Origin of the sequence: Pseudomonas sp. Sample_20, from assembly GCF_004307585.1 — a bacterium.
Classification (GTDB): Bacteria; Pseudomonadota; Gammaproteobacteria; order Pseudomonadales; family Pseudomonadaceae; genus Aquipseudomonas; species Aquipseudomonas atacamensis.
This window is the reverse complement of record NZ_RCOA01000093.1, coordinates 1-44,175: the sequence shown is the minus strand read 5'-3', so window position 1 is coordinate 44,175 and position 44,175 is coordinate 1. Positions and strand designations below refer to the sequence as shown.

Annotated in this window: 31 protein-coding genes and 1 other RNA gene; 15 read left to right on the top strand and 17 right to left on the bottom strand. The window is 61.0% G+C overall.

Going from position 1 to position 44,175, the window contains the following annotated elements:
• From ffs to D8U70_RS19710, 6 genes are all read right to left on the bottom strand, one after another.
• Window positions 1-97: signal recognition particle sRNA small type (gene ffs / locus D8U70_RS19735), an RNA gene on the bottom strand.
• A 131-nt stretch (window positions 98-228) separates the two neighbouring features.
• Window positions 229-1,392: a putative zinc-binding metallopeptidase gene (locus tag D8U70_RS19730; RefSeq protein ID WP_130929564.1), complete on the bottom strand. Its 1,164-nt coding sequence runs from the start codon at window positions 1,390-1,392 to the stop codon at window positions 229-231.
• Between the two features lie 312 nt (window positions 1,393-1,704).
• A complete protein-coding gene (gene ligA, locus D8U70_RS19725; protein WP_130929563.1) occupies window positions 1,705-4,062 on the bottom strand; it encodes an NAD-dependent DNA ligase LigA in 2,358 nt (785 codons plus the stop codon).
• 86 nt (window positions 4,063-4,148) lie between these two features.
• Window positions 4,149-5,012 carry a cell division protein ZipA gene (gene zipA / locus D8U70_RS19720; RefSeq protein ID WP_130929562.1) on the bottom strand — a complete coding sequence of 288 codons (864 nt, stop codon included), beginning with the start codon at window positions 5,010-5,012 and terminating at the stop codon, window positions 4,149-4,151.
• A gap of 225 nt (window positions 5,013-5,237) precedes the next feature.
• Window positions 5,238-8,726, bottom strand: a complete 3,489-nt coding sequence (gene smc / locus D8U70_RS19715) for a chromosome segregation protein SMC (protein ID WP_122602794.1) — start codon at window positions 8,724-8,726, stop codon at window positions 5,238-5,240.
• A 2-nt stretch (window positions 8,727-8,728) separates the two neighbouring features.
• Window positions 8,729-9,388, bottom strand: coding sequence for a GntR family transcriptional regulator (locus D8U70_RS19710; RefSeq protein WP_039763015.1), 660 nt, complete (start codon window positions 9,386-9,388; stop codon window positions 8,729-8,731).
• Window positions 9,389-9,656: 268 nt separating this feature from the next.
• Between D8U70_RS19710 and xdhA the strand changes: the two genes are divergently transcribed.
• The 4 genes from xdhA (at window position 9,657) to guaD (ending at window position 15,799) form a co-directional block, all read left to right on the top strand.
• The gene (xdhA, locus tag D8U70_RS19705; protein WP_130929561.1) at window positions 9,657-11,111 is read left to right on the top strand and encodes a xanthine dehydrogenase small subunit; all 1,455 of its coding nucleotides are present in this window, start codon (window positions 9,657-9,659) and stop codon (window positions 11,109-11,111) included.
• On the top strand, window positions 11,104-13,497 hold the full coding sequence (gene xdhB, locus D8U70_RS19700; protein WP_130929560.1) for a xanthine dehydrogenase molybdopterin binding subunit: 2,394 nt from the start codon (window positions 11,104-11,106) through the stop codon (window positions 13,495-13,497). Before xdhA ends, xdhB begins: the two co-directional genes overlap by 8 nt.
• 126 nt (window positions 13,498-13,623) lie before the next feature.
• Entirely contained in the window at window positions 13,624-14,481 is an 858-nt protein-coding gene (gene xdhC, locus D8U70_RS19695; RefSeq protein WP_122705807.1) for a xanthine dehydrogenase accessory protein XdhC, read from the top strand.
• Between the two features lie 13 nt (window positions 14,482-14,494).
• Complete coding sequence (guaD, locus tag D8U70_RS19690; RefSeq protein ID WP_130929559.1) at window positions 14,495-15,799, top strand: guanine deaminase; 1,305 nt, start codon at window positions 14,495-14,497, stop codon at window positions 15,797-15,799.
• Window positions 15,800-16,049: 250 nt separating this feature from the next.
• On the opposite strand, the gene D8U70_RS19685 is transcribed toward guaD, so the two are convergent.
• On the bottom strand, window positions 16,050-16,814 hold the full coding sequence (locus D8U70_RS19685; protein ID WP_007918375.1) for a GntR family transcriptional regulator: 765 nt from the start codon (window positions 16,812-16,814) through the stop codon (window positions 16,050-16,052).
• Window positions 16,815-17,168: 354 nt separating this feature from the next.
• Here D8U70_RS19685 and D8U70_RS19680 point away from each other — a divergent pair, with 354 nt between their 5' ends.
• Window positions 17,169-18,359: a benzoate/H(+) symporter BenE family transporter gene (locus D8U70_RS19680; RefSeq protein ID WP_056784186.1), complete on the top strand. Its 1,191-nt coding sequence runs from the start codon at window positions 17,169-17,171 to the stop codon at window positions 18,357-18,359.
• Window positions 18,360-18,599: 240 nt separating this feature from the next.
• On the opposite strand, the gene D8U70_RS19675 is transcribed toward D8U70_RS19680, so the two are convergent.
• Complete coding sequence (locus D8U70_RS19675; RefSeq protein WP_071171591.1) at window positions 18,600-18,944, bottom strand: YggL family protein; 345 nt, start codon at window positions 18,942-18,944, stop codon at window positions 18,600-18,602.
• A 233-nt stretch (window positions 18,945-19,177) separates the two neighbouring features.
• Here D8U70_RS19675 and dacB point away from each other — a divergent pair, with 233 nt between their 5' ends.
• Window positions 19,178-20,638: a D-alanyl-D-alanine carboxypeptidase/D-alanyl-D-alanine-endopeptidase gene (gene dacB / locus D8U70_RS19670; RefSeq protein ID WP_076566917.1), complete on the top strand. Its 1,461-nt coding sequence runs from the start codon at window positions 19,178-19,180 to the stop codon at window positions 20,636-20,638.
• Window positions 20,639-20,783: 145 nt separating this feature from the next.
• On the opposite strand, the gene D8U70_RS19665 is transcribed toward dacB, so the two are convergent.
• Both D8U70_RS19665 and rlmKL read right to left on the bottom strand, forming a co-directional pair.
• Window positions 20,784-23,168 carry a diguanylate cyclase gene (locus D8U70_RS19665; protein WP_130929558.1) on the bottom strand — a complete coding sequence of 795 codons (2,385 nt, stop codon included), beginning with the start codon at window positions 23,166-23,168 and terminating at the stop codon, window positions 20,784-20,786.
• A 144-nt stretch (window positions 23,169-23,312) separates the two neighbouring features.
• Complete coding sequence (gene rlmKL / locus D8U70_RS19660) at window positions 23,313-25,583, bottom strand: bifunctional 23S rRNA (guanine(2069)-N(7))-methyltransferase RlmK/23S rRNA (guanine(2445)-N(2))-methyltransferase RlmL (RefSeq protein WP_039763005.1); 2,271 nt, start codon at window positions 25,581-25,583, stop codon at window positions 23,313-23,315.
• Between the two features lie 530 nt (window positions 25,584-26,113).
• On the opposite strand from rlmKL, the gene D8U70_RS19655 reads away from it, so the two are divergent.
• Window positions 26,114-26,329 (top strand): ribosome modulation factor, encoded by a 216-nt coding sequence (locus D8U70_RS19655; protein WP_003223300.1) that lies wholly within the window; start codon window positions 26,114-26,116, stop codon window positions 26,327-26,329.
• Between the two features lie 299 nt (window positions 26,330-26,628).
• Here D8U70_RS19655 and D8U70_RS19650 read toward each other — a convergent pair whose 3' ends face one another.
• Window positions 26,629-27,648, bottom strand: a complete 1,020-nt coding sequence (locus D8U70_RS19650) for a quinone-dependent dihydroorotate dehydrogenase (RefSeq protein WP_073473978.1) — start codon at window positions 27,646-27,648, stop codon at window positions 26,629-26,631.
• Window positions 27,649-27,866: 218 nt separating this feature from the next.
• Here D8U70_RS19650 and D8U70_RS19645 point away from each other — a divergent pair, with 218 nt between their 5' ends.
• The 8 genes from D8U70_RS19645 to cobA all read left to right on the top strand — a co-directional run bounded on the left by D8U70_RS19645 (window position 27,867) and on the right by cobA (window position 39,669).
• Window positions 27,867-29,078 carry a CmpA/NrtA family ABC transporter substrate-binding protein gene (locus tag D8U70_RS19645; RefSeq protein WP_071171587.1) on the top strand — a complete coding sequence of 404 codons (1,212 nt, stop codon included), beginning with the start codon at window positions 27,867-27,869 and terminating at the stop codon, window positions 29,076-29,078.
• 15 nt (window positions 29,079-29,093) lie between these two features.
• A complete protein-coding gene (locus D8U70_RS19640; protein ID WP_007916390.1) occupies window positions 29,094-29,669 on the top strand; it encodes an ANTAR domain-containing protein in 576 nt (191 codons plus the stop codon).
• Between the two features lie 431 nt (window positions 29,670-30,100).
• Window positions 30,101-31,312, top strand: coding sequence for a nitrate/nitrite transporter (locus tag D8U70_RS19635; RefSeq protein ID WP_016773839.1), 1,212 nt, complete (start codon window positions 30,101-30,103; stop codon window positions 31,310-31,312).
• A gap of 7 nt (window positions 31,313-31,319) precedes the next feature.
• Entirely contained in the window at window positions 31,320-32,990 is a 1,671-nt protein-coding gene (locus tag D8U70_RS19630; RefSeq protein WP_130929557.1) for a bifunctional protein-serine/threonine kinase/phosphatase, read from the top strand.
• 416 nt (window positions 32,991-33,406) lie between these two features.
• Window positions 33,407-35,860 carry a nitrite reductase large subunit NirB gene (gene nirB / locus D8U70_RS19625; protein WP_016773837.1) on the top strand — a complete coding sequence of 818 codons (2,454 nt, stop codon included), beginning with the start codon at window positions 33,407-33,409 and terminating at the stop codon, window positions 35,858-35,860.
• Window positions 35,857-36,174, top strand: a complete 318-nt coding sequence (nirD, locus tag D8U70_RS19620; protein WP_016773836.1) for a nitrite reductase small subunit NirD — start codon at window positions 35,857-35,859, stop codon at window positions 36,172-36,174. The genes nirB and nirD overlap by 4 nt, the downstream gene beginning before the upstream one ends.
• Window positions 36,174-38,885, top strand: a complete 2,712-nt coding sequence (locus tag D8U70_RS19615) for a nitrate reductase (RefSeq protein WP_130929556.1) — start codon at window positions 36,174-36,176, stop codon at window positions 38,883-38,885. Before nirD ends, D8U70_RS19615 begins: the two co-directional genes overlap by 1 nt.
• Window positions 38,886-38,898: 13 nt before the next feature.
• Complete coding sequence (gene cobA / locus D8U70_RS19610) at window positions 38,899-39,669, top strand: uroporphyrinogen-III C-methyltransferase (RefSeq protein WP_130929555.1); 771 nt, start codon at window positions 38,899-38,901, stop codon at window positions 39,667-39,669.
• Window positions 39,670-39,738: 69 nt separating this feature from the next.
• Here the strand turns inward: cobA and D8U70_RS19605 are convergent, their stop codons facing one another.
• The 6 genes from D8U70_RS19605 to rraA all read right to left on the bottom strand — a co-directional run.
• Window positions 39,739-40,773, bottom strand: a complete 1,035-nt coding sequence (locus D8U70_RS19605; RefSeq protein ID WP_071171582.1) for an OmpA family protein — start codon at window positions 40,771-40,773, stop codon at window positions 39,739-39,741.
• A gap of 107 nt (window positions 40,774-40,880) precedes the next feature.
• Window positions 40,881-41,471, bottom strand: a complete 591-nt coding sequence (sigX, locus tag D8U70_RS19600; RefSeq protein ID WP_016773832.1) for an RNA polymerase sigma factor SigX — start codon at window positions 41,469-41,471, stop codon at window positions 40,881-40,883.
• Window positions 41,472-41,561: 90 nt separating this feature from the next.
• The gene (locus tag D8U70_RS19595) at window positions 41,562-42,386 is read right to left on the bottom strand and encodes a mechanosensitive ion channel domain-containing protein (protein WP_016773831.1); all 825 of its coding nucleotides are present in this window, start codon (window positions 42,384-42,386) and stop codon (window positions 41,562-41,564) included.
• A gap of 2 nt (window positions 42,387-42,388) precedes the next feature.
• Window positions 42,389-42,637, bottom strand: a complete 249-nt coding sequence (locus D8U70_RS19590) for a hypothetical protein (protein ID WP_003223293.1) — start codon at window positions 42,635-42,637, stop codon at window positions 42,389-42,391.
• A 63-nt stretch (window positions 42,638-42,700) separates the two neighbouring features.
• Entirely contained in the window at window positions 42,701-43,696 is a 996-nt protein-coding gene (locus tag D8U70_RS19585; RefSeq protein WP_130929554.1) for a zinc transporter ZntB, read from the bottom strand.
• A 21-nt stretch (window positions 43,697-43,717) separates the two neighbouring features.
• On the bottom strand, window positions 43,718-44,175 hold a 458-nt coding region (gene rraA, locus D8U70_RS19580; RefSeq protein WP_130929553.1), incomplete at its 5' end, for a ribonuclease E activity regulator RraA.

Below are 44,175 nucleotides of genomic sequence, written 5' to 3'. Positions count from 1 at the left end.
CCCCACCAGCCACACCCCGGCACACAATGTTCCCGCTGTGGCTGCTTCCTTCCGGATCTGACCAGGTTCACGGGTAATCGTTGCGGGGGGACCGATGGGGTCACCATAACGACGCTTGCCTGTCGGCGAGCCGCGCCATTGTACCTGTCTGAGATGAACTTACAACCGTTGGTTGCAGATAAAAAACCTGAACGGCTTCAAGGACATAAACATCACGGCCTGCGACACCTACAAGGCCAGCACCTCATCCGCCCTGCCGCCGGCCTGCTGGATCACCAGATGAATGAAGTGCAACTTGGCGATCGCCGCCGCCGGCAGTACGAATGGGTAGAAATCCGGCTGGCCCATGCTGCGCGACAGTTCGTTGAGCATGCCGGCCAGTTCGATCCACGCATTGACGAATGACAGGAAAGCGCCACCGCCGGGGTGCTCCGGATCGTACAGGGTGCTGGTGGGAAATGGCTGATAGTCGAAGTCCATTTCCCGCGCGCTCATGCCGAAGCCCAGCGCCGTGTCGACCGCATCCATCATGTGCAGGTAATGCGCCCAGGTTTCCGCCCAGTCTTCCCACGGGTGCATGGTCGCGTAGGCACTGACGTAGTGCTGCGGCCAGTCCAGCGGCGCGCCTTGCTGGTAATGCCGGTCCAGCGCCTCGGCGTAACTGGCGCGCTCGTCGCCGAACAGATTGCGGAACGCGTCCAGCCAAGGGCCGTTGGCAATGAGGCGATCCCAGTAGTAGTGGCCGACTTCATGGCGAAAATGCCCGAGCAGCGTGCGGTAAGGTTCGTGCATCGCCGCCCTGACCTGCTCACGGTGAGCGTCGTCGGCCTCTTTGATATCGAGGGTGATAAGGCCATTGGCGTGGCCGGTCATCGGCGCGTTGCCTTCCAGGTCGACACCAATGAAGTCGAACGCCAGCCCGGTTTCTTCATCCGTGGTTTTCGGGATGACCGGCAAGCCGAGGGTGATCAGTTGCGCGACCAGTCGACGCTTGGCGATTTCGACCTTGCGCCAGCGTTCGGGATTTTCCGCGACGGACAGGTCGGGAATGGTGCGGTTGAGGCTGCAAGCGATGCACAAGGTGTCGTGATCGTTGGCCGGCAGCAGCCAGTTGCACGCGGCGGGCATGTCGAGGTTGGCGCAGCGGCGGAACAGTCCGGCGTCGGGATCGGCGTCGAGTGTCCAGGTGCCCTCTTGCGGCCCCGGCTGCAGCGAGGTCAGGCGACTTTCTTCAGGTTGATAGCCAAGCAAGGCGTTACAGGCCAGGCACTGACTGTTGCGAAAGAACAGCGACTGGCCGCAACGGCACGGCCAGACTTTGCTGTTGCGCGAGGATCCGGCCACGAACGGCGCGATGATGCGGGAACTGAGCTGCTCGAAAAAACGGTGCATGGCGATCTCTCCCTGGGACTGGCCAAGACTAGATCATCCTGAAGACAACATCGTTCCCACCCATAACCGCGCGCTCGGGTGATGGCACCAGTGTGGTGAGGGGATTTATCCCCGCTGGGTTGCGAAGCGACCCCCAAAACCATACAACGCGGTTAATCAGGTATACCGAGTCGTATGGTTTTGCGACGACGGTGTCGCCGAACGGGGATAAATCCCCTCGCCACAGGTGTCCATCCGGAGAGGGATAAATCCCCTCACCACAGGTGTCCATCCGGAGAGGGGTAAAACCCCTCACCACAGGGGTTCATCCGGTCAGACAGGGACGCCGTGGGTTTTGAGGAAGGCGATAAACGCTTCTTCGTCCATGACCTTCACCCCCAGTTCGTTGGCCTTGGTCAGTTTCGAGCCGGCACCCGGGCCTGCGACCACGCAATGGGTTTTCGCCGACACCGAACCGGCGACCTTGGCACCCAGGCTTTCCAGATGATCCTTGGCCACATCCCGGCTCATCAACTCGACCTTGCCGGTCAGCACCCAGGTTTCGCCGGACAGCGGCAGACCTTCGACGACTTTTTTCTCGCTCTGCCAATGCATGCCGAAATCGCGCAGCTGCTGCTCGGCCCGCTCGGCCAGTTGCCGATGCTCAGGCGAGGCGAAGAACTCGCGCACCGAGTTGGCCTGCTTCTCGGGCAATGCCTGGCGCATGTCCAGCCAGTCAGCGTTCATCACCGCTTCCAGCGAACCGAAGCGATCGGCGAGTTTCTGCGCACCACCGGGGCCGACGAAGGGAATGTGCAGTTTGTCGAGCAAGCCGCCCAGGGTGGTACTGGCGGCGAATTCGGCGCCCAACTCGCCTTGATCCTGAATCTGCAAACCATGGCCGAGCAATTCGCTGATGACCTGCTGGTTGTGCGCATCCTCAAAGAAACTGTGGATCTCGTGCGCCACTTCCAGGCCGACATCCGGCAGGTAGGTCAGCACATGCGGCAAGGCCTGTTGCACGCGCTCCAGCGAACCCAGCGAACGCGCCAGCACCTTCGCTGTCTCTTCGCCGACATCGGGAATGCCGAGGGCGTAGATGAAACGTGCCAGGCTCGGTTGCTTGCTGTCTTCAATAGCTTTGAGAAGCTTGTTGCTCGATACCTCGGCAAAGCCTTCCAGAGCGACGATGTCGTCGAACTTCAGCGCATACAGATCGGCCGGCGAGCTGACCAGACCTTCGTCGACCAGTTGCTCGACGCTCTTGTCGCCCAAGCCTTCGATATCCATAGCCCGACGCGAGACGAAGTGAATGATCGCCTGCTTCAATTGCGCGCCACAGGCCAGTCGGCCGACGCAGCGGTACACCGCGCCTTCGCTGAAGGTTTCCTTGCCCTTGCTGCGCTTGACCAGTTGCGTGCGCTCTACGTGGGAGCCGCACACCGGGCAGCTTTCAGGAATGGCCACCGGGCGCGCGTCATCGGGGCGACGCTCGATGACTACCTGCACCACTTGCGGAATCACATCACCGGCGCGGCGAATGATCACCGTGTCGCCGATCATCAGGCCCAGCCGCGCGACTTCGTCCATGTTGTGCAGCGTGGCGTTGGCCACGGTGACGCCGGCGACTTTCACCGGTTTCAGACGCGCCACCGGAGTCACCGCACCGGTGCGGCCGACCTGGAATTCCACGTCGAGCAGCTCGGTGAGTTCTTCCATCGCCGGGAATTTGTGTGCGATCGCCCAGCGCGGCTCGCGGGCGCGGAAGCCCAGTTCACGCTGGTCGGCGATGCTGTTGACCTTGAACACCACGCCATCGATTTCATAGGCCAGCGAGTTACGGCGTTCGCCGATGTCGCGGTAATACTCCAGGCACTCATCAATGCCCTTGGCCAGCTTCAGTTCGTGACTGATCGGCATGCCCCACTTCTGCAACTGCTCGAGGTTACCGATGTGGGTGTCGGCGATATCGTGAGACACCTGACCGATGCCGTAGCAGCAGAATTCCAGCGGACGATTGGCGGTGATCTTCGAATCGAGCTGGCGCAGGCTGCCTGCTGCCGCGTTGCGCGGGTTGGCGAAGGTCTTGCCGCCGATTTCCAGTTGCGAAGCATTGAGGCGCTCGAAACCGGCCTTGGACATGAACACTTCACCGCGCACTTCCAGCGTCGCCGGCCAGCCTTCGCCGTGCAACTTCAGCGGAATATTGCGCACGGTGCGCACGTTGACGCTGATGTCTTCGCCCGTAGTGCCATCGCCCCGGGTGGCGCCGCGCACCAGCAGACCGTCCTGATACAGCAGGCTGACCGCCAGGCCATCGAGCTTCGGCTCGCAGCTGTATTCCACCGCCGCGCCGCCACCAAACAGATCGCCGGCCGGCACGTCGAGGCCTTCGTTGACGCGGCGATCGAACTCGCGCATGTCGGATTCTTCGAAAGCGTTGCCGAGGCTGAGCATCGGAATTTCGTGACGCACCTGAGTGAACGCGGTCAACGCCATGCTGCCGACGCGCTGGGTCGGCGAGTCGCTGGTGATCAGTTCCGGGTTGGCCGCTTCCAGCGCCTTGAGCTCGTGGAACAAGCGGTCGTACTCGGCATCGGGAATGCTCGGCTCGTCGAGAACGTGATAGCGATAGTTGTGCTGATCCAGCTCAGCGCGCAGCTCTAGAATGCGGGTTTTGGCGGCGGTCATGGGTGTTCTCTCATAAAGCAAAAGAGCAGCCGAGGCTGCTCAATTATTTTGCCGATCGTCTTGTTAAACAGGAACGACCTTTTGTATCAACGCTTCTGGGTCAATGCGCGGCGTTCGAATTCGACGATGCGCTGACGGTAGTGTTCGATCGTCTGCGCGGTCAGTACGCTGCGCTGATCGTCTTTCAGCTCGCCGTTCAGTTCCTGGGACAGCTTGCGGGCTGCCGCGACCATTACGTCGAAAGCCTGCTTCGGATGACGCGGGCCTGGCAGACCGAGGAAGAAGCTCACCGCCGGGGTGCTGAAATGGTCGATGTCGTCCAGATCAAAAATGCCCGGCTTGACCGCGTTGGCCATGGAGAACAGCACTTCGCCGTTGCCGGCCATGCTTTCGTGGCGGTGGAAAATGTCCATCTCGCCGAAACGCAGACCGCTTTCGAGAATGTTCTGCAGCAGCGCCGGGCCTTTGAAGCCGGCCGGGTCGCGGCAGATCACGCTGATCACCAGGACTTCTTCGGCTTGTGGCTGATCTTTTTCCGCCACGGCCGGTGCAGGCTTGCTGTCTTCGGCGAAATCGTCATCGCGGCTGCTGAAGCTCGGGCCGCCGTCCAGATCGAGGTCGAGGTTCAAGTCGCCCTGCGCCGGGCCGCTGCTGCCGCGCTTGCCACGTTTCGAACCGGATTCACGCGGCTCGCGGGCTTCGCGGTTGGGCATGCTCACCGACGGCAGATCGTGCTCGTCCAGTTGCGGCTCTTTGTGCGTGTCCAGGACGCGGGCCGGGCCCAACAGCTCGGCGCTAGTGTCCTCGTCCGGCAGATTGGACAGGCTCCGGTCGAGACGGAATTTCAGCTTTCCCTTGCCGCCGCGCATACGGCGCCAGCCATCGAAAAGAATACCGGCTATCACAATGATGCCGATGACGATCAGCCACTCGCGCAGACCGATTTCCATGTAATCCCGTGCCTCTATAAAAAATGCTGAAAAATAAGGGGTTTACACTGCGTAAACCGCTTTAAAACGTGGCGCCAACTCTATGTTCTGACAGGCGTTTTGCCCACGTATACGAAAAATTGACATTAAACTAGCACGATCAAAGGCTTCGCAGCTACAAGCTTTAAGCTCCAAGCCACAAGCCGTCCACTTGCAGCTTGGAGCTTGTAACTTGCAGCGGCGCCGCTAGGCGTCCACCATCGCCATCGCCTCCTCGACATCCACCGCCACCAGTCGCGAACAGCCCGGTTCATGCATCGTCACACCCATCAACTGCTCGGCCATTTCCATGGCGATCTTGTTGTGGGTGATGTAGATGAACTGCACGGTCTGCGACATCTCTTTGACCAGGCGTGCGTAGCGTCCAACGTTAGCGTCATCCAGTGGCGCGTCAACCTCATCGAGCATGCAGAACGGCGCCGGGTTCAACTTGAAGATGGCAAAAACCAGGGCCAGTGCAGTCAGGGCTTTTTCGCCGCCGGAGAGCAAATGGATGGTGCTGTTCTTCTTCCCGGGCGGCTGCGCCATGATCGTCACCCCTGTATCGAGTAGATCTTCGCCCGTCAGTTCCAAATACGCGCGCCCGCCACCGAAAACTTTCGGGAAAAGTGCCTGCAAACCACCGTTGATCTGATCAAAGGTATCTTTGAAACGGTTGCGGGTTTCCTTATCGATTTTGCGGATGACGTTTTCCAGGGTCTCCAGCGCCTCGACCAGATCGGCGTCCTGCGCATCCAGATAACGTTTACGCTCCGATTGTTGCGTGTATTCATCGATGGCCGCGAGGTTGATCGCACCCAGGCGCTGAATCCGCGCGTTGATGCGTTCGAGTTCTTCTTCGGCTTCGCGTTCACTGGCTTGTGCGGTCAATGTGGCGAGCACGCCATTGAGATCGTAGCCATCTTCGAGCAATTGATCCTGCAAAGCCTTGCGCCGTACGGTCAGCGCCTGCCATTCCATGCGTTGCTGTTCGAGCTGGCCGCGAATCAACTGCGATTGCTGCTCGGCCTGGGTGCGGCGTTTTTCCGCGTCGCGCAATTCACGATCGGCGTCTTCCAGGGCGATCTGCGCGGTCTTGAGTTCTTCATCGACGGTCATGCGCTTGTCGAGCAACTCTTCGAGTTTCAGACGCAGCTCTTCCAGCGGCGCCTCGCCCTCCTCCAGATTCAGACTCAACTGTTCGCGCTTTTCCGTGAGGCGCTCGGCCTGCATCTCCAGACGCTCCAGCGCCTGTCGCGTGGAGTCATGCTGGGCGCGCAACGAGCCGAGACGCACGGCCAATTGGTGGGCATGATCCTTGTGCTGCCGCGCTTCCTGACGCACGCGATCAAGGCGCTCGCGCAGGCTGTCGCGCTGGGCCAGCAGCAACTCGCGCTGCTCGGTGTCGAGCGCCATGGAATCCAGCGCTTCCTGCAAATTCATGCGCGCTTCGCCGACCTGCTCGTGCTCAAGCTCGCGCTGTTCGGCGAGTTCGACCAGTTCTTCATCGAGACGGGTGCGGCGCAATGTCAGTTGCTCGGCCTTGGCCTTGCCAGCGGACAATTGTGCTTTCAGTTCGCCTTGCTGGCGCGCTTCGTCCTGCAGCAAGCGGCGCAGGTGTTCGCGGCCGTTTTCCTGCTGGCGCTGTTGCGCGCGCAGGGTTTGCAGGCGGGTTTCCATGGCGTCGACCGTGGCTTCGCGCTCCTCGCGCTCAAGCTGCAGGTCTTCGATTTCCTGGCCCCGGGCGAGCATGCCGCTTTCCGCTTCGCTGGCGCGACGTACGCGTAAAAAGTGTCGACCGACCCAATAGCCGTCGCGGCTGATCAGACTTTGCCCAGCGCTCAACTGGCCGCGCAAGGCCAGCGCCTGTTCAAGGCTGTCGACCGGTTTGACCTGACCAAGCCACGGCGACAGATCGATCTGCGCCTCGACTTTGTCCAGCAGACTGCCCGCCACCCGCACGCCATCGCTGGCCGGGCTGAGCAGGCGCAAATCACCTTGAGTGAAACCGGATAAATCAAAACCGCTGAAATCGTCGACCAGCACCGCTTGCAGGTCGGCGCCAAGCACGGTTTCCACCGCCAGCTCCCAACCGGCCTCGACCTTCAGGCCTTCGGCCAGGCGCGGACGCTCGGCGAGGTTGTGTTCCTTTAACCATTCGGCGGTGCCGGTGCCCGGATCGAGCGCGGCTTGCTGCAAGGCTTCCAGCGACGCCAAACGACCGTTGAGCCGCTGCAGATCGCCCTGCGCCTGCTGCTGTGCGGTCAACGCTTGCTGTAATTCCTGACGCAGTTGTTCGAGCTTTTCGACCTGCGCTTCTTCGCTGGTCTGCAAATCTTCCAGGGTCGCTTCGGACTCGGCGAGCTGCTCGTTGAGCGCCATGATCGCCGCGTCTTCCGGGTCGGCGGACAGCAACGCGCGCTCTTCAGCGAGGCGCTTCTGTCGGTCAGCCAGACGCTCCATGCTGCTTTCCAGCTGCTGAATCCGCGACTGCTGCACTTCAGCCTGACGCCGCGGTTCGGCAGCGGTCAGGTTGAAAGCATCCCACTGCTCCTGCCAGCCGTGCATGGTGGTTTCGGCTTCTTCGAGGGCCGCAGCGGCTTCCTCGGCGGCGGCACTGGTGACTTCCTGCTCGGGGGTGAGCATGTCCAGTTCTTCGCCGAGGGTCAGCAGCAACGTGCGGTCGTGGCCCAGGTGCGATTCGGTTTCCAGACGCGCGCGCTCGGCTTCTTTCAGATCGTCCTGCAACTGGCGTAACCGCTGCTGGCCATGCTGAATGCTCTGCTCGACCCGGGCGATGTCGCCGCCGACCGAATAGAAGCGGCCCTGCACCAGATTGAAGCGTTCGGACAGGTCGTGGTGACCGTCGCGCAGGCGTTCGATGGCCGCATCAGCGTTACGCTGTTCAGCGACCAGTGCTTCGAAGCTGACCTCCTGATTGCCGATGATCGACTCGCGCTGGCCGACCTGCTCATTGAGATCCTGCCAGCGCAGGGCCGACAGTTGCGCCTTGAGCTGACGCTCTTCGGCCTTGAGTTCCTGATACTTTTTCGCCGCCTCGGCCTGACGGTGCAGACGTTCGAGCTGGCGCTCCAGCTCTTCGCGCAGGTCGGTCAGGCGGGCGAGGTTCTCGTGAGTGCGGCGGATGCGGTTTTCAGTCTCGCGGCGGCGCTCTTTATATTTCGAGATGCCGGCGGCTTCTTCGATGAAGTTACGCAAGTCTTCGGGCTTGGATTCGATCAGCTTGGAGATCATCCCCTGTTCGATGATCGAGTAGCTGCGCGGGCCGAGGCCGGTGCCGAGGAAGATATCGGTGATGTCGCGCCGACGGCATTTGGTGCCGTTGAGGTAATAAGTGGTCTGGCTGTCGCGGGTGACTTTGCGGCGAATGGAAATCTCCGCATAGGCGGCGTATTCGCCGAGCAGCGTGCCGTCGGAGTTGTCGAACACCAGTTCGATGCTCGCCTGGCTTACCGGTTTGCGGCTGGTCGAACCGTTGAAGATGACGTCGGTCATCGACTCGCCACGGAGGTTCTTCGCCGAACTTTCGCCCATCACCCAGCGCACGGCGTCGATGATGTTCGACTTGCCACAACCGTTTGGCCCGACGACCGCCGCCATGTTACTGGGGAAGTTCACCGTGGTCGGGTCGACGAAGGATTTGAACCCCGCCAGTTTGATGCACTTCAGCCGCACGCTCAGGCAACCGTCAGCGCAGACACCACCAGATCGCAGCTGCGCTGGGCATACGCCGTGAGCACGATGCGGATCTGCGGCAAATCACGGGCGAGTACGGCGGCGAGCAAGCGTTCGAACAGTTCGAGGAATTCGCTCATTTCCGCCTTGCGCTGTTCGAGGGCGAGGAAATACGCGCGGCTCATCGCCGGCTGGAGGTTCTCGACGGTTTCTTGCAGGTACGGATTGTTGGCAAACGGATAGGCGGCGCGCATCACCGCAAAGCTGTCATCGACGAAGCTGCGGATATCGCCGCGTTCGTAATTGGCCGTCAGGCGCTGCTGGATCTGCACGAACGGCGCCATGTCCGACTGCACTTGCCAGCCATTGGCCACCGAATTGCCGAGCAGGATGTACAGCTCGCTCATCAGCGTGCACAGGCTCTGCACCTTGTGCGGCGTCAGCTCGGTAACGTGGGCGCCACGACGCGGCAGGATCGCGATCAGGTGACGGCGCTCGAGGATCAGCAAGGCTTCGCGGACCGAACCGCGGCTGACGTTGAGCGCCAGCGTGACCTTCTGTTCCTGGATGCGCTCTCCCGGCTTCATTTCGCCACGAATGATGCGTTCGGCGAGGTGGTGAGCGATTTGCTCGGCGAGGCTGTCCGGCGCCTTGAACGTCATGGTTGTCCTTCAAACTCTATCGATCTGCACAAGCGGCGCAGTGTAGCGCAAATGCGCGGTCATGGCGGAGTGCCCACTCAGCGGTTTTTGGCACGAATCCCGCAAAAAAGCGCAGTGACCGATGCAGGTCAATACTGAATAGACCCGCTGTTGATCGACGAAACGGATTTTCCTGACCTTTAAGTCAGAAAACCATTGACCGAAAAGTCAGACCTGCTAAATTCGGTTTACGTCGGTTAACAACAATAATGAGTCTGCGAGGCCTTCCGTGATCCAGTTTTTACTTAACCAGGAACTCCGTAGCGAGCACGCCCTGGACCCGAATCTGACTGTGCTCAATTACCTGCGTGAACACGTAGGCAAGCCCGGCACCAAAGAAGGTTGCGCCAGTGGCGACTGCGGCGCCTGCACCGTGGTGGTTGGCGAGTTGCAGACCGATGATACGGGGCGTGAGCATATTCGCTATCGCAGCCTCAATTCGTGCCTGACTTTCGTCTCGTCCTTGCACGGCAAGCAACTGATCAGCGTTGAAGACCTCAAGCACAAGGGCGAACTGCACAGCGTGCAGAAAGCCATGGTGGAGTGCCACGGTTCGCAGTGCGGCTTTTGCACCCCCGGTTTCGTCATGTCGTTGTTCGCCCTGCAAAAGAACAGCGATGCGCCGGATCAGGCCAAGGCTCACGAAGCGCTGGCTGGCAACCTCTGCCGCTGCACTGGCTACCGCCCTATTCTCGCCGCTGCCGAACAATCCTGCTGCGCCAAGCCTGCGGATCAGTTCGACGCCCGCGAAGCCGAAACCATTGCCCGCCTCAAGGCCATCGCGCCGACCGATATCGGCGAACTCAACAGCGGCGACAAGCGCTGCCTGGTGCCGCTGACCGTCGCTGACCTGGCCGATCTCTACGACGCTTATCCACAAGCGCGGCTGCTCGCCGGCGGTACTGACCTGGCACTGGAAGTCACCCAGTTTCACCGCACTCTGCCGGTGATGATCTACGTCGGCAACGTCGCCGAAATGAAGCGCATTGAAACCTTTGCAGACCGCATCGAAATCGGCGCCGCCACTGCCCTCTCCGACTGCTACGAGGCGTTGAATGCCGAGTACCCGGACTTCGGCGAACTGCTGCACCGCTTCGCCTCATTGCAGATCCGCAATCAGGGCACCCTCGGCGGCAACATCGGTAACGCCTCGCCGATCGGTGACTCGCCACCGCTGCTGATCGCCCTCGGCGCGCAGATCGTGCTGTGCAAAGGCGAAACCCGCCGCACCTTGAACCTGGAAGATTACTTCATCGACTACCGCGTCACCGCGCGTCAGGAAAGCGAATTCATCGAAAAAATCATCGTCCCGCGCGCCAGCGCCGAGCAGTTGTTCCGTGCCTATAAAGTGTCGAAGCGCTTGGATGATGACATCTCCGCCGTCTGTGCTGCCTTCAATCTGCGCGTGGAAAATGGCGTGATCAGCGACGCGCGCGTGGCCTTCGGCGGCATGGCGGCGATTCCGAAACGCGCTGCGCACTGCGAAGCCGTGCTGCAAGGCGCGCCGTTGAACAACGCCGTGATCGAACGTGCCTGCGCCGCGCTGGCCGAGGATTTCACACCGCTCTCGGACTTCCGCGCCAGCAAGGAATATCGCCTGCTCAGCGCGCAGAACCTGCTGCGCAAATACTTCATCGAACTGCAAACACCGCACATCGAGACTCGGGTGACCGCTTATGTCTAACCATCACGCCGTAGAGAAGACTCAAGCTGAATTGGCCGAACTGTTCGCCCAGGATCTGACCACCGGTGTCGGTCGCAGCGTCAAGCACGACAGCGCCGCCAAGCATGTGTCCGGTGAAGCGCAGTACATCGATGATCGCCTGGAATTCCCCAACCAGTTGCACCTGTATGCCCGCCTGTCGGACCGCGCCCACGCGAAAATCCTCAGCATCGACACGTCGCCGTGCTACGCCTTCGAAGGCGTGCGCATTGTCATTACCCACGAAGACGTGCCGGGCCTGAAAGACATCGGCCCGCTGATGCCGGGCGACCCACTGCTGGCCATCGATGACGTGCAGTTCGTCGGCCAGCCAGTGCTGGCAGTCGCGGCGAAAGACCTGGAAACCGCGCGCAAAGCGGCGATGGCGGCGATCATCGAATACGAGGATCTGGAACCGGTGCTCGACGTCGTCGAAGCCCTGCGCAAGCGCCATTTCGTGCTCGACAGCCACACCCACCAGCGCGGCGACTCGGCCTCTGCACTGGCCACGGCTGAACACCGCATTCAGGGCACGCTGCACATCGGCGGCCAGGAGCACTTCTATCTGGAGACACAAATCTCCTCGGTGATGCCCACTGAAGACGGCGGCATGATTGTCTACTGCTCGACGCAGAACCCGACCGAAGTGCAAAAACTGGTCGCCGAAGTGCTCGACGTGTCGATGAACAAGATCGTCGTCGACATGCGCCGCATGGGCGGTGGTTTCGGTGGCAAGGAAACCCAGGCCGCGAGCCCGGCGTGCCTGTGCGCGGTGGTCGCGCACCTCACCGGCCAGCCGACCAAGATGCGCCTGCCGCGCGTCGAAGACATGCTGATGACCGGCAAACGCCACCCGTTCTACGTTGAATACGACGTCGGTTTCGACAGCAGCGGCCGTCTGCACGGGATCAACATGGAGCTGGCCGGCAACTGCGGCTGCTCGCCGGACTTGTCCGCCTCGATCGTTGATCGGGCGATGTTCCACTCGGACAACTCCTACTACCTCGGCGATGCGACCATCAACGGTCACCGCTGCAAGACCAACACCGCGTCGAACACCGCTTATCGCGGCTTCGGCGGCCCGCAAGGCATGGTCGCCATCGAAGAAGTGATGGATGCGATCGCCCGGCATCTCAAGCTCGATCCGCTGGCGGTGCGCAAGGCCAACTACTACGGCAAGACCGAGCGCAACGTCACGCATTACTACCAGACCGTCGAGCACAACATGCTCGAAGAGATGACCGCCGAACTGGAAGAAAGCAGCCAGTACGCCGAGCGCCGCGAAGCGATCCGTCGCTACAACGCCAACAGCCCGATCCTGAAAAAAGGCCTGGCGCTGACTCCGGTGAAGTTCGGTATTTCCTTCACCGCGAGCTTCTTGAACCAGGCCGGTGCGCTGATCCACATCTACACCGACGGCAGCATCCACCTGAACCACGGCGGCACGGAAATGGGCCAGGGCCTGAACACCAAAGTCGCCCAGGTCGTGGCGGAAGTGTTTCAGGTCGAAATCGATCGTGTGCAGATCACCGCGACCAACACCGACAAAGTGCCGAACACCTCGCCGACCGCGGCCTCCAGCGGCGCCGACCTGAACGGCAAAGCCGCGCAGAACGCAGCACAGACCATCAAGCAACGCTTGGTCGAATTCGCCGCGCGGCACTACAGGGTCAGCGAAGAAGACGTCGAATTCCGCAACGGCCACGTGCGGGTGCGCGAGCAGATTCTGACCTTCGAAGCGCTGATCCAGCAGGCGTATTTCAATCAGGTCTCGCTGTCCAGCACCGGCTTCTACAAGACTCCGAAAATCTACTACGACCGCAGTCAGGCCCGTGGGCGTCCGTTCTATTACTTCGCTTTCGGCGCAGCCTGCTGCGAAGTGATCGTCGATACCCTGACCGGCGAGTACAAGATGCTGCGCACCGACATCCTGCATGACGTCGGCGCCTCGCTGAACCCGTCGATCGACATCGGTCAGGTCGAGGGCGGTTTCGTCCAGGGCATGGGCTGGCTGACCATGGAAGAGCTGGTCTGGAACAACAAGGGCAAGCTGATGACCAACGGCCCGGCCAGCTACAAGATCCCGGCGGTGGCGGACATGCCGCTGGATCTGCGGGTGAAACTGGTGGAAAACCGCAAGAACCCGGAAGACACGGTGTTCCATTCCAAAGCCGTCGGTGAACCGCCGTTCATGCTCGGCATCGCCGCGTGGTGCGCAATCAAGGACGCGGTGGCGAGCCTCGGGGATTATCAGCATCAGCCGAAAATCGACGCGCCAGCCACGCCGGAGCGGGTGTTGTGGGGCTGTGAGCAGATGCGCCAGCTTAAAGCGGTGAAGGCTGTCGAAGCTGAAACCGCGGTTGTTTGATGATCGTTCCCACGCTCTGCGTGGGAATGCAGCCCGCGACGCTCTGCGTCGCATCCTGAACAGCGGACGCGGAGCGTCCAGTGATGCATTCCCACGCAGAGCGTGGGAACGATCTGAGAGGTGTGTATGTACAACTGGATCGACGCCCTCGCCGACCTGCAGAATCAGGGCGAGCCCTGTGTGCTGGTGACGATCATCGAAGAACTCGGTTCGACGCCACGCAACGCCGGCTCGAAAATGGTCGTCAGCGCCGACCGCCTGTTCGACACCATCGGTGGCGGGCATCTGGAATTCAAAGCCATGCAGATCGCCCGCGAGATGCTCGCCAGCGGTAAGCAGGACACCCATCTGGAGCGCTTCAGCCTCGGTGCCAGCCTCGGCCAGTGTTGCGGCGGCGCCACGGTGTTGCTGTTCGAACCGATGGGCCAGGTCCAGGCGCAGATTGCCGTGTTCGGTGCAGGCCACGTCGGTCGCGCCCTCGTGCCGCTGCTGGCCAGCCTGCCCTGCCGGGTGCGCTGGATCGATTCGCGCGAGGCCGAGTTCCCCGAACACATTCCCCACGGCGTGCGTAAAATCGTCAGCGAAGAGCCAGTGGACGAAGTCGATGATCTGCCCGTCGGCAGCTACTGCATCGTCATGACCCACAATCATCAGCTCGATCTGGAGCTGACCGCGGCGATTCTCAAGCGCAACGATTTCACCTGGTTCGGCCTGATCGGCTCGAAAACCAAACGCGCCAAATTCGAACACCGCCTGCGCGATCGTGGTTTCGACCCGAGCGTGGTGCAGCGCATGCGCTGTCCGATGGGCATCGGCGAAGTCAAAGGCAAACTGCCTGTGGAAATCGCCATCTCCATCGCCGGCGAAATCATCGCCACTTACAACGCCAATTTCGGCCAGCACAGCGCCCGCGCCGAACCGATTGCCCGACTGCTGCCCGCTTCGCGCCGCAGTCAGGCCGCCAAACTCAAAGCCTCAAACTGATTAGAGAACCCTCATGCCTCTGACTCGCAAAGCCTACCGCGCCGCCATTCTGCACAGCATTGCCGACCCTGCCGAAGTCGGCATCGAAGCCTCCTATGAATATTTCGAGGACGGCCTGCTGGTGGTCGACGACGGCAAGATCAGTGCCCTCGGCCACGCCAGCGAACTGCTGCCAACCCTGCCGGCGGATATCGAGATCAACCATTATCAGGATGCGCTGATCACACCGGGCTTTATCGACACACACATTCACCTGCCGCAGACCGGCATGGTCGGCTCCTACGGCGAGCAACTGCTCGACTGGCTGAACACCTACACCTTCCCCTGCGAAAGCCAGTTTGGCGACAAGGCCCACGCCGACGAAGTGGCCGATATTTTCATCAAGGAACTGCTGCGCAACGGCACCACCACGGCGCTGGTGTTCGGCAGCGTGCATCCGCAATCAGTCAATTCGTTTTTCGAAGCCGCTGAAAAGCTCGACCTGCGCATGATCGCCGGCAAGGTGATGATGGACCGCAATGCCCCGGATTATCTGGTCGATACCGCCGAATCCAGCTACGTCGACAGCAAGGCGCTGATCGAGCGCTGGCACGGCAAGGGTCGCTTGCACTATGCGGTGACGCCGCGCTTCGCCCCCACCAGCACCCCGGAACAACTGACCCTGGCCGGGCAATTGCTGACGGAATACCCGGATCTGTACATGCAGACCCACATCAGCGAAAACCTCAAGGAAATCGAGTGGGTCAAGGAACTGTTCCCGGAGCGCAAGGGCTACCTCGACATCTACGATCATTTCCAATTGCTCGGCGAACGCTCGGTATTCGCCCACGGCGTGCATTTGTGTGACGAAGAATGCGCGCGACTGGCGGAAACCGGCTCGGCGATCTCGTTCTGCCCGACCTCGAACCTGTTCCTCGGCAGCGGCCTGTTCAACCTGCCGATGGCCGAGAAACACAAGCTCAATGTCGGCCTCGGCACCGACGTCGGCGGCGGTACCAGTTTCTCGCTGCTGCAAACCCTCAACGAAGCCTACAAGGTCATGCAACTGCAGGGCGCGCGGTTGAGCCCGTTCAAGTCGCTGTATCTGGCGACCCTCGGGGGTGCGCGGGCGCTGCGCCTGGAAGACAAGATCGGTAACCTGCAACCGGGCTCCGATGCCGACTTCCTGGTGCTGGATTACAACGCCACGCCGCTGCTGAGCTACCGCTTGAAACAGTCGAATAACATCGCCGAGACGTTGTTTGTGCTGATGACCCTGGGCGATGACCGCACCGTGGCGCAGACGTATGCAGCGGGGGCGCTGGTGCATCAGCGCTAGGTTTTCCTGCACTGATCGTTCCCACGCTCTGCGTGGGAATGCAGCCCGTGACGCTCCGCGTCACTGGACGCGGAGCGTCCCTAGAGGCATTCCCACGCAGAGCGTGGGAACGATCATCCCCGGAGGTGTTTACCCCGGGGGATTTTTATTGCCTGTCAGATCGCCTTCGCGAGCATGCTCGCTCCCACCTTTGAAATGCATTCCCCTGTGGGAGCGAGCCTGCTCGCGAAAGCCGCGACTCGGTCTCAGCTTAGAGCTTGGCCGCTGGACGCCCCGGCTTCTTGGTCTGCAACAAATGCGAGAACACTGCATGCAGATCATCCGACGCGCCTTCCTCGTCGAGGTTGAGCTTGCTGTCGATGTGATCCATGTGATGCATCATCAGGTTCACCGCCAGTTCGCCGTCGCGCTTTTCAATGGCATCGATCAGCTGCGTGTGTTCGTCGTACGAGCAATGCGAGCGGTTGCCGCTTTCGTACTGGGCGATGATCAATGAAGTCTGCGACACCAGGCTGCGCTGGAAGCTGATCAACGGTGCGTTCATTGCCGCTTCCGCCAGCTTCAGGTGGAATTCACCCGACAGACGAATACCGGCACCACGATCGCCACGGGAGAAGCTGTCGCGCTCGTCGTTGACCATCTGCCGCAGTTCGGCGATCTGCTCGGCAGTGGCATGTTGCACCGCCAGTTCAGTGATCGCCCGCTCGACCAGACGCCGAGCGAGAAACACCTGACGCGCCTCTTCAACGCTCGGGCTGGCGACCACGGCGCCACGGTTCGGCCGCAACAGCACCACGCCTTCATGGGCCAGACGCGACAGCGCGCGGCGAATGATGGTGCGGCTGACCCCGAAGATTTCCCCCAGCGCTTCTTCGCTCAACTTGGTACCGGGCGCCAGACGCTGTTCGAGGATGGCCTCGAAGATATGCGCGTAGACAATATCGTCCTGGGTTCCGCTGCGGCCGGCTTTGCCTGCTCGCGGTTGTTTCTTGAGGGGTTGCAACTGTTCGTTCATGGGCACTCGAGTCGGGAAAACTGCGGCGAATAGACCGTGACTGTAATACGGCACAGTAGGTCGCTGGCAAGTATCGCGTAAAAAACAGCGCGATTGTACACAATGAATGGTGGCAACACGACTGTACGGCTGTTTGCGCCTGCGGCTGTATTGCAACGCTGGGTTACGTTTGAGTTTAGGCTTGATCGCAGAATCCGCCTTCTACGCACAATCCCCTTATGTAGGAGCTGCCGAAGGCTGCGATCTCTTGATCTTGCTTCTTAAAATCAACGTCAAAAGATCGCAGCCTTCGGCAGCTCCTACAGGGGATGTGTTGTGGCGGACATCTCCATTGGTATAAGGAACACCGCCGTCATGACCGACGCCACCCACGCCCGCCTGCGCCCTCTGGCCGACACTTCGCCTTCCGCCATCGTCGCCGGTTTCATCGCGATGATGACCGGTTACACCAGTTCGCTGGTGCTGATGTTCCAGGCCGGGCAAGCGGCCGGCCTGAGCAGCGGGCAGATTTCCTCGTGGATCTGGGCGATTTCGATCGGCATGGCAGTGTGTTCGATCGGCCTGTCGCTGCGCTATCGCACACCGATCACCATCGCCTGGTCGACCCCCGGCGCGGCGTTGCTGATCACCAGCCTGGGCGGCGTCAGTTACGGCGAGGCGATCGGCGCCTACATCACATGCGCGGTGCTGGTGACGATCTGCGGCCTGACCGGCAGCTTCGAACGGCTGGTAAAAAAGATCCCGGCCTCTTTGGCGGCGGCCTTGCTGGCAGGGATTCTGTTCAAGATCGGCAGCGAAATCTTCGTCGCCGCGCAACACCGTACCGGGCTGGTGCTGGGGATGTTCTTCACCTATCTGCTGGTCAAGCGCCTGTCGCCACGCTATGCGGTGCTCGCGGCGCTGCTGATCGGCACTGCGCTGTCGGGCTTCATGGGGCTGCTGGATTTCAGCGGCTTTCATCTGGAAGTGGCCACCCCGGTGTGGACCACCCCGCACTTCTCCCTGGCCGCAACCATCAGCATCGGCATTCCGCTGTTCGTGGTGGCGATGACCTCGCAGAACATGCCCGGCATCGCCGTGCTGCGTGCCGATGGCTATAACGTCCCGGCCTCGCCACTGATCACCACCACCGGCATCGCCTCGCTGTTGCTGGCGCCGTTCGGCTCCCACGGCATCAACCTCGCGGCGATCAGCGCGGCGATCTGCACCGGCCCGCATGCCCACGAAGATCGCAACAAGCGCTACACCGCAGCGGTGTGGTGCGGGGTGTTCTACGGGATTGCCGGGGTCTTCGGCGCGACGTTGGCGGCATTGTTTGCGGCGTTGCCGAAAGAACTGGTGCTGTCGATTGCCGCGCTGGCGCTGTTCGGCTCGATCATCAATGGCTTGAGCATTGCCATGAGCGAGGTGAAGGAACGGGAAGCGGCGTTGATCACCTTTATGGTCACGGCGTCGGGGTTGACGCTGTTTTCCATTGGTTCGGCGTTTTGGGGGATTGTGGCGGGGGTCTTGACGCTGGTGATTTTGAATTGGCGCAGAGCTTAAGTAAAAAGCCCCTCACCCTAACACTCCCAAAGGGAGAGGGGACTGACCAAGGTGCTCGGAAGATATACGCCGACGAGGGATACCAAGTCGAACTCACATCCCGAAAAGCCCACAGATCGGCTCCCTCTCCCTCGGGAGAGGGCTGGGGTGAGGGGCGAGTCCACCATCAAATCCAAGCCGTATCACCTAAACACCAGGCGAAAAAAAAACGGCGACCCTCAGGTCGCCGTTTTTTCAGTATCACTTGGCCGCGTTGATCGGCTTTTCCGGATACCACACGTCCAGCAGCGGGCTGACTTCGTACTTGGTCAGCTCGGAGCGGTCTTTCAGCCAGGCTTCAACGGCAGCGCGCTGCTCTTCGTTGACCGAGCCACGCTTCTGCAGGCACACCAGACCGAAGTCGTCGCCGCCAACATAACCCAGACCGTTGGCTTCCATGGCTTCTTTGATGAATGCTTCGAGGAAAGCGTCAATGGCTTCTTCGGACAAGTCTTCTTTGAAGTCCAGGTTCAGTTCGAAACCCAGCTCTTGAAATTCATCAACGCACAGTTTTTTGCGCAGACGCTGGGAACGGTTAGTCGCCATTGGAACAATCCTCTTAAGTAATAACGGCCGGCACTTTACCAGTTTAAGCCGGCGATTGCCCGACTCTCTGGTCGCTGCGGCCGACCGCCTGTAAAAAAATAAGCGATTGGCCGGTCGCGACACGGCACAAGCTGTTACAGCTTGGGGCATAATGCCGACACTTTCATGACCACTGAGGGCCTTTTCATCCATGTCCTCGTCTTTTCCCCCTCTTTTGCAGGGTTTTATTGCATATGATCAAATCGTTGCGTCCACTGTTTCTCGCCGGCCTTCTTTTGCCTCTGGCCCTGCCTGTCTCCGCTGCCACTATCAACACTTCCCTCACCCCGAACGTCGAAAAAGCCCTCAAGGCCAGCAAGTTGCAGCCCACTGCGCTGTCGCTGGTGATGGTGCCGCTCGACGGTCCGGGCACGCCGACCGTGTTCAATGCCGACGTCTCGGTCAATCCGGCCTCGACGATGAAACTGGTCACCACTTACGCGGCGCTGGAAATGCTCGGCCCCAACCATCAGTGGAAAACCGAGTTCTACACCGATGGCACCCTGAGCGGCGGCATTCTCAACGGCAACCTTTACCTCAAGGGTGGCGGTGACCCGAAGCTGAACATGGAAAAACTCTGGCTGCTGATGCGCGACCTGCGCGCCAACGGCGTGACCCAGATCACCGGCGATCTGATCCTCGACCGCAACTTCTTCGTGCAGCCGCAATTGCCGGAATTCAACGATGACGGCAACGACGACAACAAGCCGTTCCTGGTCAAGCCCGACTCGCTGCTGGTCAACCTCAAGGCCCTGCGCTTTGTTGCGCGCAATGACGGTGGCCGCGTACTGATTTCGGTTGAGCCGCCGATTGCCAGCATTCGTATCGAAAACACCGTCAAGGCGCTGCCGTCCAAGCAATGCACCGGCGGCGTGCGCTATAACCCGGTGCCGCAGGCCGATGGCAGCGTGACCGTAACCGTCGGCGGCCAGTTGGGCGAAGGCTGCAGTTCGCAGACCTACCTGTCGTTGCTCGACCACGCGACCTACACCGCCGGCGCCGTGCGGGCGATCTGGAAGGAGCTGGGTGGCAGCATCCAGGGCAAGGATCGTCTGGCACCGACGCCGAGCGGCGCCAAACTGCTCGCCCGCGCGTACTCGCCGGATCTGGCCGAGATCATCCGCGACATCAACAAATACAGTAACAACACCATGGCCCAGCAGCTGTTCCTCAGTCTTGGCCAGCGTTTCCGCAACGATGCCGATGGTGACGACGCCCGGGCTGCGCAACGCGTGGTGCGGCAGTGGCTGGCGAAGAAAGGCATCACCGCGCCGCATCTGGTGATGGAGAATGGCTCTGGTCTGTCGCGGGCCGAGCGGGTCAGCGCGCGTGAGATGGCCAACATGCTGCAAGCCGCCTGGCACAGTCCGTACGCCGCCGAGTACATCAGCTCGCTGCCGATTGCCGGCACCGACGGCACCATGCGCAAACGCCTGAAAACCACGGCGATGCGCGGTGAGGCGCACGTCAAGACCGGCACCCTGAACACCGTGCGCGCGATCGCCGGTTTCAGCCGTGATGTGAATGGCAATACCTGGGCGGTGGTAGCGATCCTCAACGACAAAGCCCCGTTCGGCGCCTCGTCGGTGCTCGATCAGGTGCTGCTGGATCTGTACAAACAGCCGAAACTGCCGCAGACCGCTTCGGTGCTGTAACGCAATCCAAGCCACATCACAAAACCCTGTGGGAGCTGGCTTGCCAGCGATAGCGGACTGTCAGTCACCGAATATGCTGACTGGAATGACCCTATCGCTGGCAAGCCAGCTTCCACAGGTTTGTGGTGTATCGAGCATCAGCGGCTCAGCTCATCTCCCGCTCAACCCGATCCCGGCCATTCTGCTTCGCCGCGTAAACCCCTGAGTCAGCGCGCAGCAACAGCGCATCTGCGCCCTCCCCCGGGCGCCAGCTGGCGATGCCGAAACTCGCGGTGACCAAGCCGACCACGTCCACCGGCGCGCTGCGCAAACCTTCCCACAACTCCATCGCCAGCATGTAGGCGTGTTCACCGTCGATGTCCGGGCACAGCACCATGAACTCTTCACCGCCCAAACGGCAGAACACATCGGTGCGGCGCAGGCGATGGCCGATCCGCTCGCAGACTGCTTGCAGCACGCGGTCGCCGACGGCGTGGCCGAACTGATCGTTGATGCGTTTGAAGTGGTCGATGTCGAGCATGATCACCGACAACTCACCGCCACCACGCTCGACCCGGGCCATTTCGGTGGTCAGGCGTTCTTGGAAATAGCGGCGGTTGTGAATGCCGGTCAGCGAGTCGGTGATCGACAACGCGCGCAATTCTTCTTCCACGCGCTTGAGATCGGAGATATCCGAGATATAACCGTGCCACAGCACTCCGCCGCCCGGCAGCTCTTCCGGTGTCGCCTCGCCGCGCACCCAGCGCAGACCGCGCTCGGGCAGTTGCACGCGGTACTCTTCGCGCCACGGGCTGAGGTTTTCCGCCGATTCGCGGATCGAGCTGCGCACGCGAATCGCATCCTGCGGGTGGATACGACTGAAGATCGCCTCGGAGTCGAGCAGCAGCACATCCGGCTCCAGCTCGTAGATTTCGCGGATGCCATCGCTGGCGTAGATCACGCTGAAGCGTCCGTCGAATTCCATCTTGAATTGGTAGATGCCACCGGGAACATGGGCGCTGAGCTTCTTCAGCAATGTGTCGCGTGCTGCCAGCACCTCGTGCACGCGTTTGCGTTCGGTGATGTCGATGCAGATCGCCAGATGACCGACCCACAGGCCTTGCTCGTCAAGCACCGGGGTGGCGAGCATGTTCACCGGCAGGTGACTGCCATCGCTGCGCACCAGGGTCCATTCGCGTGCCTCGTGGCCGCCGACTTCGCCGCCCTCGACCAGCATCGCGTGGCAAGTCGGAATGTTTTTGCCGTAGCGCGCACTCAACTCGGCCGAACGCGCCGCCAGTTCCCGTGGCAAATGCAGGTTCTCCAGGGTCATGCGCCCAACGACTTCGGCGCTGCTGTAGCCGAGCATTTGCTCGGCACCGGGGTTGAAGGTGTTGATCACGCCGCGCAGGTCGGTGGCGATGATCGCGACCTGAGTGGCGGCATTCAGCACGCCGCGCAGTTGACCGTGGGTGCCGCGCAATTCCTGCTCGCGCTCGTGCAACTCCTGGGTGCGCACCTCGACCAGGCGCACCGCGCGCTGGCGCTGGCTGACCAGCACATAAAGCAAGGCGCTGAGCAATGCGCTGAGCAAGCCACCAAGAATGATCACGCTGCCCACCGACGAATGGTTGGCCTGCATGAACGCTTCGCTCGGCAGGATATCGACCTGATAGTCGTGATCGGCCATGCGCAGCAAGCGCGTCGCTGCCAAATCGCCGGGCACCGCCTCGTTGCTCGATTCGAACAGCGCTTCGTGCTGATCCTGGGTCGACAGGTCGAGAATGCGCACCGACAGATAATCGTGCAGGGCATCGGGCAAACCGTCGGCGAGCAACTGGCGCATGCTGATCACCGCCATCACATAGCCGAACGGCTGCGATTCTCCGGCGCGACTGACCGGCGCCAGTAGCAACACCCCACGCGCGTAGGACGGCTCAATCCCGACCAGGTGCATCGGTTGCGACACCGCCATGCTGCCGAGCTGGTCGGCGCGTTGCAGGGTTTCGCGGCGCAAGGGTTGGGCGAGCAAGTCATAACCCAGTGGTGGCGCCAATCGGCTTTGGGTCTGGGTGTACAGCACCGGCACATATGCGTCGCGCGCTGCCGCCAGTTGCAGCTCGCCATTGGCGTCGAGCTCGCGAATGGTGAAATTGCTCAGGCCCTCATCACGCACCTGCTGTTCGAACGCGGCCCGCTCGGCACCACTGACTTTCGGGGCGTAGGTATAGGCTTGGGTGCGCAGCAATAAAGGGCGTGAGTAGCCATCGAATTCGGCGCGGGACACCGATTCGGAGTTGGCGAAGAACCGGCGCAGACCATCGAGACGTTGCTCCTGGTCCTGAAAACGTTCGGCGATACGGCTGTAGCGTTCGTTGGCCAGCAGTTGGAAACGCTGACGCGATTGTTGCTGAAACTGGTTGAAGGTGCCCCACGCGAGCAGCCCAGTGAGAATCCCGCCGGCAAGCAACACCAGCAAAGCGACCAGCCAGGCTGAGACGTCTTCACTGATGAAACCGAGGATTTTCGGGCGCACGGGGTGCAACGGCATAAGCACGACTCACTCCGCCAGATTTGCGGGAAAACCCCATTGGCGGTGTGTGAGTTATAGCTATTAGCCACTAATTTAGCCAGCACCGCTGGATCCACCGAGCCGTTAAAAATCAACGCTCTGTGGATCCAACCAGTGAAAGCGTCAACGAGCCGTGATTTTCCAGGCGCGGTGGATCTTGGTATTGCGGGCGAAATCCGGATCAATGGTCTGCGCACTGATTTCCTCGACCGCATAACGCTCGGCGAGGTTTTCCTCCAACTGGAACTTGCGGAAGTTGTTGGAGAAATACAGCACGCCACCCGGTGCCAGCCGCGCCATCGCCAAGTCGATCAACTGCACCTGATCGCGCTGCACATCGAAGATGCCTTCCATGCGCTTGGAGTTGGAGAACGTCGGCGGGTCGATGAAGATCAGGTCGTACTCGTCGCGGCTGCTTTCCAGCCACGCCATCACATCGCCCTGCTCCAGACGGTTCTTGTCCGAGAAGCCGTTCAGCGACAGGTTGCGCCGCGCCCAGTCCAGATAGGTTTTCGACAGATCGACGCTGGTGGTGCTGCGCGCGCCGCCCTTGGCCGCGTGCACGCTGGCGGTCGCGGTGTAGCAGAACAGATTGAGGAAGCGTTTGCCGGCCGCCTCTTTCTGAATGCGCATGCGCATCGGCCGGTGATCGAGGAACAGGCCGGTGTCGAGGTAGTCGGTGAGGTTGACCAGCAACTTCACGCCACCTTCATTGACCTCGACGAACTTGCCCTGCGCCGCCTGACGCTCGTACTGCTTGGTGCCGCTCTGCCGCTCGCGGCGCTTGACCACCACGCGGTTCTTGTCGACGTTCAATGCCTGCGGAATGGCCGCCAGCGCATCGAACATGCGCGCCGAGGCTTTTTCCGGGTCGATGGATTTCGGCGCGGCGTATTCCTGAACGTGCACCCAGTCGTGGTACAGGTCGATGGCCATCGCGTATTCCGGCATGTCGGCATCATAGACGCGGTAGCAATCGATACCTTCGCGCTTGACCCACTTGCCCATCGCCTTGAGATTTTTCTGCAAGCGATTGGCAAACATCTGCCCGCCTTCACTCAGGCGCGGCTGTTCGATCACTGGCGCCGGGGCTGGCGTCGGCTTGATCGGGTTGCCGTTCTTGTTGAACTTGCGCTCTTGCGGCTCGTCCGGGGTCTGATCGTAAGCGGCTTGCTCGCGCTCGGCCTGGCGCTGTTCCGGAGTGCGGCGTTCGCCAGTGACGAACTGATCCGGCAGAACCTTGATCAGCAGCAGTTTGCACGGCAGCGCGCCGTTCCAGAACGAATACTGTTTGTGGCTGCGGATACCCATGCGCTTGCCCAGATCCGGGGCGCCGGTGAACACCGCCGCTTCCCAGTTCAGGCAGGCCTGACGCAGACGCTCGCCGAGGTTCTGATAGAGATACAGCAGGCTGGCTTCGTCACCGAGACGCTCGCCGTACGGCGGGTTGCAGATGACCAGGCCTTTCTGGTTCTGATCCGGGCGCGGCTCGAAGGTCGCCACTTCGCCCTGATAGATCTTGATCCACTCGCTGAGGCCGGCACGTTCAACGTTGTTGCGGCCTGGCTGAATCAGTCGTGGATCGGCTTCGTAACCGCGAATCCACAGCGGCGGTTTGGCCAGACCGGCGGCGGCACGCTCGACGGCTTCTTCGTGGAGTTTTTTCCACAGTGCCGGCACGTGACCGAGCCACGCGGTAAAGCCCCACTGCTCGCGACGCAGGTTCGGCGCCATGTCGGCGGCGATCATCGCCGCTTCAACGAGGAACGTACCGACACCGCACATCGGGTCAGCCAGCGCGCCGCCTTCGGCAGCAATACGCGGCCAGCCGGAACGAATGAGGATTGCCGCCGCGAGGTTTTCCTTCAGCGGCGCCGCGCCCTGCTGCAAGCGATAGCCACGCTGGTGCAGGCTGTGGCCGGACAGGTCGAGGGACAGAATCGCTTCGCCGCGATCCAGACGCAGGTGAATGCGCAGGTCCGGGTTGAGTTTGTCGATGGATGGACGATCGCCCTGCGGCGTGCGCAGTTTGTCGACGATGGCGTCTTTGACTTTCAGCGCGCCGAAGTGGGTGTTGTCGATGCCCGAACCGTGGCCGCTGAATTCGACGGCCAGGGTGCCGTCGCTGAGCATGTGATCCTGCCAGTCGATGTCGAGCACGCCGTGGTAGAGGTCTTCGGCGTCCTTCATCGGGAAACGCTTGAGCACCAGCAACACGCGGTTGGCCAGACGCGACCAGAGGCACAGGCGATAGGCGGTTTCCATGGTCGCCATGCCACGCACGGCGGAGGTGTGCTCGCGCGCTTCTTCAAGGCCAAGCCCGACGGCTTCCTCGATGAGCAGGCCTTCAAGGCCTTTGGGGCAAGTGAGGAAGAGTTCGAAACGATCGGACATGGTAATTCCAGAGCCTTTGGCTAGTGGGCCGGCAACGCATTGCCGACCCGGTTTTCAATCAGGCGCTTTTCTGAAAGAGCGCCCGCGTGGCACGAAGGTGTGCCGTTCCATCCCCGCTGCTCGGGTTAAAAGAGCTTAGATGCCGGGACAGATAAAAAAGTTGGTGCAACAAAAAGACTGAAAGCGACCCTTCGTCGAATATTACCCAAGCGCAAACGTGGGTCATTCTCACTAAAGGATTAACCCCCTGAGTCAGCGGGGCGCCGATCATACCGGGGTTTGCGCAATGAACGTTGAATAAATACGCGGTTACTTATCGCCATAGCATCCTTTACGTTACGTGCTTATGACAAAACGATCATTCCCTCTGTGTGACTCATTGGTTAGAACTGAGCACAGGTTGACGTCGCAACGGCGTCAACACCTTGGCTCGCCACGCCGGCAGCGAGCCGCACGATGGCAGGTTTTTTCTGCCAGACCTCAATTGAGGTCAACGCGACACTACAGTCAACAAGTGAGGGAAACACCCTATGAGAAGACTTAAGCGTGATCCGTTGGAAAGAGCATTTTTGCGCGGATATCAATATGGCGTTGGTGGCAAATCCCGTGAGCTTTGCCCATTTACTCTACCGTCGGTACGTCAAGCCTGGATCAACGGCTGGCGAGAAGGACGCGGCGACAACTGGGACGGTATGACCGGCACTGCGGGAATCCACAGACTCAACGAACTTCACGCCGTCGGCTGACACAGGGCATTTATTCCGACACGACAATCTGAATTTGCAATGAACTAACCACGCACGTCCTTCCCGGACGGCGGGCTACGGCCCAGGGGCTCCTTCGAGGAGCCCTTTTTAATGCCTGCAAAAAGGGTTAACCGGGAGCCACGTGGCGAGGGGATTTATCCCCGCTCGGCTGCGCAGCAGTCGCGAAATCGGAATTTCAATTTAACTGGCATATCAATGTGCAAGGTTTGGGGCTGCTGGGCAGCCCAGCGGGGATAAATCCCCTCGCCACAAAGGCTCCGACAAGTCCTCGGCAATCCTCAGCGCAACGCGGCGATGGCGTCTACCGATTCACGAATCAGCGCCGGGCCTTTGTAGATGAAGCCCGAATAGATCTGCACCAGGCTCGCGCCAGCGGTAATTTTCTCCGCCGCGTGTTTGCCCTCGGTAATCCCGCCCGCAGCAATGATCGGCAAACGCCCGGCCAATTCGCTCGCCAGCACTTTCACGGTATGGGTGCTCTTCTCACGCACCGGCGCACCCGACAGCCCGCCCGCCTCGTCGCCATGCTCCATGCCGTCGACGCCGATACGGCTCAAAGTCGTATTGGTGGCGATCACCGCGTCCATGCCGGTTTCGATCAATGCCTGGGCAACCTGCGCAGTCTCTTCGTCGGTCATGTCCGGCGCGATCTTGATCGCCAGCGGCACATGCTTGCCGTGACGCAGGGCCAGTTCGGCACGACGGGTGGCCAGATCAGCGAGCAATTGCTTGAGCGAGTCACCGAACTGCAGGCTGCGCAGGCCCGGGGTGTTTGGCGAGCTGACGTTGACGGTGACGTAGCTGGCGTGGGCGTAAACCTTGTCCAGGCAGATCAGGTAATCGTCGACCGCACGCTCGACCGGAGTGTCGAAGTTCTTGCCGATGTTGATGCCCAGCACGCCTTGGTATTTTGCCGCAGCGACCCGCGCCAGCAGGTTGTCCACACCGAGGTTGTTGAAACCCATGCGGTTGATGATCGCCTCGGCTTCCGGCAGGCGGAAGATTCGTGGTTTCGGGTTACCCGGCTGCGGACGCGGGGTCACGGTGCCGATTTCGACAAAACCGAAACCCAGTTGCGCAAAGCCATCGATGGCCGCGCCGTTCTTGTCCAGACCTGCCGCCAGCCCTACCGGGTTCGGAAACTCCAGCCCCATGACGGTCACCGGCATTTTCGCCGGCGCCTTGCACAGCAAGCCGTTGAGGCCCAAACGTCCACCCGCGCCGATCAGATCCAGCGACAGATCGTGGGAGGTTTCCGGGGAAAGTTTGAACAACAGCTGACGGGCCAGGGTGTACATGGGCGGCAATGACTCGGGCGGCGAAAAGAGGCGGCGATTATAGCCGGGCATCGTCCCCCGGCGCGAGGCGCCTGCGCGAATCAGGCGACTGGCATATGCCTTGCACCACCCCGCTCATCAGTCTGCCGACCAATGACGGCGCGCAGGCCAGGACAATGGCGTCGTCCCCGGGTTTTGCTTGCGCAGAATCCGGGACGACGTTTTTTTTGAGGTAGCGTATGAACGAAACGTCCTTGGGGCCTCTGGCCTGGGTCAATGGCAGCGATGCGCCGGAAAAGAGCGCGATCGATCTAGGCTTCATGGCGCTGAGCGACTGCGCCTCGGTGGTGGTCGCCGCCACTCAGGGCTTCGCCCAGCCCTACGGCCTGACCCTGAACCTCAAGCGTCAGGCGTCATGGGCCAACTTGCGCGACAAACTGGTCAGCGGCGAACTGGATGCCGCGCACAGTCTGTACGGGCTGATTTATGCGGTGCACCTGGGCATCGGCGGCGTCGCCCCCACCGACATGGCAGTGCTGATGGGCCTGAACCAGAATGGCCAGAGCCTGAACCTGTCCCATGGTTTGCAACAGGCTGGCGTGAACAGTCCTGAAGCGCTCGATCGGCATGTGCACCAAAGCCGCGCAAAACTGACCTTCGCCCAGACCTTCCCCACCGGCACCCATGCGATGTGGCTTTATTACTGGCTGGCGAGCCAGGGCATTCATCCGTTGCAGGACGTCGACAGCGTGGTGGTGCCGCCGCCGCAAATGGTTGCGCACCTGCAAGCCGGGCGCATCGACGGTTTTTGCGTCGGCGAACCGTGGGCGGCCAGCGCCGTGCAGCAGAATCTCGGTTTCACCCTGGCGACCAGCCAGAGCATCTGGCCCGACCACCCGGAAAAAGTCCTCGGCTGCACCCGCGAATTCGTCGAGCAATATCCCAACACCGCGCGGGCGCTGGTCATGGCCATCCTTGAGGCCAGCCGCTTCATCGAAGAGAGCCCGGAAAACCGCCGCAGCACCGCGCAATTGCTCAGCGCCACCGAATACCTCGACACCCCCGCCGCGTGCATCGAGCCGCGTTTCATGGGGGATTACGCCGACGGCCTCGGCAATCGCTGGCAGGATCCGCATGCGCTGCGTTTTCATGGCGATGGCGAGGTCAATCTGCCCTACCTTTCCGACGGCATGTGGTTCATGACCCAGTTCCGTCGCTGGGGTCTGTTGCGCGAGGATCCGGATTATCTGGCCGTCGCCCGTCAGGTTCAGCGCCTGGATTTGTACCGCGAGGCAGCGAGCGCTGTCGGTATTGCGGCTTCGCACGCAGACCTGCGCAGCAGCCAGTTGCTCGACGGCAAGGTCTGGGACGGCAGCGATCCGGCGGGCTATGCGCGCAGTTTCAAACTGCATGCCCTGAGCGACGCCGCCCCGCTTCTCGCCCAGCGCTGACAGGAGACCGCGAACATGTTGCGCATTCTGCTGATCAACGACACCGCGAAAAAAGTCGGACGCCTGAAAGCGGCGCTGACCGAGGCCGGCTTCGAGGTGATCGACGAGTCCGGCCTGACCATCGACCTGCCGGCGCGCGTCGAAACGGTGCGCCCGGACGTGATCCTGATCGATACCGAGTCACCGAGCCGTGATGTCATGGAGCAAGTGGTGCTGGTCAGCCGCGACCAGCCCCGGCCGATCGTGATGTTCACCGACGAACATGACCCGGGGGTGATGCGTCAGGCGATCAAGTCCGGGGTCAGTGCCTACATCGTCGAAGGCATTCACGCACAACGGTTGCAGCCGATTCTCGACGTGGCGATGGCGCGCTTCGAGAGTGACCAGGCCCTGCGCGCGCAATTGCAGGCCCGTGACCAGCAACTGGCCGAGCGCAAGCGCATTGAACTGGCCAAGGGTTTGCTGATGAAGATGAAGGACTGCAACGAGGAAGAGGCCTATACGCTGATGCGCCGCCAGGCCATGAGCCGCCAGCAGAAGCTGATTCAGGTGGCGGAGCAGATCATTGCCATGAGCGAGTTGCTGGGCTGAAGTTTTCGCTGCAAATCAAGAGCCCCTCACCCTAGCCCTCTCCCGGAGGGAGAGGGGACCGACCGCGTTGTCTGGCGCTGTCCGCCGACCTGAACGACCGAGTCGATTATGGATTCACTCGAAATCGTTCAGATCGGCAAATGATTCGGCCATCCCCCGCTCGGTTCCCTCTCCCTCTGGGAGAGGGCTAGGGTGAGGGGCTTTTGCTTTTCAGCTGTTGGCACAAATCTCGCTAAGTAAAACGCACAGGTAACCAACGGCGGTTGCCCCACCTACGACAAAGACGTCGCTCACCCCGTTCGCCCCTCGGCGAATCAGGTAGCGGCGTTTTTGCGTTTTGGCCCCATAGAGCGGGGCCGGTGGTGCGGCCGTGAGGCGCTCCACCTGCTGTGCATGACTCCTTTCGAGAATCTTTTCAGCCGAGGTGCGCGATGAATTCAAGCTTCTGGAAATCCGGCCATACCCCGACCCTGTTCGCGGCCTTCCTGTATTTCGACCTGAGCTTCATGGTCTGGTACCTGCTCGGCCCGCTGGCGGTGCAGATTGCCGCCGACCTGCACCTGACCACCCAGCAACGCGGCCTCGTCGTCGCCACGCCGATTCTCGCCGGCGCGGTGTTGCGCTTCGCCATGGGCATGCTCGCTGATCGCTTGTCGCCGAAGACCGCCGGACTGATCGGCCAGGTCATCGTCATCTGCGCGCTGTTCGGCGCCTGGAAACTCGGCATCCACAGTTATGAACAGGCGCTGATCCTCGGACTGTTCCTCGGCATGGCCGGCGCGTCGTTCGCCGTGGCGCTGCCGCTGGCCTCGCAGTGGTACCCGCCAGAGCACCAAGGCAAAGCCATGGGCATCGCCGGCGCGGGCAACTCCGGCACCGTGTTCGCCGCGCTGCTGGCGCCAGTGATTGCCGCCGCGTTCGGCTGGAGCAATGTTTTCGGTTTCGCCCTGATCCCGCTGGTTTTGACCTTGGTGCTGTTCGCCCTGTTGGCAAAAAACGCCCCGCAGCGGCCAAAACCCAAAGCCATGGCCGACTACTTCAAGGCCCTCGGTGATCGCGACAGCTGGTGGTTCATGTTTTTCTACAGCGTCACCTTCGGCGGCTTCATCGGCCTGGCCAGCGCCCTGCCCGGTTACTTCAACGATCAATACGGTCTGAGCCCGGTGACCGCCGGCTATTACACCGCTGCCTGCGTGTTCGGCGGTAGCCTGATGCGGCCATTGGGTGGCGCGCTGGCCGATCGCTTCGGCGGCATCCGCACTTTGCTGGCGATGTACACCGTCGCAGCCATCTGCATCGCAGCGGTGGGCTTCAATCTGCCAAGTTCCTACGCGGCGCTGGCGCTTTTCGTCTGCACCATGCTCGGCTTGGGTGCTGGCAACGGTGCGGTTTTCCAATTGGTGCCGCAGCGTTTTCGTCTGGAGATCGGCGTGATGACCGGGTTGATCGGCATGGCCGGCGGTATCGGCGGCTTCGCCCTCGCCGCCGGTATGGGCGCGATCAAGCAAAGCACCGGCAGTTATCAACTGGCGCTGTGGTTGTTCGCCAGCCTGGGTGTGTTGGCTTGGTTTGGCCTGCACGGCGTCAAGCGTCGCTGGAGAACCACCTGGGGCTCGGCGGCGGTGACAGCGGCGCGGGTCTGAGGCCTCAATGGCCCTGCAACTGAGCTTCGCCGAAGCCAGCGCCACCGGCCCGCGCGCGGAGAATCAGGACGCCCTGCGTTCGGTGACACCGGCGCCGGCACTGGCGGTGAGCAAGGGTTATCTGTTCGCCATCGCCGACGGCGTCAGCCAGTGCGCCGATGGCGGCCTCGCCGCGCGTTCGACCTTGCAGGCGCTGGCGCAGGACTACTACGCGACGCCGGAAACCTGGAGCGTGGCCCAAGCGCTGGATCGCCTGCTGCTCGCGCAAAATCGCTGGTTGCAGGCCAACGGCGGCGGGCAACCGCTGCTGACCACGGTCAGCGCGCTGGTGATGCGCGGTCGGCGCTTCACCCTCGCCCACGTCGGCGATTGCCGGGTCTATCGCTGGCACGCCGAGCGCTTGCAGCGCATCAGCGAGGATCACGTCTGGGAGCAACCGGGCATGCAGCACGTGCTCAAACGTGCGCTCGGGCTCGATCAGCATCTGGTCCTGGATTTCCTCGACGGCGAACTGCGTGAGGGCGAAAGCTTCGTGCTGCTCAGCGACGGCGTCTGGTCGACCCTGGGCGATACCGCGATCGCCGCGATTCTGCGTGATCAAGCGGATCTGCACAGCGCAGCGCAAACCCTGGTCAACGCCGCGCATCTGGCAGGCAGTCAGGACAACGCCAGTGCCCTGCTGGTGCGCGTCGATGCGCTGGGCGAAGCGAGTATCGGCGATGCGCTGGTGCAATTGCAGCAATGGCCACTGCCGCCAACGCTGAAACCCGGGCAAGCGTTTGAAGGCTGGCAGGTGCAAGGCATTACCGGCCAAAGCCAGCAATCATTGCTGTATCGCGTGCTCGATAGCCAGGGCCAGCCTTGGCTGTTGAAGACCTTGCCGACGCGGCTCGCCGACGATCCGCAAGCCGGGCAGGCGCTGCTGTCGGAAGAATGGTTTCTCAAGCGCGTGGCCGGCCGGCATTTTCCGCAAATCCATGCCTGCACTCAGCGTCAGCATTTGTACTACGTGATGCGCGAATACGCCGGGACGACGCTGGCCGAAATGTTTCAACTCAACGGCCCGTTGCCACTGGCGCAGTGGCAGGACATCGCCGAGCGGCTATTGCGCGCGGTCGGGCTGCTGCATCGACGGCAGATTCTGCACCGCGACATCAAACCGGAAAACCTGTTGCTGGGGGATGATGGCGAGCTGCGCCTGCTGGATTTCGGCCTGGCTTATTGCCCGGGACTGTCCGAGGACGCGCCGTCGACCCTGCCGGGAACGCCTGGTTTCATCGCCCCGGAAGCTTTTCGCGGCGAACCACCGAGTGCGCAGCAGGATTTGTACTCAGTCGGCGTCACTCTCTATTACCTGCTCACCGGGCATTTCCCCTATGGCGAGATCGAAGCGTTTCAGCGGCCCCGATTCGGCGTGCCGGTGAGTGCCAGTCGCTATCGCCCGGACTTGCCGGAATGGCTGGCGCAAAGTCTGGAACGCGGCGTCGCCGCCGATCCGCAGCAACGCTTCGAAACCGCTGAAGAGTGGCTGCTGGTGCTGGAACAGGGTGAGCGGCAAAGTTTGAGTATGCGGCCCCGGCCTTTACTCGAGCGAGAGCCGTTGAAGGTCTGGCGGACCATGGCGTTGGTGGCGTTGCTGGGGAATTTAGTGCTGCTGGTTTTGTTGTTTCACAGTTGAACCGCGCCGCGCCATTCGCGAGCAAGCTCGCTCCCACAGGGGATTTGTGAACACCACAGCCCCCTGTGGGAGCGAGCTTGCTCGCGAAGGCATCAGCCCAATCACCACAACTCTATGTGCCTGAACGCTCCACGAACGGGCAACCCGCTTCGATTCGGTGCAAAAAATCAACGCTATAACCGCGCCTAACGAATAAAACCGCGCTTCGCGTAGTTGGCACAACCACTGCATTACCCTTTTCACCATACATAAAGCCCAACCTTCAACGACGAAGGCTGCGCTTCCCGAGAGAACGGGACCAGGACAAAGGCGTCCTCGCTAGGCAACTAGCGGGACGCCTTTTTTTGTTTGCGCAAAATTTGTCGAGCAAGGCCCGACGGCCCACCAGAGGCCAGCCGCAGCTCCCGGAGAACCTGATGAAAAAACTCAAACTGGTGATGATCGGCAATGGCATGGCCGGGGTGCGTACCCTGGAAGAACTGCTCAAGCTGAGCGACGAGCTCTACGACATCACCGTCTTCGGCGCCGAACCGCATACCAACTACAACCGCATCCTGCTGTCGCCGGTGCTGGCCGGCGAGCAGACTTTCGAAGAGATCGTCCTCAACGACCTCGACTGGTATCTGGAAAACAACATCAAGTTGCTGCTCAACCGCAAAGTGGTGGAGATCGACCGGGTCAAACGCCGAGTGATTGCCGAGGACGGCACCGAAGCCGAGTACGACCGCCTGCTGATCGCCACCGGCTCGACCCCGTTCATCCTGCCAATCCCCGGCAACACTTTGCAGGGTGTGATCGGTTATCGCGACATCGCCGACACCCAAGCCATGATCGACACCGCCAGGACCCACAAACACGCCGTGGTCATCGGTGGCGGCCTGCTCGGCCTCGAAGCGGCCAACGGCCTGATGCTGCGCGGCATGCACGTCACCGTGGTGCACCTCGGCGAATGGCTGCTGGAGCGGCAACTGGACAAGACCAGCGGCCAGCTTCTGCAATCGGCGCTGGAATCCCGTGGCCTGCACTTTCGCCTGTGCGAACAGACCCAAGCCCTGCACGATGCCGGCAATGGCCGGGTCGGCTCGGTGCAGTTCAAGAACGGCGACATCATTCCTGCCGATCTGGTGGTGATGGCCGCCGGCATCCGCCCCAACACCGAACTGGCAGAAAAGGCCGGCATTCCGTGCAATCGCGGGATTCTGGTCAACGACACCCTGCAAACCTACGACCCGCGCATCTACGCAATCGGCGAATGCGCCAGTCATCGCGGCATCGCCTACGGCCTCGTTGCGCCGCTGTTCGAACAAGCCAAGGTCTGCGCCAATCACCTCGCGCAACTGGGTTTCGCTCGCTATCAGGGCTCGGTGACTTCGACGAAATTGAAAGTCACCGGCATCGACCTGTTCTCCGCCGGCGATTTCATGGGCGGCGAAGGCACCGAGACCATCACCCTCTCCGACCCGATCGGCGGCGTGTACAAAAAACTGGTGATCAAGGATGACGTGCTGGTCGGCGCCTGTCTGTACGGCGATACGGCAGATGGCGGTTGGTATTTCCGGCAGATTCGTGAGAATCACGCCATCGGCGAGATCCGCGATCACCTCATGTTCGGCGAAAACGCTTTAGGCGACGTAGGACATCAGGGCCAGGACAAAGCCATGGTCATGGCCGACAGCGCCGAAGTCTGCGGCTGCAACGGTGTGTGCAAGGGCACCATCGTCAAGGCGATTCAGGAACACGGCCTGTTCAGCGTCGATGAAGTCAAGAAACACACCAAGGCTGCCAGCTCCTGCGGTTCCTGCGCCGGCCTTGTTGAACAGATCCTGATCAATACGGTGGGTGGCGCGGCCGACGTCAAACCGAAAAGCGAAAAAGCCATCTGCGGTTGCAGCGACCTCAACCACGGGCAGATTCGTCAGGCGATCCGCCAGGAACACCTGCTGACCATCGCCGAGACCATGAGTTACCTGAACTGGCGCACGCCCAATGGCTGCGCGACCTGTCGCCCGGCGCTCAACTACTACCTGATTTCCACCTGGCCGGGCGAAGCCAAGGACGACCCGCAGTCGCGTCTGATCAACGAACGCGCCCACGCCAACATCCAGAAGGACGGCACCTATTCGGTGGTGCCGCGCATGTGGGGCGGCGTGACCAATCCGTCGGAACTGCGGCGGATCGCCGATGTGGCCGACAAGTACAACGTGCCGATGGTCAAGGTCACCGGCGGTCAGCGCATCGACTTGCTGGGGATCAAGAAACAGGATCTGCCCGGCGTCTGGAAAGACCTCGACATGCCGTCCGGCCACGCCTACGGCAAATCCATCCGCACCGTGAAAACCTGCGTCGGCAGCGAGTTCTGCCGCTTCGGCACGCAGAACTCGACGCAACTGGGCATCGAACTCGAGCACGACCTGTTCAACATGTGGTCGCCGCACAAAGTGAAGCTGGCCGTGTCCGGCTGCCCACGCAACTGCTCGGAAGCGGGCATCAAGGACGTAGGAATTATCGGCGTCGACTCCGGCTGGGAGATGTACATCGGTGGCAATGGCGGGATCAAGACCGAAGTTGCCGAGTTCTTCGTCAAGCTCAAGACCGCCGAAGAAGTCCGTGAATACAACGGCGCGTTCCTGCAGCTGTATCGCGAAGAAGCCTTCTACCTCGAGCGCACCGTGCACTACCTGCAACGGGTCGGCATGGAGCACATCAAGAAGAACGTGCTCGAAGACGCCGAGCGGCGCAAGGCCCTGAACGAGCGCCTGCAATTCTCCCTGTCGTTCGAACAGGACCCGTGGAAGGAGCGCCTGGCGCAGCCGCAACTGAAGAAAGAATTCGACGTGATCCCCGTGAAAAACCTGGAGGTGCCGGCATGAACTGGCTCGATATCTGTGCGCTGGAAGAGATCAACGCCCTCGGTTCGCGGATCATTGCCGGGCCGAAAGGAGACATCGCGATTTTTCGTACAAGCGACGACGAGGTTTTCGCCCTCGATGACCGCTGCCCGCACAAGGGCGGCCCGCTGTCGCAAGGCCTGATCTACGGCAAGCGCGTGGCCTGCCCGCTGCACAACTGGCAGATCGACCTGGAAACCGGCGAAGCTCAGGCGCCAGACATCGGCTGTGCCCATCACCATCCGGCGCGGGTCGAGAATGGCCGGGTGCAACTGGCCCTGCGGGACGCCATCTGATGAACCGCCAGACGACCGCCTCGACCTGCTGTTACTGCGGGGTCGGCTGCGGCGTACTGATCGAGCATGACGGCGAGCGCATCCTCGGCGTCAGCGGCGATCCGGCGCACCCGGCCAACTTCGGCAAACTGTGCAGCAAAGGCTCGACGCTGCACCTGACCGGCGACCTCGCCGCCCGCGCCTTGTACCCGGAATTGCGTCTGGGCAAAGGCCTGGCGCGCAGCCGTACTGACTGGGATACCGCCCTCGACCACGCGACCAACGTGTTTGCCGAAACCATCGCCGAACACGGCCCGGACAGCGTGGCGTTCTACATCTCCGGGCAGTTGCTCACCGAGGACTACTACGCCTTCAACAAACTGGCGCGGGCGCTGGTCGGCACCAACAACATCGACAGCAATTCGCGGCTGTGCATGTCCTCGGCGGTGGTCGGCTACAAACGCAGCCTCGGCGCCGACGCACCGCCGTGCAGCTACGAGGATCTGGAGCTGAGCGACTGCGTGATGATCGTCGGCAGTAACATGGCCTACGCCCATCCGGTACTTTTCCGTCGACTTGAAGAAGCCAAATCCCGTCGCCCGCAGATGAAAGTCATCGTGATCGACCCGCGTCGCACGGACACCTGCGATTTGGCTGACCTGCATCTGGCGATTCTTCCGGGCACAGATGTCGCGTTGTTCCATGGGATTTTGCATCTGCTGCTGTGGGAAGACTGGATCGATCGCGATTTCATCAAGGCGCACACCGAAGGCCTCGCCGAACTCAAAACGCTGGTCCGCGATTACACCCCGCAAATGGTTTCGCAACTGTGCGGCATCAGCATCGAGCAACTGCAGCAATGCGCAGAATGGGTCGGCACGGCGCCGAGCTTCCTGTCGCTGTGGTGCATGGGCCTGAATCAGTCCACCGCCGGCAGCGCAAAGAACAGCGCGCTGATCAATCTGCACTTGGCCACCGGGCAAATCGGCCGGCCCGGTGCAGGACCTTTCTCCCTGACCGGTCAGCCAAATGCGATGGGCGGGCGGGAAACCGGCAGTTTGTCCAATCTGCTGCCCGGTCACCGCGATGCCGCCAACCCGGAGCATCGCGCCGAGGTGGCGGCGTATTGGGGCGTGGAGAGCTTGCCCGAGGCGCCGGGCCTTAGCGCCATAGAACTGTTCGAAAACCTGCGCAGCGGCAAAATCAAAGCACTGTGGATTGCCTGTACCAATCCGGCGCAATCGATGCCTGATCAAAGCGCAGTCCGCGCTGCGCTTGAGGCCTGCCCGTTTGTGGTGTTGCAGGAAGCCTTTCGCACCACCGAAACCGCTGCGTTTGCCGACCTGCTGTTACCCGCCGCCAGTTGGGGCGAGAAAGAAGGTTCGGTGACCAACTCCGAGCGGCGCATTTCCCACGTGCGCAAAGCGGTTGTCGCACCGGGCGAAGCGCGGCCGGACTGGGCAATCACGGTGGATTTCGCACAGCGTCTGGAGAAACGTCTGCGCCCCAGGCAGCCAAGTCTGTTCGCTTTCGATCAACCTTCGCAGTTGTTTGATGAATTCAAAGCGCTGACCCGTGGGCGAGACCTGGATCTGTCCGGGATCAGTCATGCCTTGATCGACGAGATCGGTCCGCAGCAATGGCCCTTCCCTGCCGGCGCCCGGCAAGGCACGCCACGCTTGTACGGCGACGGCATTTTCCCTACAGCCAATGGCCGCGCGCAGTTCATTGCCGATCCGTACCGCGCCGCCAAGGAACAACGCGACGCGCGCTTCCCGCTGACTTTGATCACCGGCCGCCTGCGTGACCAGTGGCACGGCATGAGCCGCACCGGCACCGCCGCGCAATTGTTCGGCCACGTCAGCGAAGCCGTGCTGAGCCTGCACCCGGACGAAATGCGCCGGCACCGCTTGCAGCCCGGCGATCTGGTCAATCTGAAAAGCCGCCGTGGCGCGGTGATTGTTGCGGTCGGCAGCGACGACAGCGTGCGTCCGGGCCAGGCGTTTCTGCCGATGCACTGGGGCGATCGCTATCTCAAGGGCGGCGTCAACACGCTGACCTTGCCGGCTTTTGATCCACTGTCCAAACAACCGGAGCTCAAGCACAGCGGCGTGCGTCTAGAGGCAGTCAACCTGCCGTGGCAACTGTTCGCTTTGATCGAGGGTGATGTTCAGCGGCATTTCGAGACGCTACGACCGCTGTGTGAGGCGTTTTCCTACGTCAGCCTCAGCCTTGTCGGTCGTGAGCGGCCAGCGTTGCTGATACGCGCTGCACACGGCCAGGCGCCGGATCCACAGCTGCTGGGCGAGATCGACCAATGCCTGTCCTTGCTGGATGGCCCGGTTCTGGCCTATGACGATCCGCGTCGCGCCATTGGCAAGCGGGTGCGCATCGAGAACGGCCGTATCACTGCGATTCGCCTGGCCGGCGAAACCCTTGCGCAACACTGGCTGCAAAGCCTTTGGCTGGAGGGCCGCGCCGACCAACAACTGCGGCGCTGGCTGCTCGCGCCGATGAGCGCGCCGCCGGGCGCTGTCGGCGCCATTGCGACCGACAAGACCTTGTGCAATTGCGAAAACGTCAGCCTCAACGCAGTCTGCGCCGGCATTCGCCAGGGCCTGGATCTGCAAGGCCTGAAAAACAATCTCCGATGCGGTACGCAATGCGGTTCCTGCGTGCCGGAAATCAAGCGTCTGCTGGCTGCCGAAGCGCGGCCGGTCGCGGTCATTTAAAGAGGACAACACCATGAATGCGAAAGTCTGGCTGGTGGGCGCAGGCCCTGGCGATCCGGAGTTGCTGACGCTCAAAGCGGTGCGCGCATTGCGCGAGGCCGATGTGGTGATGATCGATGATCTGGTCAACGACGCGGTGCTGGAGCACTGCCCGGCTGCGCGGGTGATCCCGGTGGGCAAACGCGGCGGCTGCCGTTCGACCCCGCAGGCGTTTATCCATCGGCTGATGCTGCGTTATGCGCGCCAGGGCAAATGCGTGGTGCGCCTGAAGGGCGGCGATCCGTGTATTTTCGGGCGCGGTGGCGAAGAAGCGCAGTGGTTGCGCGAGCGCGGGGTTGCAGTGGAACTGGTCAATGGCATCACCGCCGGTCTGGCCGGGGCGACGCAATGCGATATTCCGCTGACGTTGCGTGGCGTGGCACGCGGAGTAACGTTGGTGACTGCGCACACCCAGGATGACAGCCAGTTGAACTGGCAGGCGCTGGCGCAAGGCGGGACGACGCTGGTGGTTTACATGGGCGTGGCCAAGCTGGGCGAGATTCGTGATCAGCTGTTGGCCGGAGGAATGGCGGCGCATACGCCAGTGGCGATGATCGAAAACGCCTCTTTGGCGCATCAGCGTGAATGTCGCAGTGATTTGACTGCGATGGCTGAGGATGCCTTGGCGTTTGAATTGAAGAGCCCGGCGATTCTGGTGATTGGCGCGGTGGCGGCCGCTGCTCAAGAGCAAAAGATCGCAGCCTTCGGCAGCTCCGGGACGGCGTACAACGCGCAGGCGCTTTAAGCGGCGAAGCCAAATCGCAGACAAAGAAAAGCCCGGCCTGAGCCGGGCTTTTCCATCAGCGGCAGCTAATTACTTAGCTTGAGCTTCAACCTGCGCTTCTACGCGACGGTTTACAGCGCGGCCAGCGTCAGTTTTGTTGTCAGCAACTGGGCGGGATTCGCCGTAGCCAACAGACTGAACGCGGGACGATTCAACACCGTACTGGTTGGTCAGAACTTGCTTAACGGCGTTTGCACGACGCTCGGACAGTTTCTGGTTGTAAGCGTCAGGACCGACGGAGTCAGTGTGACCTTCAACAGTAGTGGTGGTGGATGGGTACTGCTTCATGAAGTCAGCCAGGTTCTTGATGTCGCCGTAGCTGTTTGGCTTGACTACCGACTTGTCGAAGTCGAATTTCACGTCCAGCTCAACACGAACAACTTCAGCAACTGCTGGGCAGCCATCAGCGTCAACGGTTACGTTGGCTGGGGTGTCCGGGCACTTGTCAACGTTGTCGCAAACGCCATCGTTGTCGCTGTCGGAGCAGACTTCAGCAGGTGCTGGAACTGGAGCAGCAGCTGGCTTGGAGCCGCCACCGAAGTTCACACCGATACCGACGCTAGGAGCCCACTCGGTGTCGCCCTGGTCGATGTTGTACTGAGCTTCAACGCCGGCACGGGCGTAGAAGTTCTCGGTGAAGTACAGCTTGGCACCGCCGCCAACGTTGGCGAAGGTGGAACGGTTACGACCGTTCGAACCGTTCTGGTCGATGCTCTGGTCAGAGAAACCGGCCGAAACGTATGGACGAATCATGTCGCCTGGGTTGTTGAAGTGGTACAGAGCGTCCAGAGCGGTGTTAGCGCCTTTGACGTTCTTGCCATCGTCGGCACGTACGTTGTGCACTTCGTCGTAGCCCAGACGCAGTTCAACGTCGTCGGTCAGGAAGTAACCGATCGAACCGCCGAACAGGTTGCCGTTGTTCTTGAAGTTACGAGCGCTGTCGAATTGTTCTTTCTTAGCGAAGCCTTCGATTTCAACTGCGCCTTGGCCTTGTGCCAGAGCGCCGATCGAAGTGGCGGCAATCAGAGAACCAATGGCCAAGCCCAAGGTGTTTTTCAGTTTCATCCGTTAAATCCCCATCTGGTGATTGTGAAGCAGTCCCGCAAACCGGGGGACAACTCGGCGGCAAGTCTATCAGAACTTGCCTACACGTAAGAGATATTTGCGCTGAACTAAGTTTCAGCAATGCCTGCAAATTTCTCACGCAATTTATCTAGAGCGCGTTTGTAACGCATTTTTGTCGCACTCAAACCCATATGCATGATGTCTGCGATCTCCTGAAACTCCAGCTCTGCGACAAATCGTAGCACCAGAATTTCGCGGTCAATCGGATTCACATACACCAGCCAGCGATCAAGCCCACCCTTCTCCTCCGGCTTCGGCGCCTTTTCTTCAGACGCTTCTTCAAGAGGGTCCAGACTGAGAGCGTCCATCAAGCGACGCTTACGCCGTTCCTTCCGATACTGCGTGATGCATTCGTTGTAAGTGATGCTGTAAAGCCAGGTTTTGAACTTCGATTTCCCCTCGAAGTTCTTCAGGCCGTACAGCACCTTCAGCATCACTTCCTGACAGACATCGTCTGCGTCGCGATCGTTCCCAAGATATCTCGCGCAGACGTTAAATAATGTTCGCTGGTAACGCCGCATCAACTCTTCGTAGGCGCGCGTTACGTGAAACAGCTCGGTATGCGAGCGCGCGACCAACTCCTCATCAGAGAGCTCGCGGGGGTCGTAGCGCGTGGATAGCGGTTGGGCTTTATTCAAAACAAGTCGTGCCGACAGTCAGGTCAATGTCCGCCACAACCAGCCTCGGCTGGCATTTTGCGGCGGCATACATTAGCAGGGTTTGCCGGTTTAGCGGCTACTCACATGCTGTTCCAGCAGGATCCGATTGGAGAGAGAGACTAGCTCACCCTCATCGGTCAGCAATGTGGTTTTAACCGTGCCGATCTCTTCGATCTGGCCTTCGACCTCGCCAACACGCACTTGTTGCCCAACCTCGTACAGCTCACGCACATAGATTCCCGCAAGAATCTGACCGGCGATTTCCCGGCTTCCCAAACCCATGGCCAGCGCAACTGCCAGACCAACGGTAATCAATACGATGACAATCACATGGTTCAGCAGGTCGGTCTTGACCTCGAGCTGGCTGATCGCAACCGAAATGCTGATGATGATCACCAGCCCCTGCGCGATCCGTCCCAACCCCGAAGCGTAGTCCAGGCCTACGCCTTCTGCTGCGCCGCGCACCAGCCCGTTGGCCAGTTGCGCGAGCAGCACACCGACCAGCAACACCAGCGCGGCGCCGAATACTTTCGGCAGATACAACGCCAGCATGTCCAGCGTAGCTGAAACTCGTTCAAGGCCAAGGGATTCTGCCGCAGATACCAGAAAAATCAGCAGAACGAACCAGTAGACGATTTTACCGATCAGCGTCGAGATCGGCACCTGCAGCCCGGCGCGCGACATCAACTTGGTCAACCCGGTGCCGCCCATCAGGCGATCAAGGCCGAGTTTGGCGAGCAATTTGGAGAGCAAGGTGTCGAGCAGCTTGGCCACGACGAAACCCAGCAGCAGCACAACCAGTGCGCCGAACAGGTTCGGAATGAAATTAGCGACTTTGGTCCACAACGCAGTCATTGCAGTGACGAGGCTCTGAGTCCAGAGATCAAGTTCCATATTCAATCAGCCTTATCAGCAGTGCGAGCAGTGGTTTTACGAAGACGGGAAACCGGCGAGACATGCGCCGAGCCATTGTTCAGGGCAATCATCAGCGCGGGCAGCCAGCGGCCCAGCAGGCTGAACAGATCACCGGCGCCGACCTGGCGGTTGGCGGTTTTGAGTACGCGGCCAAGGCACGCATCGTCGTCGCGGCTGGACGGCGAAGCGTTGAGCATGTCGCGCAAAGACTGTTCAAACGGATCGTGCATACGCACCTCTCGTGATGTCTGTGAAAGACGCGGGCAGATTTACTCGGGTCACATGCGCCATGTTCACACCCAGCGCAATCGACGGAACAACCACCACTGGCCGCATGCCAGGGCGAGCACCGTCAGACAGGCGATCAGGAAGCCATACGGGCTTTCGGCGAACGGAATACCGCCGACATTTATCCCGAGCAGACCGGTGATGAAACTCATCGGCAAAAAGATGCAGGTAATGATGCCGAAGCGATACATGGTGCGGTTCATGTGCACGCTCAAACGCCGGTCTTCGGCCTCCAGCACAAGCCCCACGCGCTCTCGGGTCAATTCCAGCTCTTCCAGATAACGGGTCAGGCTGTTGTTCAATTCGTTCCAGTAGTCGGCGTCGTCTTCGACGAACCACGGCAGTTTGATCCGCGTCAGCTGTCCGAAAATATCCCGCTGTGGGGCGAGAAAACGCTTCAGCCCAGCGGCTCTGCGGCGGATGTGCAAAATGGCCCCATGCTCGGGGGTATACCGTTCGTCGGCGTCGAGTTTTTCTTCCTCTTCATCCACCACTTCCGACAGGCATGTGACCAGATCCTGCACTTTATTGGTGAGGAACTGCGCCAGATACAGCATCAATTCCGAGGAAGTTCTCGGCCCTTTGCCCTCACCCAGCAGCGCCAGCAACTCATCCGTAGCGCGCAACGGACGCAAGCGCAGGGAAATCACTCGCTGAGCGGCGGCGAAAATCCGCACCGAGACCATGTCTTCCGGCTCGGCGCCGGGATTGAGATTGACACCGCGCAGAAACAGCAACAGCTCGGAGTCGGGCAATGGCAACAGACGCGGGCGGGTATTCTCTTCCAGCAACAGATCGCAGGTGAATTCATTGAGCCCGCTGGATTTGCGCAGCCAGGTACGGGTCTGCGGATGGCTGCGATCCCAGTGCAACCAAAGGCTTTCATGGGCCTGCAGCTGCAAATCGTCGAGCTCAGTCCGGGCTATCGAACGCGCACCACCCTTGCCATCCAGCACCAGGGCATGCACCAGCCCCCATTGCGCGTTTTCTTCCTCGAACATCCGCATCCCTTGTCGAAAACCTTATTCAGGCATTTTCAGCGGAGTCGGCGAAACGATCACGCCGTTGTTGTCCGCATAAATGTACTGGCCCGGGTGGAACGTCACGCCGGCGAAAGTCACCGGGACGTTGAGGTCGCCAATGCCGCGCTTGTCGGTTTTCATCGGATGGCTGGCCAGCGCCTGCACGCCGAGATCGGTCTGCGCAATGACGTCGACGTCACGGATGCAACCGTAGATCACCAGCCCTTCCCAGCCGTTCTGCGCGGCCTTGGCGGCGATCATGTCGCCCAGCAGGGCGCGGCGCAGCGAACCGCCGCCATCGACCACCAGCACTTTGCCTTTGCCGTTGAGTTCGGCCTGCTCCTTGACCAGCGAATTGTCTTCGAAGCACTTGATGGTCACGATTTCGCCGCCGAAGGAATCCCGGCCGCCGAAATTGCTGAACATCGGTTCCAGCACCTGCACCAGCTCCGGGTAGG

What these genes read in the sequence shown, in the direction of transcription:
- xdhC (WP_122705807.1), top strand. Translation starts at nt 13,624, where the DNA reads ATGTACAACTGGATCGACGCCCTCGCCGACCTGCAGAATCAGGGCGAG.
- dacB (WP_076566917.1), top strand. Translation starts at nt 19,178, where the DNA reads ATGATCAAATCGTTGCGTCCACTGTTTCTCGCCGGCCTTCTTTTGCCT.
- ligA (WP_130929563.1), bottom strand. Translation starts at nt 4,062, where the DNA reads ATGACCGCCGCCAAAACCCGCATTCTAGAGCTGCGCGCTGAGCTGGAT.
- zipA (WP_130929562.1), bottom strand. Translation starts at nt 5,012, where the DNA reads ATGGAAATCGGTCTGCGCGAGTGGCTGATCGTCATCGGCATCATTGTG.
- D8U70_RS19645 (WP_071171587.1), top strand. Translation starts at nt 27,867, where the DNA reads ATGAACGAAACGTCCTTGGGGCCTCTGGCCTGGGTCAATGGCAGCGAT.
- rlmKL (WP_039763005.1), bottom strand. Translation starts at nt 25,583, where the DNA reads ATGTCCGATCGTTTCGAACTCTTCCTCACTTGCCCCAAAGGCCTTGAA.
- D8U70_RS19595 (WP_016773831.1), bottom strand. Translation starts at nt 42,386, where the DNA reads ATGGAACTTGATCTCTGGACTCAGAGCCTCGTCACTGCAATGACTGCG.
- D8U70_RS19655 (WP_003223300.1), top strand. Translation starts at nt 26,114, where the DNA reads ATGAGAAGACTTAAGCGTGATCCGTTGGAAAGAGCATTTTTGCGCGGA.
- D8U70_RS19615 (WP_130929556.1), top strand. Translation starts at nt 36,174, where the DNA reads ATGAACCGCCAGACGACCGCCTCGACCTGCTGTTACTGCGGGGTCGGC.
- xdhB (WP_130929560.1), top strand. Translation starts at nt 11,104, where the DNA reads ATGTCTAACCATCACGCCGTAGAGAAGACTCAAGCTGAATTGGCCGAA.
- D8U70_RS19730 (WP_130929564.1), bottom strand. Translation starts at nt 1,392, where the DNA reads ATGCACCGTTTTTTCGAGCAGCTCAGTTCCCGCATCATCGCGCCGTTC.
- D8U70_RS19630 (WP_130929557.1), top strand. Translation starts at nt 31,320, where the DNA reads ATGGCCCTGCAACTGAGCTTCGCCGAAGCCAGCGCCACCGGCCCGCGC.
- D8U70_RS19590 (WP_003223293.1), bottom strand. Translation starts at nt 42,637, where the DNA reads ATGCACGATCCGTTTGAACAGTCTTTGCGCGACATGCTCAACGCTTCG.
- D8U70_RS19635 (WP_016773839.1), top strand. Translation starts at nt 30,101, where the DNA reads ATGAATTCAAGCTTCTGGAAATCCGGCCATACCCCGACCCTGTTCGCG.
- D8U70_RS19605 (WP_071171582.1), bottom strand. Translation starts at nt 40,773, where the DNA reads ATGAAACTGAAAAACACCTTGGGCTTGGCCATTGGTTCTCTGATTGCC.
- nirD (WP_016773836.1), top strand. Translation starts at nt 35,857, where the DNA reads ATGAACTGGCTCGATATCTGTGCGCTGGAAGAGATCAACGCCCTCGGT.
- D8U70_RS19650 (WP_073473978.1), bottom strand. Translation starts at nt 27,648, where the DNA reads ATGTACACCCTGGCCCGTCAGCTGTTGTTCAAACTTTCCCCGGAAACC.
- D8U70_RS19710 (WP_039763015.1), bottom strand. Translation starts at nt 9,388, where the DNA reads ATGACGTTCAAGGCGCCGGACAGCCTCGCCGAGCAAATCGCTCACCAC.
- D8U70_RS19585 (WP_130929554.1), bottom strand. Translation starts at nt 43,696, where the DNA reads ATGTTCGAGGAAGAAAACGCGCAATGGGGGCTGGTGCATGCCCTGGTG.
- cobA (WP_130929555.1), top strand. Translation starts at nt 38,899, where the DNA reads ATGAATGCGAAAGTCTGGCTGGTGGGCGCAGGCCCTGGCGATCCGGAG.
- D8U70_RS19675 (WP_071171591.1), bottom strand. Translation starts at nt 18,944, where the DNA reads ATGGCGACTAACCGTTCCCAGCGTCTGCGCAAAAAACTGTGCGTTGAT.
- D8U70_RS19680 (WP_056784186.1), top strand. Translation starts at nt 17,169, where the DNA reads ATGACCGACGCCACCCACGCCCGCCTGCGCCCTCTGGCCGACACTTCG.
- D8U70_RS19640 (WP_007916390.1), top strand. Translation starts at nt 29,094, where the DNA reads ATGTTGCGCATTCTGCTGATCAACGACACCGCGAAAAAAGTCGGACGC.
- guaD (WP_130929559.1), top strand. Translation starts at nt 14,495, where the DNA reads ATGCCTCTGACTCGCAAAGCCTACCGCGCCGCCATTCTGCACAGCATT.
- nirB (WP_016773837.1), top strand. Translation starts at nt 33,407, where the DNA reads ATGAAAAAACTCAAACTGGTGATGATCGGCAATGGCATGGCCGGGGTG.
- D8U70_RS19685 (WP_007918375.1), bottom strand. Translation starts at nt 16,814, where the DNA reads ATGAACGAACAGTTGCAACCCCTCAAGAAACAACCGCGAGCAGGCAAA.
- D8U70_RS19665 (WP_130929558.1), bottom strand. Translation starts at nt 23,168, where the DNA reads ATGCCGTTGCACCCCGTGCGCCCGAAAATCCTCGGTTTCATCAGTGAA.